The sequence below is a fragment of the Aquicoccus sp. genome, from assembly GCF_041686535.1.
GTDB lineage: Bacteria > Pseudomonadota > Alphaproteobacteria > Rhodobacterales > Rhodobacteraceae > Aquicoccus.
Window position 1 is genome coordinate 1 of record NZ_JAWLDS010000003.1, and the last position, 54520, is coordinate 54520.

Here is a 54520-nt window from a genome sequence, read left to right on the forward strand (position 1 = left end):
GTGCTCACAACATTGGCGCCGTGCAGTTTAGCTTGCAAGGTCTTCCCCGGCCCGAAGCGGTGCGCATCATGTCAAAAGCACCCGGCCGGGGGGCGGCCAGGTGCTGCCCGGCCGGCTGCGCCGCTGTTCCGGGCGGGGCGAATTCAATCAAAGGCGACATGTCTTAGCATTTTTGCATTGACGCCTGGACGCGCCTTTTGCATCAAATTGACGAAAGGATGGAGTCGCCGTGTCTGGATACGCTGCAAAAGACCTTCTGGGTTTCTTGGACTACGCCTTGGATAAGGGTTTGGGGAAGAAAGAAACGCTGAAAACCAGAATAGTTTCTGTTGGTCGAATCGTTGATGTAGTTGGAGTAGACGAATTCGCCGATGTGAGAGAAGTCGATACTGATCACATCATGGAGCGGTTTGTAAATCTTGAAGGTACCAAACTTAGCCCAGGAAGCCTTGCATCCTACAAATCTCGATTGAACTCAACGATCTCAGACTTTCTTCGTTGGAAAGAAAACCCATCAAACTATCGACCGAAAGGACAGCGGGCAAGCCGACCGAAGGTCGGCGGAAGTGAGTGGCCAGAAGAACGCGTCCAAAATGCAAATCCAGATTTGGAACGTAGCCATAAAGCCCATAATGATGTTGAGTCTACCGGAACAGGAGATGTATCCACATTTCCTATTCCGCTAAGGCAGGGTTTGATTGTGAAGCTGGTTGGGTTGCCTCATGACCTGACTCAGCATGAGGCTCAGCGAATAGCCAATATTGTAAAGGCGATGGCGATCTTAGAGGAATAGGCACTCCCTTCCAAAAGGAGTTGGCCTTCCGGGCTTAGCCCGGGCACGCGGCGCTGCTGGAACCGGAGTCCAAACCCGGATTTCCAGCAGCCCACTTATTCAATGTAGTAATGCATGAGATTAAAATCTAGTAGCAAGCCGTAGGGTGAATAGTCTGTCTACCATACCCCCCGGTCAATGGTGAACTGATTGTCTCTTTTCATTCTCCCCGCTCCTCCATCTTCGCCTTGATCCGCCTCACCTTCGCCCCTTGGTCAGGTTTGCCGGGATGCGCCGTTTATAGACTACCTGCACTTTTCGATTAGGCCACCATCCGCTCCTGAATGGCGGAACGCTCGGGGCCATACCCAGCCTCCCCGCCGGATCCGACCTAAAAGTGTTAACGGCCGTGGGCCTCGTCGGGCGGCAGCCGGGCGGTGTACGGATGTCAGCCGGAGATCACCCCCCGATTTCGGGGTGTTGCGTGCAAACGTGAACGCGCCGCACGCGGGCCGGGCGGGCCCCGACCCACCCGGCGCTTCCGCCGCGTTCAGAAGGTCTTGGACACGGTGAACTTGATCGTCCGCCCCGGGGCCTTGCGGGTCGCAAGGTGCGGCGTGTAGTCGAGATCAAAGAGGTTCTCGACCCCCACCCGCAGCTCGGTCCCCCGGAACAATCCACCCTGCGGACGATACGTCCCCCGCAGGTTATGCACCACGTTCGAAGGCGTCGGCGTGGCCGCCCGCTTCATCCGGTCATTGGCCACGACCTCCCAGCTAAGGTCGAGATTTTCCTGCCATTTCTTGCCCACGGTCAGGCGCAATTGATCCGCCGGAATCCCGCGCCAATCCCCGCCCGGCGCGGGGGCGGTTTCTCGTCCGCGCTGGATATTGGCGTTGAGGTCCATGTAGAGCCCCGAGGACAGGCTGTAGGCCGTCTCAAGCTCAAGCCCCTCCATCTCGATATCCGTGACCGGCACCATCGTCGGCGTGGTGTAGGAGGTGACATCCCACACCTTGGTCTTGTAGGCCGTCACCTTGAACGAAAGGTCATCGCCAGGCGTGAACACGTCCAGCCGGTCATAGGAAAAGCCCAGCTCGACCGTGCTCGCCTTCTCACTCTGTGTCATGTAGGCAGGGGTATCGAGATCATCTATGATCGGCAGGTTCTCGGTATAGGCCAGCGAGCCGAAAACCGCGAATCCGTTGCCGATCCTGTAGTGCGCCGAGATCCCGCCCATCAGCGCGTCATTGGAATAGGACGCGGTGTCGTCTCCAATGTTCTGGGCTTCGTAGCGCAACACCGGGGTCAGGATCAGGCGCTCGCCGATGCTCATGTCATCGACAACGAACAGCGCGATCCGCTCATCGGTACCACCGGGCGCAGAAGATGCATCACGGCGTTTCTTGTGCTTGAATTCCACCCCGGTGCGCAGGTCGTGGAACACCGCGCCGGTCTCGAAACGGGCCGTGTTCTTGAAGGTCAGCTTGGTCGTCTCGTAACGGTGATCGGCATCTACCAGCGGTAAAAGGCGCGGAAATGTAGGCATGCCTTCGAGCGGTGAACTGCCCGGAACATAGCTCTGGTCGATCTTCTGGTCGGCATAGGACAGCGTCACGTCTAGGTCGATCAGGTCATTGCCTACCGGGTTGTAGTTATAGCCCAGCGTCGCCGTGCGCTGACTTGTCTGCCGGTCGACATTCCCGAAACTTCCGCCCGAGGTCATGAACGAGTCATAGGGCACGTCCTTGTCATCCGACGCGGTTTCGGCAATCGAGAAGCTGAGCGAATGATCGCCGTCGCCAAAGGTCTTCTTCGCCTTCAACTGCCAACTGGGCAAAGTGAAGCCCGAATTGCCAATTTCCGCACTCGAACCGTCAACCTGTTCGTCCTGCGTCGAATAGGTGAAATTGCCCAGAACCTCGAAATCATCCGTCGGTTGCCATGCCATGATCGTCGAACTGGTGATCCCGTCGCCATTGGTCGAGGCTTGCAATGTCTGGCGCAACTTGAACCCCGGAACGCCGCCGGTGAAATCCGACGCATCCTTGGTTTCGAGCCGGACAAGCCCGCCGATCGCGCCCGAACCGTATTCCAGGGTGCCGGCCATGCCGCGAATCACCGTCACCTGCTTGTAAAGCGCGGGATCGGTATAAAGCTGGGTGCCGATGCGATAGAGTTCTTCGGCACCGACATCGGCATCATCAACCTGGATAAGCACCTTCTGGTCGCTGCCAAAGGTCGAGTTCGCCCCGAACCCCCGGATATTGATCCCCGAACCTTGCGGTGACTGCCCGTTGATCAGCGTCACGCCAGGGACCGAATCCGTCAGCTCCGCGATGGTGCTGGCCTGGCGATCCTCGATCTCTTCCTGATCGACATTGGTTTCAGGCCTGGCGGTGTCGGTCCTGACCTCGCGCTTGCTTTTGCCAAGGGTCACTTCGTCCAGTTCTGTCACATCATCCTGGGCCACGGCCGGCAAGGCCCAGATCGTCGCAGCGCCCAGCATAAGCGCTGCCCTCACGGTGCAGTTCACACGCATTCCTATCCCTTTCCAATCCTCACGACGGTTCGGGCTGGCACAGGGCTGGCTGCGTTCGTGGTGTTCGTTCACTCCGACAATGCGAGACTTGCACTCGCTATTTAAGTCGACTATTTTTGTCAACATTGAAGATCGAGTTTCGATCCCGGCGCACCAGCAAACGTGGCATTCCGGCCACCAGCCAGACGCACCCAAACATCGTGATGGAAAAGGAGAGCCGTCTTGGCTGAACCAACCGTGATTTCCGCGTCTGACATCAAAGCTGCGCGCATGGAAAATCCCAAAATGCGCGGCCGCGATCTGGCCGACAAGCTGGGCATTTCCGAGGCCGGTCTCGTGGCCGCCGCGCTGGGCGAAACCGCCACCCGAATCACCGCCCATCCCGACCGGGTCATGCCCGCGCTGACCCGGCTGGGCGAGGTCATGGCCCTGACCCGCAACGCAAGCTGCGTGATCGAAAAGGTGGGCCATTACGACAATTACACCCCGGGCGACCATGCCGCGATGATCGTGAACGAGGGCATAGACCTGCGCATCTTTCCCAACCACTGGGTGCATGGCTTTGCCATCGAACAGGAGACCGAGCGCGGCATGCGCCGCACGATCCAGGTTTTCGACGCCGCCGGCGATGCGTTGCACAAGGTGTTCCTGCGCGAGGGATCCAATGCCGACGCATGGGCCGGAGTGGTCGAGGAGTTGCGGCTTGACGATCAATCCGGCGCACCCGGATACGTGCCACGCAAACCGGTCGAGCCAGCCAAGGGGCGCCCGGATCAGGCCGAACGGCTACGCGCCGAATGGGACAAACTGACTGACACGCATCAATTCTTGATGATGACGCGACGGCTCAAGATGAACCGGCTGGGCGCCTACCGCGTGGCAGGGGCACCCTATGCAAGGCGGCTTACCCCCGGGGTGATCGAAACGCTTTTGACCAGGGCCGCCGAGGCCACCATCCCGATTATGGTCTTTGTCGGCAACGCGGGCTGCATCGAGATCCACTCCGGGCCGGTCGAGCGGATCGTCGAGACGGGGCAATGGATCAACGTGCTCGATCCCGGGTTCGATCTGCATTTGCGCCGCGATCACGTGGCCGAGGTCTATGCCGTGACCAAATCGACCCGAAGGGGCGAAGCCATCTCGGTCGAGGCATTCGACGCGGCGGGCGGTCTGATCGCACAATTCTTCGGCGTGCTGCGCGACAAGGACACGGCACAGGAATGGAATGCGCAGATCGCAGGTTTCGAGACATTGGACGCGGAGGTGACTGCATGACCCGGGTGCATCCGTTTTTCTGGGCACAGGTCGCCCTGTGTCTCGCCGTCTCGCTTTTCCTGATAGGCACCGCGCGGGCAGATGCACCACAGCGGATCGTGTCGGTGGGAGGTGCGATCACCGAGATCGTCTATGCACTCGGGGAAGAGGATAGGCTCGTGGCGCGGGACACCACGTCGAATCACCCCGAATCGGCGCTCGACCTGCCCGATGTGGGATATATCCGGCGGCTGTCGTCCGAGGGCGTCCTTTCGGTCGATCCCGACCTGATCCTCGCGCAGGAAGGCGCGGGACCACCCGAAGCCTTGGAGATATTGCACGAAGCGGCGATCCCGCTGGTCGAGATCCCCGAAGGCTTTACCGCATCGGCGGTCACGACCAAGATCACCACCGTGGCCGAGGCGCTGGGCGTGCCGGAAAAAGGGGCCGAACTCGCAGCGCGGATCAATGATGACCTCGATGCCGTTCAGACCGAAACCAGCAGCACCGCGGGCAAATCGGTGCTCTTCATCCTGTCGATGGAAGGAGGCCGAGTTCTGGCCGGGGGCCAGAACACCGCCGCCGATGCGATCATCGCGCTGGCAGGTGGCCAGAACGCAGTCACCGGGGTCGAGGGCTACAAGCCGCTGACCGACGAGGCGATCATCGAAAGCGGGGCCGAGATCATCCTGATGATGGATCAGACAGGCGATATGGACGTGACGGACAAGCAGCTTTTCACCCATCCTGCAATCGCGGCAACGCCGGCGGGCCAGGCAAGGGCGGTGATCCGCATGGACGGCATGGCGATGCTGGGCTTTTCGGTACGTACGGCCGAGGCCGCCACAGCACTGTCGCAGGCCCTGTCCCAAGTGGGTGGCTGACACCATGAGCCTTGCAATGCAGAACATCGAGTCCGCTGCCCCATTACCGGGCGATCGCAGCCGGCAGGCGCGTGCCCTGTCGGGCCTGTTGCTGGTGCTGCTGGGATTTGCGGCGCTTCTGAGCCTCGGCACGGGGGCGTCGGGCGTGTCTCTGGGGAATGCCGTGAAAAGCCTCGTGAGCGCGCAGGAACTTTCCCCCCGTGACCGGATCGTCCTGTTCGACATCCGCCTGCCGCGCATCGTGATGGGGATGCTCGTCGGGGCCGCGCTGGCGGTGTCCGGCGCGGTCATGCAGGGACTTTTCCGCAATCCGCTGGCCGATCCAGGCCTTGTAGGAGTCAGCGCCGGGGCCGGGCTGGGGGCGATCACCGCGATCGTGCTTGGCGGGTTTCTGCCGGCCTCTGCAGCGGCCCTGTTCGGCTATTACCTCGTGCCGGTTGCCGCATTCTTCGGTGGCTGGGCGACCACGCTGATCCTTTACCGGGTGTCCACACGGCGCGGGCGCACATCCGTGGCCACGATGCTTCTGGCAGGGATCGCGCTGGGGGCGTTGGCGGGCGCGGTGCAGGGTATCCTTGTCTATATAGCAGATGACGCCCAGTTGCGCACGTTGACCTTCTGGAGCATGGGGTCGGTGGCGGGAGCGACGTGGTCAAAGGTGCTGGCCGCGGCGCCCCTGATTTGCCTTGCGCTGGCCACCGCGCCTTTCCTCGCGCGCGGCCTGAACGCTCTGGCCCTGGGCGAGGCCGCGGCGGCACATATCGGGATTCCCGTGCAGAGGCTCAAGAACACCGCGATCCTGATGGTAGCCGGTGCGGTCGGGGCCGCCGTGGCTGTGAGCGGCGGCATCGGTTTCGTCGGGATCGTCGTACCGCATCTGCTGCGCCTGGTCGTGGGGCCGGATCACCGCTTCCTGCTGGTGAACTCGGCGCTTCTCGGGGCGGCACTGCTGCTCTGTGCCGATGTGATCAGCCGCACGATCATTGCCCCCGCCGAATTGCCCATCGGTATCGTCACGGCGGTGCTGGGTGGGCCGTTCTTCCTGTGGATCCTGCTGCGGCAACGCGGCCTTCTGGATACATGAACGATGCTGGACGCGAAAGAGATCACCGTCGACCATGGCCGCACGCGCATCCTGCATGCGGTCGATTTCACCGCCCGACCGGGGCGCGTGGTGGCGATTGTCGGTCCCAACGGGTCGGGCAAGACAACGCTCATGCGCGCGCTGACCGGAGAGGCGGATCACGGCGGGCAGGTCAGGCTCAACGGGCATGACATCGTGGCAGCCAAACCCTGGGATCTGGCCGCGATCCGGGGGGTTCTGCCACAGGCAACGCCCCTGGCCTTTCCTTTTACCGTGGTCGAGGTCGTACGCCTGGGCCTGAGCCGCGGCGTGGCCGCCGTCGATATCGGCCTGATTGGACAGGCGCTGGCGCGGGTCGGCCTTTCGGGCTTCGAGGGGCGCTTTTACCAGGAACTGTCGGGCGGCGAACAGCAGCGCGTGCAACTGGCCCGGGTTCTGGCGCAGGTTTGGCAGCCGGTCGAGAACGGCATGCCGCGCTGGCTGTTCCTGGACGAGCCGGTTTCGGCGCTCGATATCGGCCATCAGCTTCAGGTCATGCAGATCGCGCGCGACTACGCCGATGCCGGGGGTGGCGTGGTGGCCGTGATGCACGACCTCAACCTGACCGCGATTTTCGCCGACGAGGTCGCCCTGATCAGCCAGGGCCATCTCCTCGGCCAGTCCGCGCCCGCCGACATCTTGCGCGACGACCTGCTCAGCCGGGCCTATGGCTGCGCGGTCCGGGTCAACACGGCCCCTGCTTCGGGCACCTTCATCCTGCCCCATGCGGCGCGAATGGCGGCGCAATGACACTGTCTTAACGCATTTGTTGCGGCAAACCTTGCCAGGAAGGACATGAATGATGGACGTACTTGCACATTGGAGCGAGGCACAGGATTTCCTCGCGCGGGGCGGGCCTGCGATATGGTCGATTGCCGCGCTGTCAGTCCTGACGCTGGCGCTGATCCTGTGGAAGATCTGGCGGCTGATCCTGATGGGGGCTTGGGCCGGGCGGCGCACCGAATCGGCCATCAGGCTATGGGAGGATGGCTTTGCGCAGGATGCCTGCGTCGCGCTGTCACGCCGCCGTTCGCTGCGTGCGATCGTGGCGTATCGGGCGATGCAGACACGGATCGGCGAAGGTTTCAGCGACGCAACCGCGCGCGAAGAAATCCGGCGTGTCGCCAGCCGTGAACTGGACCGCGCCCGCGCCGGGCTGCGCGCGCTCGATCTCATCGCGACAATCGCGCCATTGCTGGGGCTGCTCGGCACGGTTCTGGGCATGATCACGGCCTTTCAGACACTGCAGGAGGCCGGGTCGCGCGCCGATCCCGCAGCGCTGGCCGGTGGCATCTGGGAGGCGCTTCTGACCACCGCAGCGGGCATGGCCGTCGCGATTCCGGCCGGTGTCGCATTGGCCTGGTTCGAAAGCGTGGCCGACCGCGCCCAGCGCGACATGGAGGACGCGGCGACCCGCATCCTGACGCGCGATCCCACCCGTCGTCACGCCCCTGCCATGGCCGCAGATGCAACCACCGTCACCGCCGCTGCCGAATGAGGCCGATCCATGTTGCTCGCCCCGCCACCCGTCCGACGTAAACCCAGCCTGACACCGATGATCGACGTGGTGTTCCTGCTGCTGGTGTTCTTCATGCTGGCTGCCCGGTTCGGTCAGGATGTCGAGATCGACCTGCCGCTCGCCGCCGCGTCCGACCAGCCCTACGAGGGGCCGCCGCGCCTTGTCGATATCCTTCCTGGCGGGCTACGGCTCAACGGGGTTGACACCGAGATGAACAACCTGCTGCCCAAGCTGGACACGATGATGCTCTCGCATAGCGATGCGATTGTCCTTCGCCCGCGCGACAAGGCCGACCTGCAACGCGTGGTCGAGGCGATCGAAGCGCTGACGAAGGCGGGGTATCAGAGTCTCGTTCTGGTGGAGTGACCCGCTATGATGCTTGACTTCCCACCCAAACGCCGCCCACGCGAAAGCGTCGTGCCGATGATCAACGTGGTTTTCCTGTTGCTCATCTTCTTCCTGATGACGGCCCAGATCGCACCCCCCGACCCGTTTGACCTCACCCTGCCGGAATCGGATGCCGAAGCCGCGGTCGAGGGGCGTCACGTGCTCTACGTTTCGGCCGATGGAGAGATGGCCATGGGGGACTCGAGGGGCGAAGCGGTGTTCGACGCGATGCCCGACCTACCCGAAGGCGAGGCCCTGATGATCCGCGCCGATCGCGGGGTCGAGGCCAGCCAGATCGCTGCCCTGCTGCCCCGGCTGGCCGCCCAAGGTGTGCGTCGCGTCAAACTCGTATCGGGGATGCGGTGACGATGCGAAGATACCTCGAAGGATCATTCTTTCTAGGGGTGGCGCTCGCGGTGCATGTCGCGATCTGGTCATCTACCCCGGAAACGGGAGGCGTCGGGGCAGGTGAGGGAGGCGACAATCTCTTGTCGGTTCAGGCATCGAATGCCAGCATCGAAGCACTGGTCGAAACATGGGATAGCCCGCCCGAGGCGACCATGGAGGCTCAAACCGCACTGTCCGAGCCGCGGGATGTCACGATGATGGCGCCCGAGATGCCAGCGACCCCCGACACCCGGGCAGCCCCTGCCGCCACTCAGCCGCCGAAGCCGCTGATCGTGCAACCCGATGCGCCTGCGCCACCCGAACCCGAGCCCAGCGCCGAGACACCACCCGAGACCGACACTGCCCCCCACGCGGATATCCGCCCCGTGGCACGCCCTGTGACGCCGCCACAGCCACAGGCCGAGCCCAAGCAAAACACTGAAAAAACAGCAAAAAAACAATCCTCCGCCTCTGCCGCCTCGACGGCGCGCAAGGCGCAGGGCACAGGTGGAAACGCGGCGCGGGGCGATTCCGGGCAGGCAGAGGTGGCCACGTTGTCCAATTCGCAGCGCCAGTCGCTCATGGCCCAATGGGGTGGGCAGATCCGGGCCCGCGTCGTCCGCCGCGCGCCGCGTGGGGCGGGTCAGGGGACGGCTATCGTGACAATCTCAGTGTCGGGGAACGGTGCCCTCCTGGCGGTCAATCTGGCCAAGTCCTCGGGCAATCCGCGTATCGACAGGCTGGCCGTTGCGGCGGTGCGCAATGCCGGGCAATTCCCGGCGGCCCCGGCAGAACTGGGGGTCGAATCCCATCGCTTCAACCTGCCGGTGAAATCGCGGTGAGCGAAAACCGGGCGACAGCACCGTATAGATTTTTACGCCAAAAATCAATGCCTTGCGCACAACATCCGGCCCGACCAGAGAATAGCGGACCGGGATGTCCTCATTCGACGGCGCGGATCAGCTTGCGTTCGAGAACCCGAAGAACCATGCGAAGATCATGACCGCGTTTAAGGATCTGGCCATCCATCCCGACAACGCAATACTGCCCCTGTCGGCTGCGCAATTTCGGCCTTTTTTCAATACGATAGAGCGGATGCTCGGCGGTGCGACGAAACACCGAAAACACCGCCGAATCGCGCAGGCAGGAGATGCCGTAGTCGCGCCATTCCCCCGCTGCGACCATGCGCCCGTAAAGCGAAAGGATCACGTTCAGTTCGCTGCGGTGGAATGTCACCTGCGAGGGGTGCGGCCCGGAAGTTGGCGAAGGATCCTGCACTGTCATGGGCACGAGTTTGCGCTTGATCCCAAGGTGAAATCAAGCCCGTTTCGCAATCGGCGCAGGTGCACCGTTCCGAAGAGTTAACCGCGGCCTGGGCCTCTCGAAACGGGGGGTGACTCCCGGCTGCGGCCCGGCTGCCGGGCGTGCACCGCCGCAGCGCAGCGAAACCCGGGCACAAATCGGTTAACGCGGCGCGCGCTGACACCTCTTGGCGGTGCCTCGCGATAGCCTTCTCCCGGCGGTTGAGGCTTCGTTAACCCCGGCTTGCTAGCACTGTGCCCGATCCCCGTGCCGGGCGGGGAGTCGCGAGAAGAATTCTCACGCCGGAAGGTCGGGACATGGGTGCCAGAACGGATATCGACTGTCGCTTGATCGGATCGCGCGCGCGGCTGGGCCTTGCCGTGGTCGCGGCGGTCTGGCTTTGGTCCGGTGCTGGCCATGCGATCGGGCAGACCATTTGTGAACGCGCGGGCGTGATCGCCGCGCGCGACCAGGGCGTTCCCGCCGCCGTCCTCAGGGCGATCACCCGCACAGAGACCGGCCGCGCACGGCAGGGGCCGCTCTCGTCATGGCCCTGGACCGCGAACGTGGCGGGCAAGGGGTACTGGTTCGACAGCCGCAGCGAGGCGCTGCGCTTCCTTCGCGATCAGGTCGCCCAGGGACAGCGGAATTTCGACGTGGGCTGTTTCCAGGTCAATTACCGCTGGCACCGCCACGGCTTTGCCTCGCTGGACACGATGATCGACCCGATTGTGAATGCCCGTTACGCGGCCCGTTTCCTGGGCGAATTGCACGCCGAGAAGGGAAACTGGACCGATGCGGCAGGGGCATATCATTCACGTACGCCGAAACACGCGCGCCGCTATCTCAAGATCTTCAAGGCGCACTATGCCGCCGTCACGTCCAGGGCCGAGGGGGCCGAGCGAACACCCGCCCCTACCGATCCCGCACCCGCACGCGACAACACCTATCCGCTGTTCGTTGCCACGGCGTCAGGCGCTCCGGCGCGGGGCGGGTCGCTCGTCGCGGCGAACATCACGGGCGGGGGACGGCCGTTCCTGTCGATGCCGGGCGTGGCCGGGCGGGGGGCGGCCGAATGATCCGCAATATCTTCCAGCCGACCGTTCTTCTTGCCATGTCGCTGATGGCGATCATCGTGATGATGATCCTGCCGATGCCGGCCTGGGTGCTCGATTCCGGTCTGGCGGTGTCTTTTGCGCTGGCAATTCTCGTGTTCACGATCACTCTCTTCATCCAGACGCCGCTGGAGTTCTCGTCCTTTCCGACGATCCTTCTGGCCTCGCTGATGCTGCGGCTGTCGCTCAATGTCTCGTCCACCAAGCTGATCATCGGCGAGGGTCATACCGGCACACGCGCGGCGGGTGACGTGATCGCGGGCTTTGCCGAGTTCGTGATGGGCGGCAACATGTTCTTGGGCCTCGTGGTGTTCGGGGTTCTGCTCATCGTGAATTTCATGGTCATTACCAAGGGCGCGGCACGCATGGCCGAGGTGGGCGCACGCTTTGCCCTCGACGGGATGCCGGGCAAGCAGCTGGCCATCGATTCCGACATGTCGGCGGGTGCGATCGACCATGCCGAGGCCAAGGCACGGCGCGAGAAAGAACAGCTTGAGACCACGTTCTTCGGCTCGCTCGACGGGGCGTCGAAATTCGTCAAGGGCGATGCCGTGGCGGGCCTTCTGATCACGATCCTCAATCTCGTGATGGGGCTGACCATGGGGGTCCTGGTGCATGGCATGGCGCTGGGCGACGCGTTCGAGGTCTATGCCATCCTGACCGTTGGAGACGGGCTGGTGTCGCAGATCCCGGCGGTGATCATCTCGATCGCCTCGGCATTGCTTCTTGCGCGGGGCGGCGCAACGGGGGCGACGGATTTCACCCTCTTCGCCCAGCTTGGCAATTACCCGCCGGCGCTGGTCGCGGTGGGGGGGCTGATGATGCTCTTCGCGCTTTTTCCGGGATTGCCTTTCGTGCCGTTCTTCGTGGGGGCCATGACATTGATCGGGATCGGCCTCATGCTGATGCGCCGCCGCGCCGCCGCGGCGGCCGCGCCCGAACCGGCGCCCGACGCCCGGCCGCATGAGAGCACGATCGGCGATCTGCTGGATCTCGACGACATTCATGTCGAGTTTGCCAGCGACCTGGTGAACATGGTTCTGGATCCGGGCAACGGGCTCGAGGCGCGGATCGCCAACATGCGCAATCACGTGGCCCGCAGCTTTGGCCTTGTGATCTCGGAGATCCGCCTGACCGATGCGCCGTCGCTTCCACCGGGCACCTACGTGATCAAGATCCACGGGGTCGAGCAGGTGCGCTCGGAATTGCATCCGGGCAGGATACTCGCGCTCGAACCCGAGGGCGCGGGCGGGTCCGACATCGCGGGCATCCGCGTGGAAGAACCGGTTTACGGCGCACCCGCAAGGTGGATCGAGCCGGAGAGCCAGGAAAAGGCGATCATGCTCGACATGACCACGGTCACCCCGGTCGAGGTTCTGGCGACGCATCTGCTCGAGACGATCAAGCGCAATCTCAGCCGCCTGTTGACGCTCAAGGCACTGCGACGGCTGCTGGACGAGATGGTCAATCTCTCCAGCCCGGCGCGCAACGAGGCCAACAAGCGCCTGCTGCAGGAGCTGGTGCCCGACAAGGTGCCGATGGACCTCTTGCAGGCGGTGCTGCGGCTGCTCCTTGACGAACAGGTGTCGATCCGCAACCTGCCGCTCATCCTCGAAGCGATTGCCGAAGGCCGCGTGCGTCATGGCCAGCCCGAGGCGATCTGCGAATTCGTCCGCCAGAAGCTCGGGTTTCAACTGGTTGCGGCGCTGCGCCGCGCGGATGGCAGCCTGCCGCTTGTCCAGCTTGCGCCCGAATGGGAGGATACATTCACGACCTACCAGATCGGCGAGGACGGCGACGCTGCCGACGTTGCCCTGCCGCCGGACGTGTTCAACCGGCTGACGCAGGCGGTCTCGAAAGCGGTGTCCGACGCGGCGGCGGGCGGAAGCTACCCGGCACTCATCACCACGGTGCGGCGGCGGCGATTCCTGCGCACCCTGCTCAAGGCGCGGTCGATCCCCAACCCGGTATTGTCCTTCGAGGAGGTCGGGGTCGAGGCACGCCCCGCGCTGGTCGGGATGGTCGAGGCATGAGTGCCGACCTCGCGCCGCTGGTCGAGGCGCTGGCGCAGCAGGGCCTGGCGCAGGGGGTGGTCTTTCTACGGGTCGGGCCGGTGGTGGCACTGATGCCCGGTTTCGGCGAAAGCGCGATCCCGATGCGGGTCAAGCTCGCGCTGGCGCTGGCAATGACGCTGATCGTGGGGCCGGCCGCACCGGCCGCCTGGCCCGAAGATCGCGCGGCAATCGCATCGGTCCTTCTTGCCGAGACGGTGAACGGGCTTGCCCTCGGGATCGGGCTGCGCAGCTTTGTCTTCGCGCTCCAGATCGCGGGCACGATCGCAGCGCAGGCGACCTCGCTGTCGCAGATCCTCGGCACTGCCGGGGTCGAGCCGATGCCCGCGATGGGCCAGACGCTGACCATGGCGGGGCTGTGCCTGACGGTGATGGCGGGGCTCCATGTCGAGGTGGCAGTCTACCTGGTCGGCTCGTATGACTACCTGCCCTTCGCGCGATATCCGGCGGGCAGTGACCTGCTCGACTGGGGAAGCACGTTGCTGGCGCGAGCCTTCTCGCTCGCCTTCACCCTTGGCGCGGTGTTCCTGATCATCTCGACACTCTACAATCTCACGCTGGGCGTCATCAACCGGGCCATGCCGCAACTGATGGTCGCCTTTGTCGGTGCCCCGGCGATCACGCTGGCCGGGGTTGCGCTCCTCTATCTCTTCGCCGCCACGGCGATCACGGTCTGGCATGACGCGCTGCGCGGCTTTCTCTCCGCGCCGTTCGGAGGCTGAGCGATGAGCGGCGAGGACGACGGCGCCACGAAACGCCATGAACCGACGCAGAAAAAACTCGACGACGCGCGCCGCAAGGGCGAGGTCCCCAAATCGCTCGACCTGGCGGCGGCGGCAGGATATGTCGGCCTGCTGCTCTGCTTCTGGGCGCTGGGTGAACCGGCGGTGCTGCAGGTGGGTGCAAGCCTTCAGAGCCTCATCGCGAATGCCGGCCCGCTGAGCCGCCCCGGCGCCGGGCCGCAAGCGGCCTGGGCGATGAAGACCGCGATTGCCAACAGCATCGCCCCTCTCGCCGCGTGGTTCCTGATCCCGGGTCTTCTCGTCGTGCTAAGCCTGTTTGCACAGCGCGGCCTCACCTTCAGCCCGGAGAAGGTCCGGTTCAAGCTCTCGCGCGTCTCGCCGATCCAGAACGCGAAAAACAAGTACGGGCTGAGCGGTTTGTTCGAATTCACCAAGAGCCTTGTCAAGCTTGTGATCTATTCGACCATCCTGGGCCTCTTTCTGAGCGCCAATCTCGACCGGATCGGCACCACGCTTATGACAGGGCCGGGACCTGCGACGCTCCTGCTGGCGCAGGTCATGATCGAGTTCCTGCTGATCATCGTGCTGATTGCGCTGGCCATCGGGTTCGTCGACCTCATGTGGCAGCGGGCGGATCACCTGCGCAAGAACCGGATGTCCGACAAGGATCTGCGCGACGAGAACAAGGAGACCGAGGGCGATCCGCACATGAAACAGGCGCGTCGGGAAAAGGGCCAGCAGATCGCGGCGAACCGGATGCTGAACGATGTGCCCGGGGCCGATGTGGTGATCGTGAACCCCACGCATTTCGCCGTCGCCCTGAAATGGGACCGCCAGCGCGGCAGCGCGCCGATCTGTGTCGCCAAGGGGCAGGACATTATCGCGAAACGCATCCGCGAAATGGCCATCGAAGCGGGCGTGCCGATCCGAAGCGATCCGCCCACGGCACGGGCCCTGCATGCAAGCACCGAGATCGGGCAGGAAATCGCGGTCGAGCATTACCGCGCGGTTGCCGCCGCCATTCGCTTTGCCGACGGGTTGCGGCGCCGGACAGGGGAGGAGATAAGACCATGAGCGGCGAAGAACGGCTGGCCCGGCTGACCGACATGGCCTATCGGTCCGAGCTGGCAAGGATCGAGGCGCTGGCCGCGACCGAGCGCCGGCTCAAACGCTATCTCGAGGAATTGAACGATCTCGGCGCGGTATCCGATCCGGATACCGCGCTGAACATGGGTCTGTCGAGCTTTGATCGTGGCTGGCAACGCTGGAAGGCGATGAAGCGGGCCGAAACCAACCTGCGCCTGGCCGAGATCCGCGCCCGCAAGGCACAGGCCGCCGCAGCCCTGCACCGAGCACTTGCGCGAAACGATGTGGCGCAAGGGCTGCGCGATCACGCGCGCCGGGTAAAGGCCCGCGAGGCGACATTGAAACAGATGGAAACACTCCAGGATCAGGCGCTTCTGGCGGCGTTGTCGATGCGGCGGTGAACTCCGGCCCGGTTGGCCGTCATGGCTTTCGGAAAAGGGTCATGGACTCTCGGCTCAGTTGTCCTGGCGCACGATGTCGACGATCAGGATGTCCGTGATCAGGTCACCAAGCGCATTTCGCGCAGCTTCGCGCAGGCTGTTGCGCAGGTTGCCAAGATTGCCGGCACTGGTGAAGGCCCCCCGAAAGCCGCCCCTGTTGGCGTGGGCGAAGAGCTCTTGCAGGAAGACATCGCGCACCTTGGGCTCCATCATGTAGAGCCTTTCCCGCTGTCCTGACGGAATCTCGACCCCGAGGGTCAGGACAACCAGCGACGTGACCCTTTCCCCCTCGACCAGCGGCACGATGAACTGGTTGTTGAGCTTGATGTAATCCTGCTCCGGCCCGGCGCCATCCTCATGGCCGACCTTCCGCTCAGGCGGCGCGTCGGCTGTGTCCTCCGCCGGAGGGTCGGTCGGCGGAACCGGGCGCATGTAGAGGCCGCCGCCGATGCCGGCACCCGTCCCGATCATGAGCAGGAGGAGAGGAATGAGGGTCTTGAGCATGTCGGAGCCTCGCAACCCTAGAATGGCAGGACGATATCGAGCATTTGCTGCCCGTATCGAGGTTGTTGCATGTCGGAGATCTGTCCCCGGCCCCCATAGGACACGCGCGCCGAGGCAATCTTGTCATAGGTGATCTCGTTGCGGCGCGAAATGTCTTCGGGGCGCACGAAACCCGAGACCAGAAGCTCGCGCAATTCGTAGTTCACGCGCACCTCCTGGCTTCCGGATATGGCCAGCACACCGTTGGGCAGGATCTCGGTCACCGTGGCGGCGACCCGCAGGGTGAGCTTTTCGTTGCGCCGCACCGAACCGTCGCCATCCGAGCGCGAGGCCGAATCTATCGCAACAGCACTGTCCATCGCGGCACCCTCGGGCAGTTTCCGGTCGGCGCGTTGGGGCAGGCCGAACAGCCCCGGCAAGGACAGGCTTTCCGAACCGCTGCGCGCGCGTGAACTCTTGTTGGACATCTCGGCCTTCTCGTCGATCTCGATCACGACGGTGAGGATATCGCCCCGCTTGGCCGCGCGGCGGTCACCGAGAAGCGACCGCTGCCCGGAGCGCCAGAGCGAGGATTCGGTGGTCGCGGTGGCGCGCGCGCCATGCGTCGGCAAGCCGGGAAAGAGCATCGCGACATGCTCGGGGTTGCCAAGCTCCCTGGTTTCGGAAAAGTCCGGCGCCTTGCCGAGATGGTCGCCCCGGCCACAGCCCGCCAGCGCAAGGATCAGAGCGACGGCGGCTTTGGACGCGCGGCGTGGGATCTGGTCTGTCATCGGCATCCTCACTGAACCAGGACCGTGCCATCGGGGCGCACCACCCCCATGACGATGTTACGCGACGAAGTGTTCATCACCTTGATCACTTCGCCCTTGCCCGCCCGGTCGAGCGCCCTGCCCTCGGCCCTGATTTCCAGCTCTCCGCGCGCGAAGACGAGCAGGACCAGTTGGTTGCGTTCGATCGTTGCCGGGGGACCGACATCCTGCGGCCGGATCGGGCGGCCCGCGTAGAGCGCGACACGCGCTTCGAGGCCAATGAGTTCATCGACTGAATCGAACCCTTCGACACCCGGCAGGGGGCGCAGCGCGAGATCGCCCTGCCCGATCACGGATTGCGGACGGATCGTGTGGACCGGCACCACGACATCGGCCAGCGCAGGCATGGCGAGCAGGGCCCAGCTCAGGGCGATCGCGCAGCGCATCACCGCACCTGTGTCGTCGCGCCGAGCATCTGGTCGGCGGCCGATATGATCTTGGCATTCATTTCATAGCCGCGCTGGGCCTCGATCAGTTCGGTGATCTCGAGCACGGGATCGACCGAGCTATCCTCGAGATAGCCTTGTCGCAGCGTGCCCAGCCCGTCCTGACCGGGGGTCGAGACGACCGGCGGACCCGAGGCTTCGGTCTCGGTAAAGAGGTTCGAGCCGCGCGCCTCGAGCCCCTTTGGATTCGTGAACCCGACGAGGCCGATCTGGCCCAGAAGCTGCGCTTCTGCGGCATCGTCGAAATAGGCATAGACCTCGCCCTCGGCATTGATCGCGATCGATCGTGCCTCCTGTGGAATGGTGATTTCGGGCGCGACGGGAAAGCCGTCGGAGGTCACGATCAGCCCGTCACCTGAGCGTTTGAGCCCCCCATCGCGGGTATAGGCGGCCTGCCCCGAGGGCAACGTCACCTCGAGAAACCCGGGCCCGTCCATGGCCAGATCGAGATCACCGCCCGTGGCCGAAAGCGACCCCTGCGCGAGATGGAGGGAAACGGCGGTGGGGCGCACCCCGAGGCCAAGCTGCACACCGGTGGGCAGCACCGTGCCGTCGGATGCGTTGATCGTGCCGGGCCGCGCCATCTGCTGGTAATGCAGGTCGGCAAACTCGGCCCGGCGGGCGTTGTAGCCGGTCGTGGACATGTTCGCGAGGTTGTTCGAGATGGTCTCGACCCGCATCTGCTGGGCGGCCATGCCGGTGGCCGCGATTGTCAGTGCCCGCATGTCATCATCCTTCACTTGATCAGGGTTTTCATCGCCTCGCGGAGGCGTTCGTTTTCGGTATCGAGAAAGCTCTGCCCAAGCTCATAGGCGCGCTGCACCTCGATCATGCGGGCGACCTGCCCGATCGGGTCGACGTTGGAGTTCTCGAGGAACCCCTGCACGATGCGCCCCGTCTCGGACGGCTCGACCCCCGCTTCGGACCGGAACAGCACCCCACCCTCACGGATCATCGCGTTGGGATCGACCGGAAGGTAGAGGCCGACCTGAGCCAGCGGACGCCCGTCCGCGCTCATCGTGCCATCGGCGGCGACCGAGAGGTCGGTGGCGTCGGGCGGCACGAAGATCGGGGCACCGCCCGCATCGAGAACCCGCATCCCGTCGGGATTGACCAGCTCGCCCTCGGCATTCGTCGTGAAGGCACCCGCCCGGGTCAGGCGTTCGCCCTGCGGGGTGTCGAGCATGAAGAACCCCTCGCCCTCGATCGCGAGATCGAGCCGCCCGCCGGTCTCGCCCAGCGCGCCCTGCAGCATCGAGGTGTCATGCGCGGTCGCCCCCGACATCGACAGCGCGGGCTGCCCGTCGAGCGCCGCGACATGCTCGGAAAAGATCAGCCCCTCCTGCCGGTAGCCGGTGGTGGCGGCGTTGGCGACGTTGTTGGCCACGATCTGCATTTCGCGCATCAGCCCGGACTGGCGCGACAGGGTGACATATCCGGTTGTATCCATTTTCAGCCTCCGGCAATGAGCGGCACGATGGCCTGTTGAAAGAAATCGACCAGCGTTTGCGCCATGAACCCCATCGCGACCCAGAACACGCCGACGATGGCCGCCAGTTTCGGCACGAAGGTCAGGGTCATTTCCTGGATCGAGGTCAGCGCCTGAAAGAGGCCGACGACGACCCCGGCAAAAAGCGCAACAGCGAGGATCGGAAACGAGGTGATGACCGCCACCCAGAGCCCTTCGCGCAGCGTGTCGAAGAAGACGCCCTCATCCATCACGCGGCGGCCCTAGACCGGCATCCGCAGGATTTCCTGGTAAGCCTCGACGATCTTGTCGCGCACGGTCACGACGGTTTCGACCGCCATTTCGGTTTCGGCCAGCGCATGGACGAGCGCGTGCGGATCGGCGCCCGTGGTCATCGCCGCCTTGGCGAGATCCTCGCTTGCATGAAGGGTTTCGGTGAAATCGCGGACCGCGCCGCCAAGCGCGCCACCGGCATCATCGCGGCGCATCTGCGCGCCACCGGCCTGCCCCGGGTCGGGCTCCGTCGCGGGGCGAAGGCCGGCATAGCTTCTGGCGGCATTGAGGGCATTGATATCCATTCTGGATCTCCTTTTCTGGGGTTACCTGCGCAAGAGATCGAACAGGCTGCCCGACATTTGCCGGGCCTGGTCGAACAATTTGAGATTCGCCTCGTAACTGCGCTGAGCCTCGCGCGCGTCGGCGATCTCGATCACCAGATCGACATTCGATCCGGCATAATGGCCGGTGTCATCGGCCAGGGGGTGACCCGGGTCATAGACCTCTTCAGGCGCCCGCGGATCGAGTGCGACGCGCCCGGCCTCGACCCGGCCGACCCCGTCACGCCCAGCCGCGAACACCGTCTCGAACGGGATCGTCTTGCGCCGGTATCCTGGCGTGTCGGCATTGGCGATATTCTCGGATACGTGACGCAGGCGCTGGGCCTGCGCTCTGAGCCCGCTGCCCGAGACGTCGAGGGAGTTGGAAAATTCGCCCATCATCCGCCCCCTCAACCCTTGCCAAGGCTGGCGCGCAGCACGTTGAGGCCCGAGCGATAGATCGCGAGCGCGCGGTCATGCTGGCGCTTGACCTCGACCGCCCTGAGCGTCTCTTCCTCGATGGTGACGCCGTTGCCGTTGGGGTCGTTCTGCTGGCCGGTCTCGACGATCTCCGGGGCGGCAGGGCCGGTGACGCCGTGCAGGTGGCGCGGCCGCGTCGCGCGCGGGTCGAATCCGCCGGCCTGCGCCGCGAGCGTGTCGGCGAACGAGACGGTATCGCGGGCCTTGTATCCGGGGGTGTCGGCATTGGCGACATTCTGCGCCACGACGGCCTGTCGCGTTCCCGCATGCGTGGCCATCGCGTGCGCGAGTTGGAAATATTCGATCTTTGCAAGCATCGGGGCTTCTCCCTCGATTGGTTTCAATCAAGGCTTAACCCCGATTCCTTTAGAAACGGTTTTCAGATCATCAATGGAGAGTTCGCATGCCCGATTCCGGTCTGAACCGCATCACAGAGCAGATTCGCGACCTGCGCGCCGTGCACCTTGTGGGGCGCATCACTGCCGTGAATGGTGGATTGCTGCATATCGGCGGGATGCAGGACGCGGCGCGAATCGGTGATCGGGTGAGGGTGGCACGCCGTGGCGGCCCGCCCCTCGACGGGGAGGTTCTGCAATTGAGCGCGGAGCACGCGGTCATCCTGCCCGAAGCGGCACCCGATGGCGTGTCGCTCGGGGATCGGGCGATCCTCAAGGAGGCGGGGACGATATCGCCCGCGGATGATTGGATCGGGCGGGTGATCGACCCCTACGGCGCACCGCTTGACGGGCGGCCGCTTTTGCGGGGCGGCATGGCGCGTGCCCTGCGTGCGCCGCCCCCCGCCCCGGCGACGCGCCACGCGCTGGGTGCGCGGCTCGAAACCGGGATGGCGGTGTTCAACACCATGTTGCCGCTGGTCGAGGGGCAGCGGCTGGGCCTGTTCGCCGGGTCGGGCGTGGGCAAGACGACGCTGCTCGCGCATCTCGCGCGTCATGTCGAGGCCGATGTGATCGTGATCGCCATGATCGGTGAGCGCGGGCGCGAGCTGCGGGAGTTCGTCGATACCGTGCTCGGCGCCGAGGGGATGAAGCGCGCGGTGGTGGTGGCGGCCACGTCGGACCAATCACCGCTGACGCGGCGGCGCTGTGCCTGGACCGCGATGGCGGTGGCCGAGCATTTCCGCGACCAGGGCTGCAACGTGCTGTTCCTCGGCGATTCGATCACCCGGTTCGCCGAGGCGCATCGCGAGGTGGCGGTGGCCGCAGGGGAATTGCCATCGCTGCGCGGCTATCCACCCTCGACCGCGCACACGATCATGTCGCTTTGCGAGCGCGCGGGCCCCGGCACGGGCCATTCGGGCGCGATCACGGCGGTGTTCACGGTGCTGGTGGCCGGGTCGGACATGGAGGAGCCGATCGCCGACATCCTGCGCGGGGTGCTCGACGGGCATGTCGTGCTCGACCGCCAGATCGCCGAGCGCGGGCGCTATCCGGCAATCGACCTCTTGCGCTCGGTCTCGCGCAGCCTGCCCGACGCGGCCAGCGACGAGGAGAACAAGGTGATCGCCGAGGCGCGGCATCTTCTGGGCGTCTATGCCCGGTCAGAAATGATGATTCGCGCCGGGCTCTATACCGAGGGCAGCGACCCCGAGACCGACCGCGCGATCCGGGTCTGGCCACAGCTTGACGCCTTTCTTGCCGAGCGCGAAACCCAGGATATCGCGAACAGCTTCAACCGGTTGCGGCTCATGTTGCGGCGCGCGGCCAATGCGGCGGCTGGCGGTATGGCGCGACAGGCCCGCGCGGGCGCAAGCCCTGTCCGGCCCGCCGAGCGCGGCGCGGCGGTGGCAAGCGGCGAGGTCACCGCAGCATCGCTGCCGGGGGTGCCCGACACCAGATGATCGGCTCACACAGGGTCCGCCGCCGCCGACTGCAAGAGCGTGAGCGCGATACTGCCCGCGGTGTTGGCCGGGCCGGTGTCGATCTGCGAGCGCACGAGAAACCGCTGGATAATGCGATCAAGGCTCTCGGGCGTGGCGATCTCGTCGATCTCGCTGCTGCCGAACTGGCCATCGGCCTTGTCGCGAAAGATCTCGAGCTGTTTGTCGAGGTCGATCTGGCCAAAGCTCCCGGGCAGGCCCAGCGCAACCTCGAACACCTTGCGCAAGGGCGCGTTACCCATCACGCGGAACCATTTCGTTTCATTCGTGCCGCCCTCCCCCGCGATGCGCGGCAATTCGCTCTGGGCGTTGAGGGCGAGGCGCATCTCCTCCTGCTGATCGCCCACCGCCACTTCAAAGGATTTCGACAGGTAGCGGTCGACGATCCCGTCCGCGAAATCCGAAAGCTTGCTGCGCGGCACCGAGAAATCGCCGAACCCGAACGCCTTGGAAAAGGACTTGTATCGGTCATCGGCCATCCGGTTGGCCAGCGCATCGGGCTTGATCGTTCCGTCTTCGAGCATGCGCTGGACAAAATAGCGATTGTCTATGTCATCCTGAAGCCCGAAGGCGCCCAGCGCCACCGAAAGGAGCCGCCGGTCCGAGACAAGCTCTGCGGCCGTGTCGATCCGGCCGATCCGCTCCTTGAAATATTCGGTGTCGCGCTGGATTGCAGGAGCGGCGCGAAAGGCCGCCTCCTGTGTCGGGCGGGTCTGCTGAAGAAAGCGCCAGCCGACAAGACCGCCAGACGGGATGACCGGCTGGAACGCCATCATTGCACCCCGGCGGCCAGGAGCCGTTCCTCGCGCGGCAAGAGCGCGCGCAGCGCCTTGAGACATTGATAATACTGCGCGTCCAGCACGGCCTCGGTGGCCAGCGCCAATTGCCGGCGGCTGTCATGATCGGTCAGCACCTGGCTCAACTCCTCGATCCGGCGCAAGAGGGGCATGCGCGCGTCATCCGGCGTGGCATCGCCCGTCAGGACAAGCTGCGCAGCATAGCAGACGCGGCGCACCGGCGTATTGGCCTCTTCGGGATGGATCGCGTCGCGCAGGCGCAGGATATTGGCATTGGGCGACATGATCGACAGGCGCGACCGGCGGTCACCATTCTCGATCACCGCACCGTTGATGAGGACCCGTTCCTTCGGACCAAGCTTGAGAACAAGGCCACTCATTCCCCCGCCCCCCCGGCGCGCAGGCCGCGCATCACCGCGGCGTTGATCTCGAGAAGCGGCGCGACGCTGGCCTCCTTGCTCAGGACCCGGCCGCTGTAATCGTGCGTGAATTCGGCCAGGTAGAAGATTCGCGCCCTGAGTTCGGCCGGCAGGGGGTTGTCCTGATCGGCAACATCGGCGGCCAGCATGGTCCAGAGGCGGCGATTGGCATGCACCGCCTCGGCCAGGGCCGGAAAGCCGGGCCGTCCGAGCAGCGCCGCGGCGCGCAGCCGTTGTGTGACGCGCGCGACGACATCGTATTCGGTGCCGCGGGGCGTGCGGATCGGTGTGTTCTGGGTGGAATAGGCGGCACGCGCCATCATTTGAGATTGCAAGGCTCGGTCCTTTCCGTTGTCTGTTACTGCATGCGAGGCAGAATGGCCCGGGCGCCGGTTCGTGGCGCCCGGGCCGGTTCAGATCAGCGGAACAGGGACAGGAGTGCCTGCGGAGATTGATTGGCGATCGAGAGCGATTGTGTACCCAACTGCTGTTGCACCTGAAGTGCCTGAAGCCGGGCGGAAGCCTCTTCCATATCGGCATCCACCATCGCCCCGATCCCCGACTTGAGCGAATCGGTCAGGCTCGAGATGAACTCGGACTGGGTGTTGATCCGCCCCTCGACCGAGCCGAAAGCGGAAGCGGCCGTGATGGAAGTATCGATCAGGGATTCGATCGAGCCGAGCGCGGCGGTCGCGCCTGCACCCGAGGACACGTCGATCGCCGACAGCGCACCGAGCCCGCCGGAACCGGCGTTGGTGAACTGGCCGCTGACCGACAGGCCATCGGTACCATCCTCGTTGGTGACGACCAGGCGACCGCTGTTTGCCGCGTCGTAATCGACCGACACGTCGGCATCAGACGCCTCGATCGCCGATTTCACGCCGAGGGCAATGACGTCATTGGTCGAGGTCGCGTCGATATCGGCCTGGGTGATGGTATAGGTCACCTCGGTCTCGCCCAACCGCAGGCTCACGCTGTCGCCGGCGCTGTAGCCCGCATTGGCAAGCGTATCGAATTCGATCTGGCCACTGTCGTCTGTGCCACCATTGGCATCGAGCGAAAAGCCGAACGTGTCGCGGTTGTCGGCCGCGACACCGTCGGTGTTCGTGCCCTCGAAACCGGAAATCGCGGTATATCCGCCGGTCGAGAGGTCCTGCGCCGTTACCGTGATCGACGACGACGAGACATTGCCGGTTGAATCGCGATCAAGCGAGGACAGGATGTCAGCCGAGGCCGTCGAACCGTCGACAAGGTTCAACCCGTTGAACTGGGCGGCACTCACGACCGAGTCGATCTGGTTGCGCAACGCGGTCACATCGTCGTTGATCTTGGCGCGGTCGACATTGTCTTCCTGCGCGGCGACGATCTTGCCCTTCATCTCGGTCAGCAGATCGGTAATCGATTCGGCGGCATTGCGCGCCACCGCGACGGTGGATTCGCCCAGCGCAAGGCTGTCCGAGATCGCCTTGAACCCGTTGACGTCGGACTCCATCACTTTCGAAATGGCCCACACGGCCGAGTTGTCCTTGGCCGAGGCCACCGATTTGCCGGTCGAGATCTCACTTTGGACACCGGAAAGGTTCTTGTTGATGCCTTTGAGGGTTTGCAGCGCGACCATTGCGCTGTTGTTGGTCAGAATGCTGGACATGGTGTTGCGTTCCCTTGGTCATTGGACGCTTTGCGCCCGTTTCATATCCCGCCGCTCACGCGGTCGGAGCCAGGTCGTTCTGACACGTGCAACACCGCCGATCGCGATGCCGCGCCATCCGTCTGGATGCCCGCCCACCATGTCCGCATACATCCTAATGGTTTCCTAAGTTCCGTTCCCGATCTTGCCTGCATTTTAGGTGATTTCGAGTGTTTCTCAGGCGCGTCTTTCGACAACGTGGTCGATGCTGCCCTCGATCGTGGTGCGGCGGCCGGTTTGGTCGTAGGTGTCAAGCGAGCGGCGCATCCGGTGCAGCGCCCCGATTCGCCCGGCAACCCCGCGGATCCCCGCAAGCGCGCTGTCGAGAAGCGCCTGGTTGCGTTCGAGCCGGGTGCGCACCGCGTGAAGCATGTCTTCGGTCAGGTCATCGGCCGCATCCAGTTGATCGATCAACGCCGCCTTGTCATCCAGCATCCCGATCAGCCGCTCGAAATCACCTGCAAGCAGTGCCGCCCTTTCCGCCTCGAGAAGCGCCACGAGCGCCTCGACTGCATCATGGCGCGAGCCGGTTTCATCTGTCATCCCTGTTCTCCTTCAATGCATGGAAAAGCGTCTCGGCGAGGCCGATCCCGCCCTGTTTGACCATTTCCGCGGCCTGTGCGTCGCGCAGGAGCGAAGCGAACTGCGCTTCGCCGGCACCGCCGCCGAAACTCTCGCGCGGCTCCCCGAAACCGGCGCTTTCGAGCATTTCGGACAGAAAGACGGTTTCGAGTTTCTGCGCGGCCGCGAACAGGTCCGAATCCCGTGCCGCGCGGTTTTCCGTGGCCGGCCGCGCGACCGCGCCGGAGAGCCCCGCGGGCGCATGGGGCAGGATGGGAAGATCGGTCATTCACATGCCTCCAATTGATCGGTTTTTTTTCGTTGTACCCGATGCCGGGTAAAGAACCGGTAACCGCAATCTGGAATGCTTGGCCCGTAATGGAAGAACTTCGAGGGCCAGATGACGGCAATCACGACAAATTCGGTGATGAGCGGGCAAGCGGCAGATCGCACGCCCGGGGCCCACGCGCAGGGGCGGGCACCGGACGGGCAGGCGGATGCGCTGCGCTTTTCCGACATGATGCAAGCGGGCAAGCGCCCCGCCCAACCTTCAGTGGGCGATCCGGGCAGAGCCCCCCAGGCGCCTGAGCCGGCACCCGATCTGGGCGTGTCGGGCGCACGGGACGAGGGAACGGAAACGTCGCCTCGGCCCGGGATCACGGACCCCGGCGCAGAGGACGAAACCAACCCGGCGACCATGCAGGCAACCCATCCCGACATTGCCAACGAACCCGATACCGCGCCGCATCCAGCGGCACGTGAGGAAGAGCCCGCGACAGCGGCTGCGGCTTTCGCGGCTCCGGCGCCGCTCCCTGACAGGCCCGGCCCTGATCACAGGGCCGCGGCATCCGGCAAGAAACAGCAGTCGTCAATGCCACCGCGGACAGGAGGAACAGACGGCATTCCCACCCCCCCGAAGGGCGAGGGTTTCGCCACTCCGGTGCACAAGCTCTTCGAAACGGGCAGTGACCACCATGCAACGCGCGCCGCCGCATTGGCGCGGCCGGACATCCAACTTCCGGCACAAGCCATCGCCTCGAACGCGGCGCGGGCCCGGCTCACCGAAATTTCAAAAAATGCCCCGACACGGCAGCAAGGCACCAAAGAGCCTCTGCCGATCCCCGGCGCGGAACGCAAGGCTGCCGACATGGCCGGAGGCCAGTCCGGCACACCGCATGTGCCAGGTCCGGAACGGCTGGTGACATCGCTACGGCAGCCTGCCGTCCTCCCACTGTTGGCCGCCACCGCCGAGTCGGTCCTGCCCGCGACCGCTTCGAACCGAAGCGACCGTGCCAGCCTGGCTGACCCTTTGGGAGAGTTCGCCGCACTCTCGGGGGCCGAGACCACAACGCGAGACCTGCGCCCCTCGGGTCCGCTCATCGCGCGCCATGGTCCCGACCTGCCACAGCATATCGCCCGCCAGATCGCCGAATTCGCCCCGCAGCCGCAGCAGGCGACCGAGGTCCGGCTCAACCCCGAAGAGCTTGGACGGGTGCGAATGACCATGATCCAGGCCGAGGGTGCGATCTCGGTCAGCATCACCGCGGAACGCGGCGAGACGCTTGACCTCATGCGGCGACATATCGGCCTTCTGGCGGAAGAGTTCCGGCAGATCGGCTATGGCAGCATCACATTCGACTTCGGCCCCGAAGGCCAGCGCCAGGGGCGCGGGCACCCGGCGCCGGACGAAGACCCGACACACGCCGACGCAGGCCAGCACCCGGGCGCGCCCGAGAGAGACGCGTCGCCTGCGCGCGCGCTCTCGGCCCACATTGCGAGCGGCTCGATCGATATCCGCCTTTAACGAAAGCAGCGCATGATGACAGACCCAACAACGCCCCTTTCCTCAACTTCCCACGCCGCCGCCGCGCAAAGTGCGCGCGCCCGATCCGGCGAGACGCAAAGCGTGATCGGTTCGGATTTTCAGACCTTCCTGGAAATGCTGACCACCCAGATGCAGAACCAGGATCCCCTCAATCCGATCGACAGTTCGGACTACGCGGTGCAACTGGCCACGTTCTCATCTGTCGAACAGCAGGTTCTGACCAATGATCTGCTGAGCGGGTTGGCGGCGAATATCGCGGCGTCGGGCGTGACACAGCTTGCCTCGCTGGTGGGAATGGAGGTGCGCAGCACCGCCGCGGCCCGGTTCGATGGCGCGCCCCTGAACCTCGCACCCGAGGTCGACCCGCAGGCCGATGCGGCATGGCTTGTCGTCAACGACGAGACCGGAACCGAGGTTCAGCGTCACCCGCTCGACCTTGCCGGTGGCCCGGTGGCATGGGCCGGGGTCGACGCGGACGGCGCCCCGTTGGCGCCGGGGCTTTACAGTTTCACGGTCGAGAATTTCGCGAAGGGAGAACCCGTTTCCACGACCCCGGTCGAAACCTATTCCAGGGTGATCGAGGCGCAGAACGTGGAGGGCAGCTTGCAGCTTGTCCTCGATGGTGGCGCGACGGTCGCCGCAGACGATGTTCTGGCGCTGCGCCACCCGACCTGAGCGCGCGAAGCGAGCGGCCTGAACAGCCTGTCCCGACAACCTCTTGGCGAATCAATCATGCCGGAACACCGGGCATTCATAGGATTGACCGCTTCGCGGCAATTCCACGTCACCGAGCCACGTCGATGCAAAAATGCAACGCAGCACAGCGCCGTATCGCGGAAAATCAGCACGGTTCTGCCCAAGATTGGAGCAGATCGAAACGGAAACGCCGGCACCGCAAAAATCTGTTTTCAAGCTGAATGATACTGTGCGATAGTGTTATCGGTCACGTTGGCACTTGCCGACTCAACTAAGGTTTGGAGAAAGTTATGAAAAAGATTTCGACGATCGCAGCCGTTGCTGCTCTCGCCGCTGCTACCGCACTGCCGGTTGCCGCTGAAACCAAGACCCAGGACGATCCGTTCGTGTCGACCCAAGGTGCCGGGCTTGGCCTTGGCGCCGGTGGCGCAGGTGTTGCAGCCGTCGCCGTCGTCGGTGTGGCCGTTGCCGTTGCCGCAAGCGACGGAACCTGAAACGATCGCCGACAGGCGACCGGTTTTTAGAAACGGCGGCCTTCGGGCCGCCGTTTTCATTTGGTCACTTACTTGCGCAGGGCCTGGATAAAGATGTGTCCTGTATCGGGGCTCGCCCACTGGCGCGACTGTACGACGTCGCCCCGCGTGTCGACCATGTAGGTGTTCACGAAACTGCGCGCTCCGGTGTCGCAGCTTTCGGTCATCTCGATCGCTCTCGCCTTGAACCGCACGCTTTCGACCAACTTCTCGCCGCCACGGGTCACGCGGCACGTCGCACGCATCTCCACCGTGTGGTTTTCTCCGTCGAGATAGCGGTGAACGCGCTGCGCCTGCCCCGACCGCCGCGCGGTGACGAGCGCGGCAATCTCGTCGGTTTCGGATGACATGATGTCATTTCCGAGCCCCCGCGTCGCGGTGATCAGCCCGTCCTTCATGGTGATCGTCCGACGGTCGGGCGCGGCCCATGTGCCATGGGGACCATTGGTCTCGATCCGGGTCAGAAGCGTCGTGCTGTTGCGCGCCTCGACCACGGCAAGGCTCAGCGGCAGATCGGTGCCCTTGAGCCCTGCATCAATCTCGGCCGCGATCTGTTCGGCTGTGGCGCCGCCGTTGTCTTCCTGTCCCGATGACGTGAACACGTCCGAGGCCGCAGTCCTGAGCACCTCGAGCTGACTCTGGCCGGGCCGGTTGCCGCAGGCGGCAAGGACAAGGCAGGCACTCAACAGCAGGCCGACATGTGAACGCTTCATCTCCAGAATTTCCCCCATGTCTTGGCCATCTGCGGTCGGTGGGTGTCGCGCACCGCCTCGTAAAGCCGACCATCCACATTGACGCGCGCACCGCCATCACGGGTCAGCGACCGGATCATGAGGTCGTTTTTCTTCCGCGTGGCCGAACCGATCGCCCAACTCATCGGAATGGTGATGCGGATGCCCTTGTCGAATGATCCCTCGCCAAAGGCGGCGGCCGACACGTCGGTCTTGGTCACATAGGCCCCCACACGCCAGCCATTGTCGAATTCCCGGTCAAGCGCCACGGTGGCCCCCCAGTCGCCGGCAAGGTATCGGCCCATGTCAAGCTGACCGTGAAAGCCGTTACCGAAATCGTAATAAGCCGACAGATGGCCGGTCGCGATATCGTAATCGCGCAGTCCGAAACCCTGATCAAAGTCGCGCTGCGCGACATAGTTCAACTCGGCGCCCAGCGCGAGAGGGCTGTCCACCGGTTTCCAAAGGACCTCGCCCGAGGCACCGGCATACATCTGTTCGAGGTAGCCGAAGGTCAAGCGGCCATACCAGTCGTCACCCAGCCGGCCGTATTTCGCGATTGTCAGGTGATCGAGCCGCGGGTCGTTGCCCTCGGAATAGAAACGCGCGTTCGAGCGCACTTTTGGCAGCGTGCCCGGACCCGCCCCCGACCGGCCACTGGGGGGATCGTCGAGATTCCCCGCCGCCTTGACCGACACAGCGCCTGACAGGACCCAGCCGGGCGCGACGTGATAGTCGCCCGACAGGCGCACCCCCGCATCTGCCTTGACCGGCGAATCCGGATCGAAAACACCGAGTTTCAAGAACGGGGCGAGGCTCCATTCCAGCCGCGGATAATTGTCCGGGGCAACGTCCATTCCCGCCCATGCCGCGCCATCGCCGCTGAAGGTCACGCGATCGAACATCTCTGCGGCGGGCGCGTTTTCCAGTGCCTCGATATCGCTTCGCCGCATGGTCACCGCACCGGCCGGCATGCCGCGATAGCTTTGCCCGATGGTGAAATGTTCGACCGAATCCGGCATCACGCGGCTCAGAACGCGAGCCGCACGGCCAGCGGCCTGAGATTCGACATCCCAGCGGTGGTTACGCAAGAGAACCCGCGCATGCCGGGAGTCGACCTCCATCCCCTCGAGGATCAGCCCCTCCCGGGCCAGGCTTTGCGCAACCTCGTCGCTCAACGTGTCGCGGGCACCGGGCGTGTCGGCCCAGCCCAGATCCCGGGCCGAGAACTCCGGGCGCACCGAAACCGGCACGGGGGCCGTATCGGACCCGCCCGGTACCGGCGATGCCTTGGGGTTGAGTGCAATACTCATCCGCACCCCCACTTCCGAGCCATACATGTAATAGGCGCCGAGGTTGATGCTGTCACTGACCTGGTAATCGAGGCCGAAATTCCACGGGCTTTCACGTCGGAACAGGTTCGCCCCCGGGTCCTGCCCGGCGCCACGCTCTTCGAGATAGGCGTCGGTCGAATACTCGGCCTTGAAGCTCAGCCGCTCGCTCGCCTGGTAGCTCAGCCCGCCAAAACCCGACATCGGCCCGCGGAACCATCTGTCTGTGTTTGGAATGCCGCCGGAGCCGATCACGCCTGTCGGGCGGGTGCCGGTGCTCCCGAAACTGTCGAAACTGCCCAGCCGTCCCCAACCGACTCCACCGGTCAGGCGCAGCCGCGATCCGATCTCCTTGGTCGCGACCACGTATTCACCGCCGTAAAGCCCGGTGCCCATGAAATCGCGCAAACCGACCGCCACCGCCGGCCAGTAGTCCCCTTCGGTCAGGACCTGATAGCGCAGATCGAAGCTGCGGTCATAATAGGACGAATTGGGATAGGGATTCGCCCCGCCCCGTCCCGGACGGTAGTCGCGCAACGACGAATAGCGAAACGATCCGGTCAGGCGCGGCGCGACCTGAAAGCTCAACGTCGTCTTGGTGGTGTCCCCGAAATGCGAAACCGTGGCGGACAATTCCCCGTCCTCGGCCATCTCGGCCGTGGGCATGTCGATCAACCCACCGGGCGTGCCATACATGTTCTTCGATCTGGTGGTCAGGTTGTCACCATGGGCCGCCATCGGCACCATCGCCACAAACCCGACAATCATCGCCGGCGTCGTAACCCGCATCGCGCTGCCACTCCAATTAATCCATGACAGCTTATGCGATACTGCACCGTGAAAAAACAGCCCATTTCACCGTGAAACACGCGCCCGCCAAACTGTCACAAATCTGCCAGTGCAAATGAGCGCGCCGCAGATCGTCATTGTGACATCACAAGCGCAGCGCCCCCCGCTCCCAGCGCCACACCACCGACAAGCCAAAGCGCGTGCACCCATGGACGGGTCTCGGGCCGGGGCGGGGCAGGCGGAAGGCTTTGCCGGATGAGCGCGGCCTCGACCATGCCGGGCAGGCGCGGGCCGAACCGCGCCAGCACCCGCGCGGTTTTCGCCATGTCCCGGGCCAGCGCCTTGGGGCCGATGGATTGCTGGATGTAGTCGCCGACGATGGGCTTGGCCACGTCCCATATGTTGAGATTGGGCGACAGCGATCGCGCCACCCCCTCGACCACCACCATCGTGCGCTGCAAAAGGATCAGCTCGGTGCGCGTTTCCATTCCGAAACGCTCCGTGACTTCAAAGAGATAGCTCAGAAGCCGCCCCATCGAGATCTGGCTCGCGTCCATGCCGAAAATCGGCTCGCCCACCACCCTGAGTGCGCGGGCAAAGGCGTCCACGTCCTGATCGGCGGGCACGTATCCGGCCTCGAAATGCACTTCGGCCACGCGTTTGTAATCGCGCTGGATGAAACCATAAAGGATCTCGGCATAGACCCGGCGGGTGTATTCGTCGATATGCCCCATGATCCCGAAATCATAGGCGATGATATCGCCATTCGCCGCGACCTTGAGGTTGCCCTGATGCATGTCGGCATGAAAGAATCCGTCGCGCAACGCATGGCTCAGGAAAAGCTGCAACACCCGCTCGCCCAGCGCGCGACGATCATGGCCGGCCGCATCCAGCGCCGCGTTGTCGCCCAGCGCCACCCCCTCGGCCCAGCCCATCACCATCACGCGACGGCCCGAAAACGGCCATTTCACATCCGGCAGACTAAAGCCTGCATCTTCTGAAGTGTTGGCCGCGAATTCACTGGCCGAGGCCGCTTCGAGCCGCAGGTCGAGCTCGCCGCGAACCACGCCCTCGAAATGGGTGATCACATCGCGCGGGCGCAAGCGCCGCGATGCAGGCGACAGGAACTCGATCACATCGGCGGCAAGGTAAAAGGCGTCGATATCGCGCCGGAACGCCCGCTCGATCCCCGGCCTCAGCACCTTGACCGCCACGTCCTCGCTCGTGTCCCTGAGCCGCGCGCGATGCACCTGCGCGATCGAGGCCGCCGCCACCGGTTCGCTGAAACTGTCGAAAATCTCGCCCACGGGCAGGCCCAGCGCATCCTGAACCGTTGCGCGCGCCTCGGCCATGGAAAAGGGCGGCAGCTTGTCCTGCAAGACCCGCAGATGCCGGGCCAGCTCGTCGCCCACCACGTCGGGCCGGGTGCTCAGGATCTGCCCGAACTTGATATAGGCCGGGCCCAGCGCGCTCAGCGCGCGGGTCGCGGGCGGCATCGCGGGATCCCCCTTTTCGCCCAGCAATTGCACCGGCCAGACCAGCGCGCGCAGCACCATCCGCATGAATTTCGGCGCCTCGAACGCATCGAGGATCACCGTCATCGCCCCGGTCCGCTCCAGCGTCGCACCGGTACGGATCAGGCGGATGATATTGTGCGGACCCCTCATCCCGCGCGCCTCACAGCTTCCAGCCGGAATGCAGACAGGCAATGCCCATGGACAGGTTGCGATATTTCGCCTGCTCGAACCCGGCCGCTTTCACCATGTCGAGGAACGTCTCCTGATCCGGGAACTTGCGGATCGATTCAACAAGATACTGATACGAATCGCGGTCATTCGCGATCGCCGCACCCATACGCGGAATGATGTTGAAGGAATAAAGATCATAGATCTTCTGCATCAGGTCATTGGGAATCTGGCTGAACTCCAATACCATCAGCCGCCCGCCCGGCTTGAGCACGCGGAACGCTTCGTTCAGGGCCTCCTGCGGGCGGGTCACGTTGCGGATGCCGAACGAGATCGTGTAGACGTCGAAAACGTTGTCATCAAAGGGCAGCGCCATCGCATCGCCCACCACCCAGTCAAGACTGTGCGCCAGGTCCGCCGCCTCGGCCCGCTTGCGCCCCTCGATCAGCATCGGCTCGGTCAGGTCCAGCACCGTCGCCTCCCCATGCCCCGCGCGCTTGAGAAAGCGGAACGCGATGTCGCCCGTGCCACCCGCCACATCCAGAAGCCGCTGTCCAGGTCGGGGGGCGAGCCAGTCCATCATCGCATCCTTCCAGATGCGGTGAATGCCAAGGCTCATCGCGTCGTTCATTACGTCGTATTTCGACGCGACCGACCCGAACACGCCGCGCACACGCCCGGCCTTCTCTGCCTCGGGGATATCCTGAAATCCGAAATGCGTGGTCTTCCCGGTCATTTGGCTTGCCTTGATGCTGTCCGCCCACTCTTATACGCGGCGTTACGCGCGCACAATGCGCCCCGATGACCGCGAGGCCCCATGCCCGAGTTACCCGAGGTTGAAACTGTCCGCCGTGGTCTTGCTCCATCGATGGAGGGGCAGGTCATCACGCATGCGCAGGTCAACCGCCCAGATCTGCGCTGGCCCTTCCCGCCCGATTTCGCCGCACGCCTGACCGGGCGGCGTGTCGAACGCCTCCGCCGACGCTCCAAGTACATCCTCGCCGATCTCGACGGGGGGGACTCGCTGCTGATTCACCTCGGCATGTCAGGGCGGATGACCGTCTCGGGCGACCCGCTGGGACAATTTGTCCACACCCACCCGGCCCGCGAAAAACACGATCACGTCATTCTCGACATGGCGAACGGCGCGCGGATCACCTTCAACGATGCGCGCCGCTTCGGCGCGATGGACCTCCTGCCCACCGACCGGGCCGATGCCCATCCGCTGCTGGCCAGGCTCGGCCCCGAGCCGCTCGGCAATGCCTTCAACGAGGCGTACCTCGTCGCCGCGCTCAGGGGCAGGAACACCCCGGTCAAATCGGCCCTGCTCGATCAGCGCATCATCGCCGGCCTGGGCAACATCTATGTCTGCGAGGCGCTTTACCGCGCCCATATCGCGCCCACACGCCGTGCCGGGCGAATCTCGGCGGCGCGGGTGGCGGCACTCGTTCCGGTCATCCGCACCGTGCTGCAAGAGGCGATCGAGGCGGGCGGTTCATCGCTCAGGGATTTTCGCCGGACCAGCGGCGAACTGGGCTATTTCCAGCACCGTTTCGACGTTTACGACCGCGCGGGCCAGCCCTGCCGCACCCCCGGCTGCACGGCCACGATTCGCCGCACCGTGCAATCGGGGCGGTCGTCCTTTCACTGCCCGCAATGCCAAAGATAACTTGATCCACCCCGCCACAATGGTAAGGAATCTCCCCTAGACCGAAACAAGCGAAAGCGACATGACCATGGCCTATGAGACGATCATCGTCGAAGTAGAAGACCACGTCTGCCTCATCCGTCTGAACCGCCCCGATGCGCTCAACGCGCTGAACGACCAGCTCCTCACGGAACTGGCCAAGGCGATGACCGAGGCACAAGCCAACGACAAGGTGCGCTGCATCGTGCTGACCGGCAGCGACAAGGCTTTCGCCGCCGGGGCAGACATCAAGATGATGAGCGAGAAGAGCTTCACCGACGTCTTCACCTCGGATCTCTTCACCGACGAGACCGATGCCGTGACCCGCGTGCGCAAACCCGTCATCGCGGCCGTGGGCGGCTACGCGCTGGGCGGCGGCTGTGAACTGGCGATGATGTGCGATTTCATCATCGCCGCCGACAATGCCAAGTTCGGCCAGCCCGAGATCAACCTCGGCGTGATGGCCGGGATCGGCGGCACCCAGCGCCTGACCCGGGCCATCGGCAAGGCCAAGGCGATGGACATGAACCTCACCGGCCGCTTCATGGATGCCGAAGAGGCCGAGCGCGCCGGGCTGGTCAGCCGCATCGTCCCCGCCAAGGAGCTGATGAAAGAGGCGATGGGCGCGGCCCAGAAGATCGCCGAGAAAAGCATGATCGCCACCATGGCGGTCAAGGAATCGGTCAACCGCTCCTTCGAGACCACGCTGCGCGAAGGGCTCTTGTTCGAGCGCCGGGTGTTCCACGCGCTCTTTGCCACCGGGGACCAGAAGGAAGGCATGTCCGCCTTCCTGGAAAAACGCGAGCCACAATTCCGCGATCGATGATCGCGCCCCAGAGCACGCACAAGGCCCGGATGCGGATCGCACCGGGCCTTCTTCATTTGCGCCGGTCACGGGCTGTGGCCCGCCATGCACGTCATTTCCATCGGGGAAAGAGCGTGTGGTAGCGTGGGGCGGACTTGAACCGCCGACCCCAGCATTATGAGTGCTGTGCTCTAACCGGCTGAGCTACCACGCCATCTCACACGAGCCGCTCAATTAGACTCGCTTCCGCGGCCTGTCAAACGGAATTGCACCCTGAGCCTTCATCTTGCCCCAAATACTCCCGCCGGAGGCCACCCGAGGATGAGGCCGGATGGCCGAAGACGAGGCATCATGCGCGCCGCAGGCGCACGATCCGGTCACTCGGCTTTCTGGATCTCCACCGCATGCGGATAGGGAATGGTAATGCCCTTGGCATCAAAGGCTTCCTTGATCGCCTGCGTGAGATGGAACTTGAGATCCCAGAAATCCCCGGCCGCACACCACACCCGCAAGGTGAGATCGACCGAGCTGTCGCCCAGGTTGGTGACACGCACCCACGGCGCCGGATCGGGATGAACGCGCGCATCCGCCGCGACCTGTTCGAGGATCACCGCCTTGGCCGCCTCGGCATCATCGCCATAGTCGATCCCGAACACCATGTCGACGCGCCTTGTCGCGTGATGCGAGAAGTTGCGAATGATCGACCCCCAGGCCTGGCCGTTGGGCATGATGATCTGCACGTTGTCGGGCGTTGTCATCTCGGTGATGAAAAGGTTGATATCCGTCACCGTCCCCGCCGTGCCGCCGATATCGACATACTGACCCAGTTTGTAGGGCCGGAACAGGATGATCATGAAGCCCGCCGCCAGATCGCTCAGCGTGCCCTGAAGCGCCAGGCCAATGGCCAGCGTCGCGGCGCCCAGAACAGCCACCAGCGATGTCGCCTGAATGCCGAACAGCCCCAGAACCGCAATCAGCACCATCAAGAGGATCACCCATTTGATGACGCTGGACACGAAATTGCCCAGCGTGTCGTCGATCCGCGGATTGGCATTCACCTTCCGCCGGACCGTGCCCGACACCATCCCGGCCACCATCCAGCCAATCACCAGAACGATCAGCGCCTTGATCGCCGCAATCACCATCGGCCCCCAGCTTCCTGCCATTCCCATCATTTGATCCATCTGTCCTGTCTCCTTGTGACCCGGCGCGCCATCACGCCACGTTGATTTTACCCGGCCCCTTCGCACAGGAAGAAAACGACCGAACCCGTTACCCGCAGCATTGCATCGAACCCATGATGAATAAACATGATTTCGGGTCTGTTTTCACGGGTGTTTCCGGTTACTTTCCCCCGAACATGTCAGGAGATCCCCATGTCCATGATCACCGACCACCCGATCAACACCCGCTGGACCGCCGCCAATCCCGACATCCTGCAACTCTATTCCTTTCCCACGCCGAACGGGATCAAGGTCTCGGCCATGCTCGAAGAGACCGGCCTGCCCTATGAATGGCACCGGGTCACGCTTTCGGATGCGGATGTGAAAAGCCCCGAATTCCTGTCGCTCAATCCCAATGGCAAGATCCCCGCGATCATCGACCCGGATGGCCCGGGCGGTCAGCCGCTCGAACTTTTCGAATCCGGGGCGATCCTCGTCTATCTGGCCGAGAAAACCGGCAAGTTTCTCTCCCCCGACCCTGCCGCACGCTATCAGACCCTGCAATGGGTCATGTTCCAGATGGGCGGGATCGGCCCTATCTTCGGACAGCTGGGCTATTTCTTCGCCTTTGGCGGTGCCGATATCGACGACAGGCGCCCGGTCGAACGCTATCTCAAAGAAACCATGCGCCTGCTCGATGTGCTCGAAACGCGACTGGCAGGTCGTGAGTGGCTGATGGACGACTATTCCATCGCCGATATCTGCAACGCGCCATGGCTTCGCGCGCTGGATTTCTATGGCGCCAAGGCAGAGGTGAAATTGGACAGCCGGCCCAATGTCGTGGCCTGGTTCGACCGCTTCATGGATCGCCCGGCGATCAGGCGTGCCATCAACATCCCCCCGCGCGAGGTCTGAGACAGGTTTCCACGAACCACGCCGCTGACACGAATAATTGAGATGCCGGTGATCGCCCGGCGCTGCTACACTGGTGTCCATGACCCGCCCTCGCGCCCTCCCCGCCGCCCTTGCCATTGCCCTGCTCTTGCCTGCCTCAGCGCGGCCCGAGGCTCCGGAAATCCTCGCTGTCGAAGCGATACGCACAGGCATGGACTGGCGAATCGACGTGACGCTGGAACATCCCGATGCAGGCTGGGATCACTTTGCCGACGCCTGGGAGGTGCTCGACGATGCAGGCAACCGGCTGGGATTCCGCGAACTCGCGCATCCGCATGTCGAGGAACAGCCCTTTACCCGCTCGCTCTATAACGTGATGCTGCCCGACGGGTTGCGCCGCATCCAGATCCGCGCCCGTTGTTCCGAGGATGGCTGGGGCGAAGAGGTATTCACCTTCGATCTCGAACCCTGAGCGCCGAGAGGCGCGACCCATCTTAAGGAATGCCATTTGAAAGAATACCATTCGGCGCAGATCAGGCTATTCTGGCGAAGATAACAGCATGTTGCAGTGAGTGGCGGATGTCTTTCGAGGAGATTGTCGAATTCCTGTCTGCCCCGGACATCCATGGGCCGGGCGTCGAGGTGGAAACTGTGCGGACCCATACCGCGATCGTGTTCCTGGCCGGTGATACGGCGTACAAGGTGAAGCGCCCCATCACCTATGACTATCTCGATTTCTCGACGCTGGAGAAGCGTGAGGCGATACTGCGGCGCGAGCTTGAATTGAACAAGCCCGCGGCACCGCAGATCTATCTTGGTCTTTTGCCGGTCACACGGCAATCCGATGGGAGCCTGAAACTGGACGGCGACGGCGAGGTCGTCGAATGGTGCCTGCACATGCGGCGATTTCCGGCCGAGGCGGAACTGACGGCGCTGGCCGCGCGCCATGCGATCAGCCGGTCGCTGGGGGAAGAGATCGGACACAGCATCGCCGACTATCACGCGCGGGCCGAGATCGCATCCGCGGACGGCCTCGAACTTGTGACAGAAATCGCGAGCGAGCTGGACAATGCCTTCGCGGGCATGGCGGACGTATTCGGCCCGGCCCGTATCGAGGCGTTCCATAGCAGTGTCGCGGCGCAAATCGGGGCCAACGCGGCGCTTCTGACCGGCCGGGGCCGGGCCGGGCATGTCCGGAGAGGGCATGGCGATCTGCATCTGGGCAACATGGTGCTGCTCGACGGCCGGCCGGTGCCATTCGACGCCCTGGAATTCAACGAGCGTCTGGGCACGCTCGACGTGCTCTATGATCTGGCATTCATCATCATGGACCTGTTGCATCGCGGGCTGTCGGGGGCCGCGAATGCCGTGCTGAATGCCTATCTCAACCGGGCGCGCCAGCCCGATCATCTTGATGGCCTGGTGTTGCTCCCATTGTTCCTGGGGCTCCGAGCGGGCATTCGGGCGATGGTCAAGGTGCAGGCGGCGCAACTTAAGGAGGGAGGGTCCGACGCTGATGTCGAAGCGGCGAAGGCCTATCTCGATCATGCGCTCGGTTACCTGGCGCCACCTGCACCCCGGCTGGTGGCGATCGGCGGGTTTTCGGGAACCGGCAAGACCTCCCTCGCCCGGCAACTGGCGCCTCTGATTGCCCCGGCACCCGGTGCGATCCATTTGCGCAGCGATCTGGAGCGCAAGGCGATGTTCGGGGTGGATCCGCTGTCGCGCCTTCCACAAAGCGCCTATTCCGCCGCTGCCGGCAAGCGCGTTTACAGTCGCTTGCTGGACCAGGCCGTTCGCGTCCTGGAGGCCGGGCATTCCGTCATTACCGATGCGGTCTTTGCACGCTCCGAGGAGCGCCAGGGCCTGGCCGAACTGGCGCAGCGCCAAGGTGTAAAGCTCACCGGGCTGTGGCTGCATGCGGATCTTGCAACGCTGATGTCGCGGGTCTCGTCACGCCAGGGCGATGCCTCGGACGCCGATGAAACGGTGGTGCGCAAGCAGGTTGAAACCGGGAAGGTGGCGGCAGATTGGGTGCAGATCGAGGCCGGCGCGGAAAGACAAGCAGTCGCGCAGAGGGCACGCGCCGCATTGCGGATCTGACCGGCGTGCAGGCACCCGGTCATCCTCGGTTCCCTCCAACATTCCGGTCAAGGCATCCGGCCTTTACCTGTTCCGGCTCGGACCCTTCCCCGGCGAAACGCCTGCGCGCCTATGCCCCTTGGGGCATGATCGCGCGTTTGAGCGCCTCGACATCGACACCGGCCAAGCAGGCCAGGGATCGGGGATCGAGAACCCGGATATCCATGTGATCGCGCATTTCGAGGATTCCATTGCGGGCCATGCGCCGCAGGGTTCGGCATACATGGACCGATGACAACCCGACATAGTCGCCGAGCTGCTGCTGTGTCAGGGGAATATGGAATTCGCAATTCCTGCCGTCGCTGTCCGGAGATATCCGGATGCAGAATTCGACAAGCGCATAGGCAAGGCGCATCTCGGCCGCACCCCTGCCAAGGCGCAACATCCGCTCGGCGCGGCGCGCGTGCATCGCCGATTCCATGCGATGCGCCAGGTGGTGCAGTGCGGGCTGCTCGCCGGTCATGGCTTCCCAGCTGCGATAGGGCATGGCCGCCAGCGCACCATCGGTCAGCGCCTCGACGGTCACCGACGCGGTCACGCCATCGGCCCCGGATGGATCGACGATATCGCCGGGCAGAGCAAAGTCGATGATCTGGTTCTGCCCTCCCTCAAGCGCCTTGGACAGCGCCAGCCACCCTGCGCGCACATAATAGACAGCCCGGCACTCGTCGCCTTCGATCAACAGCGTGCATCTGTTCGGCAAACGGAGGACATGCTGGCTGAAAAGGCTCTCAAGGCCGGATGAAAAGCCATCGAGAGCGGTTCCGGGAAACACCCACGCGGTATCGCGCGTACCTTCTTGATATTGATTTTCAGCAAACACCACAGCATCGCCTCCGGGGCCAATTCATTCTTGCAGGAAAAGCCAATCCCACGACCCTGGAAGCGCGGACAGGGCAAGGACGATCCCGCTTTCTATATGAAATTCATTATACCGATAACGGCCTTCCAGGTCTTGATTTTCGACACATCAGGGATCCCCCCTGCCGACCGGAAGATTTCGGCATGGCAACCGCTACTAGAAGCGTTTGGATTCAGCACATTGGCGCATGATCTTGCCAGCCGGCGAAACGAGCGGACCAGCGCCGATCAGCACGGGCCGCCAACTCGCGACTTGATGTTCTTTACGCAAGTTAATGCGGATGGCGAGGCTGATGTCAAAATCGGGTTCTCGGAGAATCGATTCGATTTACATCTCAGGAGCAATGAAATGGCACCCCGAAAGCCCGACGCGCCACCGGTCACCAGTTTCTTCTCGCAATCCCAGAATATGCTCGGGATGATCCCACTGATCGCACCACAAGCCGAGCGTTTCTGGCAAGCGCAGAAAGACATCCTTGGCGAGTCCGAAACCTTTTCAAGGCATTGGTTTGAAAGACGCCACACAGCAACGCGCACGGCTCTGGAGACGGCAAAGGATATTTCGGCGAACGGATCCTCGGACCCGGTGCACGCCATGAGGTCGGTCGCCGAATGGCAGAAACAGTCGATGGAGCGCATCGCCGAGGATACCCGGGAGTGGTTCGATTTCTGTGCCCGTTGCGCCGGCCGCTTCGGCCGGGCGGAATTGGAAGCCGGCGAAGACAGCCTCGAAGAGATCGCGAAATCGGCAAAACCGACCAAGAGAGAGAAGGATGACGTTCCGGTCTGAACGCTGCGGCAGGGACACATATGTGACATGCGTGCCCCTATCGGTCGGCAGTCATCCGCCAGCCGGCTGATCCTCCAGCAGGAAACTGATCTTCGCGCTCACGCGATAGCTGACGATCCTGTTGTTCTCAACCGACGCGTTCATTTCATTGATATAGATGGATTTGATGTTGCGCACCGACTCCGACGCCTTGGTGACGGCGGTCTGGGCCGCGTCTTCGAAGCTTTTCTCCGATTCCGCGAGCACTTCAACAACCTTGAGCATGGACATTGATCATCTCCCTTCGCTGCAGGGGCGTCACGCCCCTTCCGCAGGAGACCAGCGACCGGGTCTCATCCACGCTTCAACCTCGGGCAAGGGTGAGGACCTGATTGCCCGGAACGAAACGGCGAAAACGCAGGGCGCTATCGCGGGCCATGCCCTTCCCGCCGCTGACCCAGTTCGCGGGCTTCGTCCATCAGCCGGATGACTTCGTCATCGGTTGTCTGATCGAAATCGGCATAATGTGCACCGACCCCGAAGAACGGTTGCGGTGTGAGAAGGCAAACGACCTCGTCGACCTCCTCCCGCAGTTCGGCAAGGGTGTCGGGCGCGGCAACCGGAACGGCAAGCACCAGCCTGGCCGGGCCGCGCTGTCGCAACGCCTTGAGCGAGGCGCGCATCGTTGCCCCGGTGGCGATCCCGTCATCGGCAACGATCACCGTGCGCCCTTTCATCGGCACCGGCTTGCGGTCTCGCAGGTAGATCCCTCTCCGGCGGGCGATCTCGTCGAGCTGCTCCCGCGCCATGCGTTCAATGTCATCGCGCGTCAGTCCGACATGCGCGGCGATACTCTCGTTGACGACGAACCGTGGATCATCGCCGTTCACCACCGCGGCGACTGCCAGCTCGGGTTGTCCCGGCACACCGATCTTGCGCACCATCACAAGATCCATCGGCGCATCGAGACCGCGCGCGATCTCGATCCCCACGGGGACGCCACCACGGGGCAAGGCGACGACGACAGGATCGTGATATGCATTGCTCGCAAGCTCTTCTGCGAGGGCCTTTCCGGCCTCGCTCCGGTTGGGGAAACTGGTCATGGTCTCCTCCTCATGCCCTGTGCGCTGGCACTCCGCGAGGGTCGGCGCCGAGCGGATGGCTCCACGATCACCCCGGTTTCCTTGCGAGCCAACGCGCCCGGAATGTCCGGGCGCGTTGGCAGTCAGTCGTCTGAGTCTTCTGCCATGCGGGCGTCCTCACGCAACTCGAACCACATCGCGTTCAGGATGGCAAAGAGCGCCGCGAGGGGAAGGCCCAGAAGCCAGGCGAAATACCACATGTGTCTTTCCTTTCAGTAGGCATTCTTGTTGCTGGAGAGTTCATCCTCACCCACCTTGCCCCACAACACCTTGTAGACCCAGGCGGTGTAGATCATGATGAGCGGCATGAAAATCGCGGTGCTGACCAGCATCACGAAGAGCGTCAGATGCGAGGATGACGCATCCCAGACCGTCAGCGACGAACGCGGATCGATCGACGACGGCAGGATGAAGGGAAACATCGTCAGCCCGACCGACGAGATCACCCCGGTGATACCCAGCTTCGACCACAGGAGCGCCGAAACCTCGCCGCCGCGGGCCAATCCGCGCACGGCCAGCCCAATGCCGACGAAACCCATGATCGGTGCGATGGCGATCCAGGGGCGTTCGGAATAGGCGGCCAGCCATGAACCGCCACGCGAAACTTCGCTCAGGAGCGGGTTCGACGGACCATCTGTGTCGATCGGGCCGACAAGGGCGAAACCGTCGATGCCAAAGGCCAGCCACAGCCCGGCCAGCGCATAGCCCCCCATCGCCACCAGTCCGGCGGTGACACCGAAGCGGCGGGCACGATCGACAACCACGGGCGCATCGGCCTTGACCGTCAGCCAGGCCGCGCCATGCGCGATCAGCATCGCCAGCGACACCGCCCCCGCCAAGAGTGCGAACGGGTGCAGAAGCTGGAAGAAGCTGCCCTCGTAGAGCGAGAACAGGTTGTCGGTCAGGCGAAACGGCACGCCCAGAAGCACATTGCCCACCGCGACACCGAACAGAAGCGCCGGCACCGCACCGCCAACGAACAACGCCCAGTCCCAGCCATTGCGCCAGGCGAAACTTTCGCGCTTGGAGCGGTACTTGAACCCCACGGGCCGAAGGATCAGCGCCGCCAGGATCAGGAACATCGCCATGTAGAAGCCCGAGAAGCTGACCGCGTAAAGCGGTGGCCATGCAGCGAATATCGCCCCGCCGCCGAGAATGAACCAGACCTGGTTGCCTTCCCATACCGGGCCGACGGTGTTGATCACCACGCGCCGCTCTCCGTCGGTTCGCGCGACAAAGGGCAGGAGCGTGCCCACCCCGAGGTCGAAACCATCGGTCAAGGCGAAACCGATCAGAAGCACGCCGAGAAGCAGCCACCAGATCACACGCAGAAGTTCAAAGTCGATCAGTTCATGCAAGATCATGTCGTTTACTCCGCAGGTGAGGCAAAGGGCCCCTTGCCGTCATGAGTGCGCAACCGATGTTCGTGCCGCGCCATCCAGGTTTCGGTTTCTTCCACATCCTGTTCGGGGCCCTTGCGGATGTATTTCAGCAACAGCGCCATCTCGACGACGAAAAGGATGGTGTAGAAGATGATGAATCCCGCCAGCGTCAGTGCGACCGAGCTGATCGACAGGTGACTGACCGACATGGCCGTGGGCAGGATGCCATCCACCGTCCAGGGCTGGCGACCGTATTCGGCCACGAACCAGCCCATCTCGGCCGCGATCCAGGGCGTGGGAATGATCGCCACAGCAGCGCGCAACGTCCAGCGCGGATAACGCCCGCCCATGAAGTTGGTCGCGACGAAGAAATAGGCCATCACCCCGATGAACGCAAAGCCGAGGCCCACCATGATCCGGAATGCCCAGAACAACGGCGAAACCATGGGCACCGTGTCGTTTGCGGCCTGAAGGATCTGCTCCTCGCTTGCCTCTCGCGGATCGTCCAGATAGCGCAAGAGCAGGAAGGCATAGCCAAGGTCGTTCCCGTGCTCCTCGAACCTGTCCAGCACCTCCTGCGGGGTATCCTCTCGCTCGGCACGGATCGTCATGAGCGCATCATAGGCAATGACGCCCGAGCGCACCCGCTCCTCGGATTCGATCACCAGATCGTTGATCCCCGGGATCTCGGTGGTCAGTGAGCGGGTGGCGATCAACCCCATGACATGGGGCACATGAAGCGCATAATGGGTCTCGCGCTCGGACTGATCGGGCAGGCCGAACACGGTGAACGAGGCCGGTGCCGGCTCGGTCTCCCACATGCCTTCCATCGCGGCCAGTTTCATGCGCTGGGTATGCGTGGCGCTGTAACCCGACTCGTCGCCCAGAACCACCACCGACAGCGCCGCCGCCAGACCAAAGCTGGAGGCAACGGCGATCGAGCGGCGCGCCAGTTGCACATGCCGGTCCTTGAGAAGGAACCACGCCGAGACGCCCAGCACGAAAATTGCCGCGGTCACATAGCCGGCCGAAACCGTGTGCACGAACTTGGCCTGTGCCACTTCGTTGAACATGACCTCGAAGAAGCTGGTCATCTCCATACGCATGGTCATCGGATTGAACTCTGCGCCGACCGGGTTCTGCATCCAGCCATTCGCAATGAGAATCCACAGCGCCGAGAAGTTGGAGCCAATCGCCACCAGCCAGCCGACGATCATGTGCGCGACCTTCGACAGCTTGTCCCAGCCAAAGAACCACAGCCCGACGAATGTCGCCTCCAGGAAAAAGGCCATCAGCCCCTCGATGGCGAGCGGCGCCCCAAAGATGTCGCCCACGTAATGGCTGTAATAGCTCCAGTTCATGCCGAACTGAAACTCCATGGTGATGCCGGTCGCCACGCCCAGGACAAAGTTGATCCCGAAGAGCGTGCCCCAGAACTTGGTCATCTGCCGCCAGATCGGGCGGCCGGTCATCACGTAAACAGTCTCCATGATCGCGATCAGGACCGACAGGCCCAGCGTCAAGGGGACAAAGAGAAAGTGGTACATTGCCGTCAGCGCGAACTGCAGGCGCGACAGCTCTACGATCCCGAATTCCATGGAACCCTCCTTGAACAGTCCAGATCCGAATCGGACCCGTTGATGTCGACCACCATCAGCCGATTACATTCTGTTACCTTGATGTGAATCAAATATATGTTTCTCTCTTGCATCTTTCATGCCATTGCGGCGATGCGCCACGCAGCCTTGGCCGGTGGCAGGCGATGGGTTGCAATCAGAATGGAAGCCCGCGGCGCAAAGTCACGCAGTCCCGTCATCACGCGATCGGCGGTGGCGTCATCCAGCCCCTCTGTCGGTTCATCGAGCAGCAGCAGCCGGGGACGGCGCAGCAACAGCCGCGCCAACGCCAGGCGACGCGCCTCGCCGCCCGACAGGCCCGCCCCGGCCTCGGCCAGGTTCGCGTCAAGCCCGCCCCGCTCAGAAATCACGCGGGCCAGTTGCACCACCTCCAGCACGGCCCAGAGATCGGCCTCGGACGCCTCCGGCGCACCGAGTCGCAGGGCCTCGGCAATCGTGCCACGCATCAATGTGCTGCGCTGTGGCAACAAGCCCACATGGTTGCGCAGAGCCTCCTCGGACCAGTCCGCCAATGGCCGACCGGCCAGCCGGATCGTGCCGCTTTCCGGTGCGATCAGACCTGCGGCAAGGTGCAGCACCGTGCTCTTGCCCGATCCGCTGCGCCCCATCAGCGCCACCGCCTCGCCCGGCTGCACGCGCAGCGTGAAGCCATCGACCACCGGGGCTGCGGCACCGGGATAGCGATAACGCAGGTCGGCAATCTCCAGCGCGGGGGCCATGGGGTCCGGCCGCACGGCACGGGCATGGCCCCGTGGTTCCGGCGTGTCCCCGAGCAGGTGATCGACGCGCGCGGCGGCATCGAGCATCGCGCCCAGTTCCGTCAAACCGCGGCGCAACGGCGCCAGGGTTTCCGCCACCGCCAGCATGACAAAGAAACCGAGCGCCGCTTGCGGCGCCGATATCAGGCCCTCTCGGGCCGACATGACACCGAGAAACAGCGCGATCGTGGTCGCGATCGTGGTCGTTGCGCCCAGCCTGCCGTTGGCGCGGTGTTCCACCGCATCGCTCGCCGCGCGCGCAGCGTCGAGGCGGGCCGAGGCTGCCAGCGTGCTGGCGCGCGCGCCGGCCAGCCGGCCCATCACTGCCAGATCCGCCTTGGCACGCAAAAGGTCGATCATGCGGATACGCAACGCTTGCACCGCCCTCCCTGCCCGGCGCGAGGGTTTGCGCGCACGCATCGTCACCCAGATCAGTGCCAGCACACCGCCCAAGGTGAAACTGCCGACACTGGCGATCGCCAGAAGCGGTGTCGTCAGCAATGACATGACCACCAGCGCCAGACCCAGCGTTACCCCGGCCGCCACCGCCGGTATCGCCAGCCGCAGCATCGCGCCGTCCAGCGCATCGACATCCGCGCCCAGACGGTTGAGCATTTCCGAACCGCGCAATCGTCCCAGTCGTTCCCAGCCCTGCGCGGCAAGCGCCTGCATCAGCCGGACGCGCAGTGCCGCCAGGGCACGCAAGGTGGCATCGTGGTTCAACAGGCGCTCCCCATACCGCGCCGCGGTGCGCCCGATGGCCAGGAACCGCACCCCGGCGCTCGGGCGGAAAATGTCGAAGGTCGTCCCGAGTCCCAGAAGGCCCGCCAGCCCCGCGGCGGTGATGAACCAGCCCGACAAGCCCAGAAGCGCCAGCCCCATCACCAGAACGGTGATCGAGAGCGCCACGCCACGCAGCAAGGCCACCTGTTCGGCCCGCCAGATCAGCATCAGGATTTTCCACAAGTGACGCATCAGCCCGCCTCCTCTCCGAACGGGGGAAGTTCGAGACGATGAGTCATGCGATTGGCCAGCCGCATGTCATGCGTGGCGATAATCAAGGTGACGCCCTGCTGCGACAGCGCAAGCAACTGTTGGGTGACCTCCTGCGCGGTCTCGGGGTCCAGATCGGCGGTCGGCTCATCCGCGATCAGCACATCCGGCGCGGCATGGATGGCGCGCGCCAGCATCAACCGCCGCGCCTCGCCGCCCGAAACGCCTGTGCCCAACTCGCCCAGCCGCGTATCCAGCCCACGCGGCAGACGTTGCACCACCGCCTGTGCATGGGCGCGGCCAAGAGCATCGGCCAGTTCTTCCGCCGTGGCGCCGGGGGCAAGGTTGTGGCGAAGGCTGCCGGACAGGAAGTGCACCCCCTGTGGCACCCACGCCAGCCGGGCGCGCCAGCCATCCGTGGTGGTGTCGTCTAGCGGGCGGCCCGCCACCTCGATCTCTCCGGCATCGGGCGCAGAGAGCCCCGCCAGCAACGACAGAAGCATTGTCTTGCCCGATCCGCTGGGCCCGGTGATGGCAAGGCTGTCGCCTGCTGCAATATCAAGGTCAGGAAAGCGCAACGGCGCGCCATGATCGACCATCAGGCCCCTCGTGCGGATTGCGGGTGCCCCGGTCAACCGGTCCGCCGCCCCGCCCGTACCCGGGAGCGGCCTGAGCGGACGCGCCTGCAACGCGCGATGCTCATCGGCCACGGCCAGGGCCGCGGCCTTGTCATGCCAGGCGGCGGCCAGTTCGCGCATCGGCTCGAAGAACGCGGGGGCCAGAAGCAGCAGGAATATGCCCTCGCCCACGGTCAGCGGATTTTGCCAATACCCGAAGTCTATCAACTCCAGCAGCGAGAACCCGACATAGACCGCCACCATGGCCACCCCCAGCGCCGCAAAGAGTTCCAGCACCGCCGAGGTCAGGAAGGCCACGCGCAAGACCGCCATCGTGGACGCGCGCAGCGCCTCGGCCCGGTCGCGGAAACCCGCCACCATGCGCTCGGTGGCGCCCAGAAGGCGGATATCGACCAACCCGCGCAACCGGTCGAGGAGCGCGCTGTTCAGCGTGCCAATCTCGGCCATCTGCCGGACGCTGGCATCGCGCGCGGCCAGCCCGACCAGTGCCTGGAACACCGGGATCAGTGGCCCCGAGATCAACAGGACCAACCCCACCGCCCATGACAGCCAGAAAGCCAGGACAAGGATGGTCAGCGGCACCACCATCACCCGAAGCATCGCCGGGCGATAGCGGGTGATGTAGGGCACCAGGTGATCGAGCTTCTCGGCCAGCAACACCGCCAGCGCCGCCGAATCAGGTCTCGCAGGATCATGCGGCGCGCGGCGGGTTTCGCGTTCGACCAGATCGTCGCGCAACCTTCTGACCCCTGCCCTTGCAAGACGTGTCAACCGGTCCGCGGCGTGGGTTTCCAGCCCCACCCGCACAAGACCGATCAACAGGAACAGCCCTGTCATGACAATCAGCCAGGGCAAACCGGGAGTGCCCTGCAACAGCGTTGCGAATATGGCCGCAACCACGGCGGATTGCCCGATCCACAACAGCGGCGGCAGCAACCACAATCCTTCCCCGCGGCGCAGCTGGGCCGCATCGCGGCCGCACATCTCGCGCAGATGATGGGCGGCGGGATCGGATTTCCCTATGTTGCGCGCGGTGTCGGTCATCGTGTTGACGCTCCATCAACCAGGGTGCCACATGCCCGACGCAAGCGCCGGGCATGTTCAAGGATTAGAGCGTACGGGTCGTGAAATACCAGTCCACCGTGTTCAAACCTTCATCAATGCGGGCATTTGCCTCGGCCACAGTCTGCGGCGGCTTGACGATCACGTCGTCGCCGGGCTGCCAGTTCTCTGGCGTCGCGACACCACACGCATCTGAAGTCTGCATCGCCTTGACCATTCGCAGGAACTCGTCGACCGAGCGGCCGTTCGTCAGGGGATAGTAGACCATCGCCCGCAGGACGCCATCCGGATCGATGATGAAAGTCGCGCGCACGGCTTGCGTGTCCGAAGCACCGGGCTGAACCATGCCGTAGGCCTGCGCCACCTTCATGTCGAGATCCGCAATGATCGGGAACGTGATGTCCACGCCAAAACGTTCCTTGATCGAGCGGACCCAGGCGATGTGCGAATAGTGGCTGTCGATCGACAGGCCAAGCAACTCGACACCGAGCGCATCGAACTCGTCCTGGCGGTTGGCAAAGGCGGTGAACTCGGTCGTGCAGACCGGCGTGAAATCGGCCGGGTGCGAAAACAGGATCAACCATTTGCCCGCGTAGTCGCTCAGCGACTTGACGCCATCGGTCGTCAGGGCGGTGAAATCCGGCGCAGGTTCATTCAGGCGCGGGAAGGTGGGGGAAGGAGTATCGGTCATCAGCTTTTTCCTTTCATGCTTGCTTGCAAGACAGACATAGAAAGTCTGGTAGACTTTTAGAAATTGATATATAAGCGATTAAATATCGAAAAAATCTATCATGAGGCCATGACCACGATTCGCCAACTCAGTTTTCTCGTCGCCATCGCCAACGAGCTGAACTTCTCGCGCGCGGCCGAGAAATGCCATGTCACCCAGCCCACGCTCAGTGCCGGGCTCAAGGAACTCGAGGCGCAGCTGGGGGTCATGCTGGTCGAGCGAACCCGCCGGTCGGTGCAACTGACAAATGCGGGCAACGAGATCACCGAACGCGCGCGCCGTGTCCTGGCCGACATCGCCGAGATCGAGGCACTGGCCGCCCAGCATGGCGATGCGTTTACCGGCACGCTACGCCTGGGCGCCATTCCGACGGTCGGCCCATACCTCGTGCCCCATGCGCTGCCACTCTTGCGCGCGCGCTATCCCGAACTGAAATTGTTCCTGCGCGAGGAATTGACCGAAACACTTGTCAGCGGCGTCGAAGAGGGGCGGCTGGATCTTGCGCTGGTTGCATTGCCCCACGATTTGGGAGCGCTCCAGGTCGAACCCCTGTTTGACGATGGCTATGCGCTCGCAACACCGCCCGATCATGCGCTGGCCGGGCGCGAGGGTCTCAAGGGCGCGGATCTTGCAGAACATTCGCTGATGCTGCTGGACCGCGGGCACTGCCTGCAGCGCCACGCCTTGTCGGCCCTGCCCGGTGGCGAATTGCACGAGGACGAAAGCTTCTCGGCCACCAGCCTGCCCACGCTCGTCTCCATGGTCGAAGAGGGGCTCGGCATCACACTGCTGCCGCGCCTCGCCATTGATGCCGGCGCGGCCGAAGGTCACGAGATCGCGCTGACCGAGATCCCCGGGATCTGCCCGCGTCAGGTCGTCCTTGCGTGGCGCAAGACATCGCCGCATGTGAAACGCTTCAGGAGTCTGGCCCGGATCCTGTGCGAAACCCGGCAGATGCTTGAGGCCCGAACGTGACCAGCGAACACAGCGACGGCAGATGGTGCTTCCAGCCGCCGTGGCGTCTCGCGCCTGACCGGGTCTGACCACCCGGGGCGGGCGCCGGCCTCTGGTTCCCGTCGCCCGGTGTGGCCCGGAGCCGGTTCAATCCGGCACGTCCTGGACCTTCATCACCGCCTGCACCGCGCGCGTCCAGGCCCCGTATCTCGTGGCGCGCGTCGCGTCGTCCATCCCCGGTGCGAACCGCCGCTCCAGCGCCCAGCCCCGGGCGAACTCCGCCATGGGCGGGTAAAGCCCGGCCCGCATCCCCGCCAGCCATGCCGCGCCCAGCGCGGTCGTCTCGACCCCCTCGGGCCGATCCACCGGCGCACCGATGATGTCGCTCAGAAACTGCATCGTCCAGTCGCTGGCGCTCATGCCGCCATCGACCCGAAGGGTCGCCACATCGCCGCGCCCGCTCTCTGCCGCCCAATCGGCCCGCATCGCCTCCAGAAGGTCACGGGTCTGGAACCCCACGCTTTCCAGCGCGGCGCGGGCAAACTCCGCCGGTCCGGTGTTGCGCGTGAGGCCAAAGATCGCGCCGCGGCATTCCGGCTCCCAATAGGGCGCACCCAGCCCGGTGAAGGCAGGGACAAGGATCACGTTCTGCCCCGGATCGGCCTTCTCGGCGAGCGGCTGCGTCTCGCTCGCCGCGCGAATGATCTTCAAGCCGTCGCGCAGCCATTGCACCACCGCCCCGGCGATGAAGATCGACCCTTCGAGCGCATAGGTCGGCTTGCCCTCCAGTTGGTAGGCGATTGTGGTCAGGAGCCGGTTCTGCGATTGCACCGGCACTTCCCCGGTGTTCAGAAGTGCGAAACACCCCGTGCCATAGGTCGATTTCATCATACCCGGCGTGAAACAGGCCTGCCCCACCGTTGCCGCTTGCTGATCGCCCGCGACACCGAGGATCGGGATTTCCCGCCCGAAGAGATCGGCCCGCGTCACCCCGAAATCATCGGCACAATCGCAGACCTGCGGCAACATCTCCATCGGGATGTCCAGAAGCGCGCAAATCTCCTCGCTCCAGCGCCCTTCGCGGATGTCGTAAAGCAGCGTGCGCGCGGCGTTTGTGGCGTCGGTCGCATGCACCCGCCCGCCGGTCAGCTTCCAGATGAGATAGCAATCCACCGTCCCGAACAAGAGCCGCCCGGCGCGGGCCTTGTCCTGTGCGCCCTCTACCGTGTCGAGCAGCCAACGCAGTTTCGTTCCCGAGAAATAGGGATCGAGCAACAGCCCGGTGCGCGCGGCGATCATCGCCTCGTGCCCCGCCTCCTTCAACGCGCGGCACATGTCGGCAGTGCGCCGGTCCTGCCAGACGATGGCGTTGTGAATGGGCGCACCGGTGTCGCGATCCCAGACCAGCGTGGTCTCGCGCTGGTTGGTGATGCCGATGGCGGCAATGTCGCCCGCGCCGATTCCCGCCCGCTCGATCGCCGCGCGGCAGGTGCCCGCCACCGTGGCCCAGATATCCGCCGGGTCATGTTCGACCAAGCCCGAGGCGGGGAAATGCTGGGTGAATTCCTCCTGCGCGACCGCCGCCACCTGCATATCCGCATCAAAGACAATCGCCCGGCTCGACGTCGTGCCCTGATCAATCGCCAGGATATGACTCATCGCTCCCCCTCCACGCGCATCCACGCATCCAACGCCGCGATCTCCTCGGCACTCATCCGCAGACCGCGCTTCGACCGGCGCCAGGCAACGTCCTCGGCCCTCCGGGCGAATTCATGGCGCATCAGCCACCGCAGCTCCCGCGCGCTCAAGCCCGCGCCGAAATCACGACCCAAATCCGCACGCATCGCCGCATCGCCCAGCATCTGCCACGCCTCGGTGCCATAGGCCCGCACCATCCGCCGCGCCTCGCCCCCTTCCAGAAAGGGATACTCCCGCATCAGCCGCGCGATCAAGTCCTCGACCCCGTCCACCGGGAAATCCCCGCCCGGCAGGGGCACGCCCGCCGTCCAAGGCCCGGGCAGGTCGGCAAAGACCGCACCGAGCTTTTCCATCGCGCTTTCGGCCAGCCGCCGATAGGTAGTGATCTTGCCCCCGAACACGTTCAGGAGCGGCGCCCCCGCACGGTCGAGCCGCAGCACGTAATCCCGCGTCGCCGCCGCGGCCGCTCCCGCGCCGTCGTCGTAAAGCGGCCGCACCCCGGAATAGGTCCAGACGATATCCTCGCGCGTCACCGGCCGCGCGAAATACTCCGACGCAAAGGCACAAAGGTAATCCTGTTCCTCCTCGGTGCAGACGGGCGGCACGTCGGCATCCGGGTGGTCGGCATCGGTGGTGCCGATCAGGGTGAAATCACCCTCGTAGGGAATCGCGAAAATGATCCGCCCGTCACTGCCCTGAAAGAAATAGCACTTGTCGTGATCATAGAGTTTGCGCGTGACGACATGGCTGCCCCGGACCAGCCGCACCCGCTCCGTGCTGTTGACCCCGGCCACGCCGCCGATCACGTCGCCCACCCAAGGCCCCGCCGCGTTGACCAGAACCCGCGCGCGCCGCGTCATCTCTTGCCCGGTCACGCTATCGCGCAGCGTGATCTCCCAAATATCGCCCACGCGCCGTGCCCGCTCGACCCGCACCCGGGTCAACACCTCGGCCCCCCGCGCCACCGCGTCGCGGGCATTGAGCACCACCAGCCGCGAATCCTCGACCCAGCAATCGGAATACTCGAACGCCACCTCGATCCCCGGCCTGAGGGGTTTGCCCTCGGGCGCATGCCGCAGGTCGATGCGCGTCGTGCCGGGCAATATCTCGCGCCCGCCGAGGTGGTCGTAAAGGAAAAGCCCCAGCCGGATCATCCATCCCGGCCGCCGCCCCCGCAGCCACGGCATGACGATTCCCAACAGGCGCGAGACCGGCGTGCCGCCCTCGAACCGCATCTCGGGGTGCAAGGGCAACACGAACCGCATCGGCCAACTGATATGCGGCATGGCACGCAAGAGCGTCTCGCGTTCGCGCAGCGCCTCGCGCACCAGCCGGATCTCGCCGTATTCAAGATAACGCAGGCCCCCGTGAAAAAGCTTGGTCGAAGCGGACGACGTGGCCTGCGCCAGGTCGCCCTGCTCGGCCAGCACGACCGACAGCCCGCGCCCCGCCGCATCACGTGCGATGCCACAGCCATTGATGCCGCCGCCGATCACGAAAAGATCGGACACCGGATCGGCGTTGTCGCTCATGTCCGTCATGTCCCCGTTGCCCCGTCAGCCCCCGCAAGGGGGGCGCAGGCGGGGGCGGCAGAACCCGCCCCCCCGCCAAATTCACCGTCACAGCGCCGACAGCATCACCTCGCCGCCCGAAATCTCGCAGGTGCCCGGCGACTCTTCGAGGTTCAGAACCTTGACCACCCCGTCATCGACCAGCATCGCATAGCGTTTCGACCGGCCCGCGAAGCCCACCGGCGGCGCGTCGAAATCCATGCCGATCTCCTTGGTGAAAGCACCCGAGGAATCGGCCAGCATGGTGATGCCGCCCTCTGCCGCGCCGCTCGCCTCGCCCCAGGCCTGCATCACCCAGGGGTCGTTGACACTGACACAGATCACCTCGTCCACGCCCTTTGCGCCAAGCTCGTCCTTGACACGCAGGAAACTCGGCACATGCGCCGAATGGCAGGTCGGCGTGAACGCCCCCGGCACCGCGAAAATCACCACTTTCCGGCCTTTTACCTTGCTCTCGAGCTCGACCGGCTCCGGCCCGTCGGCCCCCACTTTCATCAACGTGCCACCGGGCAGCGTATCACCCACCGAAATCGCCATGTAACTCTCCTGTCTTGCGTTGCGTTTCCGTGAGCCGAAGTTATAGGCTCCCCCGGCGGACGCAACGGGGAGAATACGGAAATGTCTCACATCGTGGTTATCGGCGCGGGTCAGGCGGGTGCCTCGTTCGTCGCCAAGCTGCGCAATTCGGGCCACTCCGGCCCCGTGACCCTCATCGGCGCCGAACCCGCCCCGCCCTACCAGCGCCCGCCGCTTT

Annotated in this window: 59 protein-coding genes, 1 tRNA gene and 1 pseudogene (1 of these 61 cut by a window edge); 25 read left to right on the forward strand and 36 right to left on the reverse strand. The window is 64.2% G+C overall.

Going from position 1 to position 54520, the window contains the following annotated elements; genetic code table 11:
* The first annotated feature begins 229 nt into the window (after window positions 1–229).
* Complete coding sequence (locus ACESL9_RS01235) at window positions 230–793, forward strand: hypothetical protein (protein ID WP_372674409.1); 564 nt, start codon at window positions 230–232, stop codon at window positions 791–793.
* 529 nt (window positions 794–1322) lie between these two features.
* Here the strand turns inward: ACESL9_RS01235 and ACESL9_RS01240 are convergent.
* Window positions 1323–3314 (reverse strand): TonB-dependent receptor domain-containing protein, encoded by a 1992-nt coding sequence (locus ACESL9_RS01240; protein ID WP_372674410.1) that lies wholly within the window; start codon window positions 3312–3314, stop codon window positions 1323–1325.
* A gap of 222 nt (window positions 3315–3536) precedes the next feature.
* Here ACESL9_RS01240 and ACESL9_RS01245 point away from each other — a divergent pair, with 222 nt between their 5' ends.
* The 8 genes and pseudogenes from ACESL9_RS01245 (at window position 3537) to ACESL9_RS01280 (ending at window position 9710) form a co-directional block, all read left to right on the forward strand.
* Window positions 3537–4589 (forward strand): hemin-degrading factor, encoded by a 1053-nt coding sequence (locus ACESL9_RS01245; protein ID WP_372674411.1) that lies wholly within the window; start codon window positions 3537–3539, stop codon window positions 4587–4589.
* Window positions 4586–5452, forward strand: coding sequence for a hemin ABC transporter substrate-binding protein (locus ACESL9_RS01250; RefSeq protein WP_372612808.1), 867 nt, complete (start codon window positions 4586–4588; stop codon window positions 5450–5452). Before ACESL9_RS01245 ends, ACESL9_RS01250 begins: the two co-directional genes overlap by 4 nt.
* Before the next feature lie 16 nt (window positions 5453–5468).
* On the forward strand, window positions 5469–6536 hold the full coding sequence (locus ACESL9_RS01255; RefSeq protein ID WP_372612810.1) for a FecCD family ABC transporter permease: 1068 nt from the start codon (window positions 5469–5471) through the stop codon (window positions 6534–6536).
* Between the two features lie 3 nt (window positions 6537–6539).
* A complete protein-coding gene (locus ACESL9_RS01260) occupies window positions 6540–7325 on the forward strand; it encodes a heme ABC transporter ATP-binding protein (RefSeq protein WP_372674412.1) in 786 nt (261 codons plus the stop codon).
* Between the two features lie 73 nt (window positions 7326–7398).
* Window positions 7399–8073, forward strand: a pseudogene (locus ACESL9_RS01265) (MotA/TolQ/ExbB proton channel family protein); the annotation flags it as partial.
* Between the two features lie 9 nt (window positions 8074–8082).
* The gene (locus ACESL9_RS01270; protein ID WP_372612814.1) at window positions 8083–8460 is read left to right on the forward strand and encodes an ExbD/TolR family protein; all 378 of its coding nucleotides are present in this window, start codon (window positions 8083–8085) and stop codon (window positions 8458–8460) included.
* A 6-nt stretch (window positions 8461–8466) separates the two neighbouring features.
* Window positions 8467–8847, forward strand: coding sequence for an ExbD/TolR family protein (locus ACESL9_RS01275; RefSeq protein ID WP_372612816.1), 381 nt, complete (start codon window positions 8467–8469; stop codon window positions 8845–8847).
* 2 nt (window positions 8848–8849) lie between these two features.
* On the forward strand, window positions 8850–9710 hold the full coding sequence (locus ACESL9_RS01280; RefSeq protein ID WP_372674413.1) for an energy transducer TonB: 861 nt from the start codon (window positions 8850–8852) through the stop codon (window positions 9708–9710).
* A gap of 100 nt (window positions 9711–9810) precedes the next feature.
* Here the strand turns inward: ACESL9_RS01280 and ACESL9_RS01285 are convergent, their stop codons facing one another.
* Window positions 9811–10152, reverse strand: coding sequence for a DUF2794 domain-containing protein (locus ACESL9_RS01285; protein ID WP_372612820.1), 342 nt, complete (start codon window positions 10150–10152; stop codon window positions 9811–9813).
* 335 nt (window positions 10153–10487) lie between these two features.
* Here ACESL9_RS01285 and ACESL9_RS01290 point away from each other — a divergent pair, with 335 nt between their 5' ends.
* From ACESL9_RS01290 to ACESL9_RS01310, 5 genes are read left to right on the forward strand one after another with little or no spacing between them, the layout of a single operon-like run.
* Complete coding sequence (locus ACESL9_RS01290; RefSeq protein ID WP_372612822.1) at window positions 10488–11249, forward strand: lytic transglycosylase domain-containing protein; 762 nt, start codon at window positions 10488–10490, stop codon at window positions 11247–11249.
* Window positions 11246–13318 carry a flagellar biosynthesis protein FlhA gene (gene flhA / locus ACESL9_RS01295; RefSeq protein ID WP_372612824.1) on the forward strand — a complete coding sequence of 691 codons (2073 nt, stop codon included), beginning with the start codon at window positions 11246–11248 and terminating at the stop codon, window positions 13316–13318. The genes ACESL9_RS01290 and flhA overlap by 4 nt, the downstream gene beginning before the upstream one ends.
* Entirely contained in the window at window positions 13315–14079 is a 765-nt protein-coding gene (locus ACESL9_RS01300; RefSeq protein WP_372612826.1) for a flagellar biosynthetic protein FliR, read from the forward strand. The genes flhA and ACESL9_RS01300 overlap by 4 nt, the downstream gene beginning before the upstream one ends.
* A 3-nt stretch (window positions 14080–14082) precedes the next feature.
* On the forward strand, window positions 14083–15174 hold the full coding sequence (locus tag ACESL9_RS01305) for a flagellar biosynthesis protein FlhB (protein WP_372612828.1): 1092 nt from the start codon (window positions 14083–14085) through the stop codon (window positions 15172–15174).
* The gene (locus ACESL9_RS01310) at window positions 15171–15587 is read left to right on the forward strand and encodes a hypothetical protein (protein ID WP_372612830.1); all 417 of its coding nucleotides are present in this window, start codon (window positions 15171–15173) and stop codon (window positions 15585–15587) included. The genes ACESL9_RS01305 and ACESL9_RS01310 overlap by 4 nt, the downstream gene beginning before the upstream one ends.
* A 54-nt stretch (window positions 15588–15641) precedes the next feature.
* Here ACESL9_RS01310 and ACESL9_RS01315 read toward each other — a convergent pair whose 3' ends face one another.
* Genes ACESL9_RS01315 through ACESL9_RS01355 form a run of 9 tightly spaced genes read right to left on the reverse strand, consistent with a single transcriptional unit; the run spans window position 15642 to window position 20246 of the window.
* Complete coding sequence (locus ACESL9_RS01315; protein ID WP_372612832.1) at window positions 15642–16130, reverse strand: flagellar basal body-associated protein FliL; 489 nt, start codon at window positions 16128–16130, stop codon at window positions 15642–15644.
* Between the two features lie 17 nt (window positions 16131–16147).
* A complete protein-coding gene (gene flgH / locus ACESL9_RS01320; RefSeq protein WP_372612834.1) occupies window positions 16148–16900 on the reverse strand; it encodes a flagellar basal body L-ring protein FlgH in 753 nt (250 codons plus the stop codon).
* Between the two features lie 8 nt (window positions 16901–16908).
* A complete protein-coding gene (gene flgA, locus ACESL9_RS01325) occupies window positions 16909–17325 on the reverse strand; it encodes a flagellar basal body P-ring formation chaperone FlgA (protein WP_372612836.1) in 417 nt (138 codons plus the stop codon).
* On the reverse strand, window positions 17325–18110 hold the full coding sequence (gene flgG, locus ACESL9_RS01330; RefSeq protein WP_372674414.1) for a flagellar basal-body rod protein FlgG: 786 nt from the start codon (window positions 18108–18110) through the stop codon (window positions 17325–17327). The genes flgA and flgG overlap by 1 nt, the downstream gene beginning before the upstream one ends.
* An 11-nt stretch (window positions 18111–18121) precedes the next feature.
* On the reverse strand, window positions 18122–18835 hold the full coding sequence (locus ACESL9_RS01335; protein ID WP_372612840.1) for a flagellar hook-basal body complex protein: 714 nt from the start codon (window positions 18833–18835) through the stop codon (window positions 18122–18124).
* A gap of 2 nt (window positions 18836–18837) precedes the next feature.
* Window positions 18838–19107: a flagellar biosynthetic protein FliQ gene (locus tag ACESL9_RS01340; RefSeq protein ID WP_372612841.1), complete on the reverse strand. Its 270-nt coding sequence runs from the start codon at window positions 19105–19107 to the stop codon at window positions 18838–18840.
* A 9-nt stretch (window positions 19108–19116) separates the two neighbouring features.
* Window positions 19117–19431, reverse strand: coding sequence for a flagellar hook-basal body complex protein FliE (fliE, locus tag ACESL9_RS01345; protein WP_372612843.1), 315 nt, complete (start codon window positions 19429–19431; stop codon window positions 19117–19119).
* 21 nt (window positions 19432–19452) lie between these two features.
* Window positions 19453–19848 carry a flagellar basal body rod protein FlgC gene (gene flgC / locus ACESL9_RS01350; protein ID WP_372612845.1) on the reverse strand — a complete coding sequence of 132 codons (396 nt, stop codon included), beginning with the start codon at window positions 19846–19848 and terminating at the stop codon, window positions 19453–19455.
* Between the two features lie 11 nt (window positions 19849–19859).
* On the reverse strand, window positions 19860–20246 hold the full coding sequence (locus tag ACESL9_RS01355) for a FlgB family protein (RefSeq protein WP_372612847.1): 387 nt from the start codon (window positions 20244–20246) through the stop codon (window positions 19860–19862).
* Between the two features lie 86 nt (window positions 20247–20332).
* Between ACESL9_RS01355 and ACESL9_RS01360 the strand changes: the two genes are divergently transcribed.
* The gene (locus ACESL9_RS01360) at window positions 20333–21787 is read left to right on the forward strand and encodes a FliI/YscN family ATPase (RefSeq protein WP_372674416.1); all 1455 of its coding nucleotides are present in this window, start codon (window positions 20333–20335) and stop codon (window positions 21785–21787) included.
* A 5-nt stretch (window positions 21788–21792) separates the two neighbouring features.
* Here ACESL9_RS01360 and ACESL9_RS01365 read toward each other — a convergent pair whose 3' ends face one another.
* The 6 genes from ACESL9_RS01365 to ACESL9_RS01390 all read right to left on the reverse strand — a co-directional run bounded on the left by ACESL9_RS01365 (window position 21793) and on the right by ACESL9_RS01390 (window position 25579).
* Window positions 21793–22599 carry a DUF1217 domain-containing protein gene (locus ACESL9_RS01365; protein WP_372612851.1) on the reverse strand — a complete coding sequence of 269 codons (807 nt, stop codon included), beginning with the start codon at window positions 22597–22599 and terminating at the stop codon, window positions 21793–21795.
* A complete protein-coding gene (gene flbT / locus ACESL9_RS01370; RefSeq protein ID WP_372612853.1) occupies window positions 22599–23003 on the reverse strand; it encodes a flagellar biosynthesis repressor FlbT in 405 nt (134 codons plus the stop codon). Before flbT ends, ACESL9_RS01365 begins: the two co-directional genes overlap by 1 nt.
* Window positions 23000–23377, reverse strand: a complete 378-nt coding sequence (gene flaF / locus ACESL9_RS01375) for a flagellar biosynthesis regulator FlaF (protein ID WP_372674417.1) — start codon at window positions 23375–23377, stop codon at window positions 23000–23002. The genes flbT and flaF overlap by 4 nt, the downstream gene beginning before the upstream one ends.
* 83 nt (window positions 23378–23460) lie before the next feature.
* Window positions 23461–24690, reverse strand: a complete 1230-nt coding sequence (locus tag ACESL9_RS01380) for a flagellin (protein WP_372612857.1) — start codon at window positions 24688–24690, stop codon at window positions 23461–23463.
* Window positions 24691–24906: 216 nt separating this feature from the next.
* Window positions 24907–25272: a flagellar export chaperone FlgN gene (gene flgN, locus ACESL9_RS01385; RefSeq protein WP_372612859.1), complete on the reverse strand. Its 366-nt coding sequence runs from the start codon at window positions 25270–25272 to the stop codon at window positions 24907–24909.
* A complete protein-coding gene (locus ACESL9_RS01390) occupies window positions 25262–25579 on the reverse strand; it encodes a rod-binding protein (RefSeq protein WP_372612861.1) in 318 nt (105 codons plus the stop codon). Before ACESL9_RS01390 ends, flgN begins: the two co-directional genes overlap by 11 nt.
* Before the next feature lie 111 nt (window positions 25580–25690).
* On the opposite strand from ACESL9_RS01390, the gene ACESL9_RS01395 reads away from it, so the two are divergent.
* Window positions 25691–27094, forward strand: coding sequence for a flagellar hook-length control protein FliK (locus ACESL9_RS01395; protein WP_372612863.1), 1404 nt, complete (start codon window positions 25691–25693; stop codon window positions 27092–27094).
* A 15-nt stretch (window positions 27095–27109) separates the two neighbouring features.
* Window positions 27110–27790: a flagellar hook capping FlgD N-terminal domain-containing protein gene (locus ACESL9_RS01400; RefSeq protein WP_372612865.1), complete on the forward strand. Its 681-nt coding sequence runs from the start codon at window positions 27110–27112 to the stop codon at window positions 27788–27790.
* Window positions 27791–28023: 233 nt separating this feature from the next.
* Here ACESL9_RS01400 and ACESL9_RS01405 read toward each other — a convergent pair whose 3' ends face one another.
* The 5 genes from ACESL9_RS01405 to ubiE all read right to left on the reverse strand — a co-directional run bounded on the left by ACESL9_RS01405 (window position 28024) and on the right by ubiE (window position 33616).
* Entirely contained in the window at window positions 28024–28365 is a 342-nt protein-coding gene (locus ACESL9_RS01405; protein ID WP_372612867.1) for a hypothetical protein, read from the reverse strand.
* 8 nt (window positions 28366–28373) lie between these two features.
* The gene (locus ACESL9_RS01410; protein ID WP_372612869.1) at window positions 28374–29057 is read right to left on the reverse strand and encodes a YjbF family lipoprotein; all 684 of its coding nucleotides are present in this window, start codon (window positions 29055–29057) and stop codon (window positions 28374–28376) included.
* Window positions 29054–31195 carry a YjbH domain-containing protein gene (locus ACESL9_RS01415; RefSeq protein WP_372612871.1) on the reverse strand — a complete coding sequence of 714 codons (2142 nt, stop codon included), beginning with the start codon at window positions 31193–31195 and terminating at the stop codon, window positions 29054–29056. The genes ACESL9_RS01410 and ACESL9_RS01415 overlap by 4 nt, the downstream gene beginning before the upstream one ends.
* 134 nt (window positions 31196–31329) lie before the next feature.
* Window positions 31330–32862: a 2-polyprenylphenol 6-hydroxylase gene (gene ubiB, locus ACESL9_RS01420; protein ID WP_372612873.1), complete on the reverse strand. Its 1533-nt coding sequence runs from the start codon at window positions 32860–32862 to the stop codon at window positions 31330–31332.
* 10 nt (window positions 32863–32872) lie between these two features.
* Window positions 32873–33616 carry a bifunctional demethylmenaquinone methyltransferase/2-methoxy-6-polyprenyl-1,4-benzoquinol methylase UbiE gene (ubiE, locus tag ACESL9_RS01425; protein ID WP_372612875.1) on the reverse strand — a complete coding sequence of 248 codons (744 nt, stop codon included), beginning with the start codon at window positions 33614–33616 and terminating at the stop codon, window positions 32873–32875.
* Between the two features lie 81 nt (window positions 33617–33697).
* Between ubiE and mutM the strand changes: the two genes are divergently transcribed.
* Together mutM and ACESL9_RS01435 are read left to right on the forward strand one after the other, a co-directional pair.
* On the forward strand, window positions 33698–34549 hold the full coding sequence (gene mutM, locus ACESL9_RS01430; protein WP_372612877.1) for a bifunctional DNA-formamidopyrimidine glycosylase/DNA-(apurinic or apyrimidinic site) lyase: 852 nt from the start codon (window positions 33698–33700) through the stop codon (window positions 34547–34549).
* Between the two features lie 67 nt (window positions 34550–34616).
* Window positions 34617–35393: an enoyl-CoA hydratase gene (locus ACESL9_RS01435; protein ID WP_372612947.1), complete on the forward strand. Its 777-nt coding sequence runs from the start codon at window positions 34617–34619 to the stop codon at window positions 35391–35393.
* A gap of 116 nt (window positions 35394–35509) precedes the next feature.
* Here ACESL9_RS01435 and ACESL9_RS01440 read toward each other — a convergent pair.
* Both ACESL9_RS01440 and ACESL9_RS01445 read right to left on the reverse strand, forming a co-directional pair.
* Window positions 35510–35586, reverse strand: a tRNA-Met gene (locus tag ACESL9_RS01440).
* Window positions 35587–35749: 163 nt separating this feature from the next.
* Complete coding sequence (locus ACESL9_RS01445; RefSeq protein ID WP_372612879.1) at window positions 35750–36556, reverse strand: mechanosensitive ion channel family protein; 807 nt, start codon at window positions 36554–36556, stop codon at window positions 35750–35752.
* Between the two features lie 192 nt (window positions 36557–36748).
* Between ACESL9_RS01445 and ACESL9_RS01450 the strand changes: the two genes are divergently transcribed.
* The 3 genes from ACESL9_RS01450 to ACESL9_RS01460 all read left to right on the forward strand — a co-directional run bounded on the left by ACESL9_RS01450 (window position 36749) and on the right by ACESL9_RS01460 (window position 39532).
* On the forward strand, window positions 36749–37450 hold the full coding sequence (locus ACESL9_RS01450; protein WP_372612881.1) for a glutathione S-transferase family protein: 702 nt from the start codon (window positions 36749–36751) through the stop codon (window positions 37448–37450).
* A gap of 79 nt (window positions 37451–37529) precedes the next feature.
* A complete protein-coding gene (locus ACESL9_RS01455; protein WP_372612883.1) occupies window positions 37530–37901 on the forward strand; it encodes a hypothetical protein in 372 nt (123 codons plus the stop codon).
* 107 nt (window positions 37902–38008) lie between these two features.
* Window positions 38009–39532, forward strand: coding sequence for an AAA family ATPase (locus tag ACESL9_RS01460; RefSeq protein WP_372612885.1), 1524 nt, complete (start codon window positions 38009–38011; stop codon window positions 39530–39532).
* A gap of 109 nt (window positions 39533–39641) precedes the next feature.
* Here ACESL9_RS01460 and ACESL9_RS01465 read toward each other — a convergent pair whose 3' ends face one another.
* The gene (locus tag ACESL9_RS01465) at window positions 39642–40397 is read right to left on the reverse strand and encodes a Crp/Fnr family transcriptional regulator (RefSeq protein WP_372674418.1); all 756 of its coding nucleotides are present in this window, start codon (window positions 40395–40397) and stop codon (window positions 39642–39644) included.
* On the opposite strand from ACESL9_RS01465, the gene ACESL9_RS01470 reads away from it, so the two are divergent.
* A complete protein-coding gene (locus tag ACESL9_RS01470) occupies window positions 40371–41222 on the forward strand; it encodes a hypothetical protein (protein WP_372612889.1) in 852 nt (283 codons plus the stop codon). The two genes, ACESL9_RS01465 and ACESL9_RS01470, sit on opposite strands and share 27 nt — an antisense overlap.
* Before the next feature lie 51 nt (window positions 41223–41273).
* On the opposite strand, the gene ACESL9_RS01475 is transcribed toward ACESL9_RS01470, so the two are convergent.
* The 8 genes from ACESL9_RS01475 to ACESL9_RS01510 all read right to left on the reverse strand — a co-directional run bounded on the left by ACESL9_RS01475 (window position 41274) and on the right by ACESL9_RS01510 (window position 49504).
* On the reverse strand, window positions 41274–41492 hold the full coding sequence (locus ACESL9_RS01475; RefSeq protein WP_372612891.1) for a dodecin family protein: 219 nt from the start codon (window positions 41490–41492) through the stop codon (window positions 41274–41276).
* 134 nt (window positions 41493–41626) lie between these two features.
* A complete protein-coding gene (locus ACESL9_RS01480; protein ID WP_372612893.1) occupies window positions 41627–42304 on the reverse strand; it encodes a phosphoribosyltransferase in 678 nt (225 codons plus the stop codon).
* Between the two features lie 122 nt (window positions 42305–42426).
* Entirely contained in the window at window positions 42427–42543 is a 117-nt protein-coding gene (gene cydX, locus ACESL9_RS01485; protein WP_372612895.1) for a cytochrome bd-I oxidase subunit CydX, read from the reverse strand.
* A gap of 12 nt (window positions 42544–42555) precedes the next feature.
* The gene (gene cydB, locus ACESL9_RS01490; protein WP_372612897.1) at window positions 42556–43707 is read right to left on the reverse strand and encodes a cytochrome d ubiquinol oxidase subunit II; all 1152 of its coding nucleotides are present in this window, start codon (window positions 43705–43707) and stop codon (window positions 42556–42558) included.
* Window positions 43708–43712: 5 nt separating this feature from the next.
* The gene (locus ACESL9_RS01495; protein ID WP_372612899.1) at window positions 43713–45323 is read right to left on the reverse strand and encodes a cytochrome ubiquinol oxidase subunit I; all 1611 of its coding nucleotides are present in this window, start codon (window positions 45321–45323) and stop codon (window positions 43713–43715) included.
* Window positions 45324–45439: 116 nt separating this feature from the next.
* A complete protein-coding gene (gene cydC, locus ACESL9_RS01500) occupies window positions 45440–47095 on the reverse strand; it encodes a thiol reductant ABC exporter subunit CydC (RefSeq protein ID WP_372674419.1) in 1656 nt (551 codons plus the stop codon).
* Complete coding sequence (gene cydD / locus ACESL9_RS01505; protein ID WP_372612903.1) at window positions 47095–48795, reverse strand: thiol reductant ABC exporter subunit CydD; 1701 nt, start codon at window positions 48793–48795, stop codon at window positions 47095–47097. Before cydD ends, cydC begins: the two co-directional genes overlap by 1 nt.
* Window positions 48796–48859: 64 nt before the next feature.
* Complete coding sequence (locus ACESL9_RS01510; protein ID WP_372612905.1) at window positions 48860–49504, reverse strand: peroxiredoxin; 645 nt, start codon at window positions 49502–49504, stop codon at window positions 48860–48862.
* A gap of 108 nt (window positions 49505–49612) precedes the next feature.
* Between ACESL9_RS01510 and ACESL9_RS01515 the strand changes: the two genes are divergently transcribed.
* Window positions 49613–50518, forward strand: a complete 906-nt coding sequence (locus ACESL9_RS01515; protein ID WP_372612907.1) for a LysR substrate-binding domain-containing protein — start codon at window positions 49613–49615, stop codon at window positions 50516–50518.
* A 126-nt stretch (window positions 50519–50644) separates the two neighbouring features.
* Here ACESL9_RS01515 and glpK read toward each other — a convergent pair whose 3' ends face one another.
* From glpK to ACESL9_RS01530, 3 genes are all read right to left on the reverse strand, one after another.
* Window positions 50645–52156, reverse strand: coding sequence for a glycerol kinase GlpK (gene glpK / locus ACESL9_RS01520; RefSeq protein ID WP_372612909.1), 1512 nt, complete (start codon window positions 52154–52156; stop codon window positions 50645–50647).
* Complete coding sequence (gene glpD, locus ACESL9_RS01525; protein WP_372612911.1) at window positions 52153–53736, reverse strand: glycerol-3-phosphate dehydrogenase; 1584 nt, start codon at window positions 53734–53736, stop codon at window positions 52153–52155. The genes glpK and glpD overlap by 4 nt, the downstream gene beginning before the upstream one ends.
* 78 nt (window positions 53737–53814) lie before the next feature.
* Window positions 53815–54303, reverse strand: coding sequence for a peroxiredoxin (locus ACESL9_RS01530; protein ID WP_372612913.1), 489 nt, complete (start codon window positions 54301–54303; stop codon window positions 53815–53817).
* A gap of 81 nt (window positions 54304–54384) precedes the next feature.
* On the opposite strand from ACESL9_RS01530, the gene ACESL9_RS01535 reads away from it, so the two are divergent.
* Window positions 54385–54520 carry the 5' end (the start) of an NAD(P)/FAD-dependent oxidoreductase gene (locus tag ACESL9_RS01535; RefSeq protein ID WP_372612915.1) on the forward strand. It continues 1070 nt past the right edge of the window, so only the first 136 of its 1206 coding nucleotides appear in the window; its start codon is at window positions 54385–54387; its stop codon lies off the right edge, out of view.

Coding starts and splice junctions, on each gene's coding strand:
- ACESL9_RS01450 (WP_372612881.1), top strand. CDS start 36,749: ATGTCCATGATCACCGACCACCCGATCAACACCCGCTGGACCGCCGCC.
- ACESL9_RS01280 (WP_372674413.1), top strand. CDS start 8,850: ATGCGAAGATACCTCGAAGGATCATTCTTTCTAGGGGTGGCGCTCGCG.
- ACESL9_RS01480 (WP_372612893.1), bottom strand. CDS start 42,304: ATGACCAGTTTCCCCAACCGGAGCGAGGCCGGAAAGGCCCTCGCAGAA.
- ACESL9_RS01395 (WP_372612863.1), top strand. CDS start 25,691: ATGACGGCAATCACGACAAATTCGGTGATGAGCGGGCAAGCGGCAGAT.
- ACESL9_RS01510 (WP_372612905.1), bottom strand. CDS start 49,504: ATGACCGATACTCCTTCCCCCACCTTCCCGCGCCTGAATGAACCTGCG.
- ACESL9_RS01415 (WP_372612871.1), bottom strand. CDS start 31,195: ATGCGGGTTACGACGCCGGCGATGATTGTCGGGTTTGTGGCGATGGTG.
- ACESL9_RS01530 (WP_372612913.1), bottom strand. CDS start 54,303: ATGGCGATTTCGGTGGGTGATACGCTGCCCGGTGGCACGTTGATGAAA.
- flhA (WP_372612824.1), top strand. CDS start 11,246: ATGATCCGCAATATCTTCCAGCCGACCGTTCTTCTTGCCATGTCGCTG.
- flgC (WP_372612845.1), bottom strand. CDS start 19,848: ATGGGCGAATTTTCCAACTCCCTCGACGTCTCGGGCAGCGGGCTCAGA.
- ACESL9_RS01255 (WP_372612810.1), top strand. CDS start 5,469: ATGCAGAACATCGAGTCCGCTGCCCCATTACCGGGCGATCGCAGCCGG.
- ACESL9_RS01360 (WP_372674416.1), top strand. CDS start 20,333: ATGCCCGATTCCGGTCTGAACCGCATCACAGAGCAGATTCGCGACCTG.
- mutM (WP_372612877.1), top strand. CDS start 33,698: ATGCCCGAGTTACCCGAGGTTGAAACTGTCCGCCGTGGTCTTGCTCCA.
- cydB (WP_372612897.1), bottom strand. CDS start 43,707: ATGATCTTGCATGAACTGATCGACTTTGAACTTCTGCGTGTGATCTGG.
- fliE (WP_372612843.1), bottom strand. CDS start 19,431: ATGGATATCAATGCCCTCAATGCCGCCAGAAGCTATGCCGGCCTTCGC.
- flgA (WP_372612836.1), bottom strand. CDS start 17,325: ATGCGCTGCGCGATCGCCCTGAGCTGGGCCCTGCTCGCCATGCCTGCG.
- ACESL9_RS01260 (WP_372674412.1), top strand. CDS start 6,540: ATGCTGGACGCGAAAGAGATCACCGTCGACCATGGCCGCACGCGCATC.
- ACESL9_RS01315 (WP_372612832.1), bottom strand. CDS start 16,130: ATGCTCAAGACCCTCATTCCTCTCCTCCTGCTCATGATCGGGACGGGT.
- flbT (WP_372612853.1), bottom strand. CDS start 23,003: ATGAGTGGCCTTGTTCTCAAGCTTGGTCCGAAGGAACGGGTCCTCATC.
- ACESL9_RS01495 (WP_372612899.1), bottom strand. CDS start 45,323: ATGGAATTCGGGATCGTAGAGCTGTCGCGCCTGCAGTTCGCGCTGACG.
- cydX (WP_372612895.1), bottom strand. CDS start 42,543: ATGTGGTATTTCGCCTGGCTTCTGGGCCTTCCCCTCGCGGCGCTCTTT.
- ACESL9_RS01405 (WP_372612867.1), bottom strand. CDS start 28,365: ATGAAAACGGCGGCCCGAAGGCCGCCGTTTCTAAAAACCGGTCGCCTG.
- ACESL9_RS01365 (WP_372612851.1), bottom strand. CDS start 22,599: ATGGCGTTCCAGCCGGTCATCCCGTCTGGCGGTCTTGTCGGCTGGCGC.
- ACESL9_RS01355 (WP_372612847.1), bottom strand. CDS start 20,246: ATGCTTGCAAAGATCGAATATTTCCAACTCGCGCACGCGATGGCCACG.
- ACESL9_RS01285 (WP_372612820.1), bottom strand. CDS start 10,152: ATGACAGTGCAGGATCCTTCGCCAACTTCCGGGCCGCACCCCTCGCAG.
- cydC (WP_372674419.1), bottom strand. CDS start 47,095: ATGCGTCACTTGTGGAAAATCCTGATGCTGATCTGGCGGGCCGAACAG.
- ACESL9_RS01305 (WP_372612828.1), top strand. CDS start 14,083: ATGAGCGGCGAGGACGACGGCGCCACGAAACGCCATGAACCGACGCAG.
- ACESL9_RS01445 (WP_372612879.1), bottom strand. CDS start 36,556: ATGGATCAAATGATGGGAATGGCAGGAAGCTGGGGGCCGATGGTGATT.
- ACESL9_RS01270 (WP_372612814.1), top strand. CDS start 8,083: ATGTTGCTCGCCCCGCCACCCGTCCGACGTAAACCCAGCCTGACACCG.
- ubiE (WP_372612875.1), bottom strand. CDS start 33,616: ATGACCGGGAAGACCACGCATTTCGGATTTCAGGATATCCCCGAGGCA.
- ACESL9_RS01455 (WP_372612883.1), top strand. CDS start 37,530: ATGACCCGCCCTCGCGCCCTCCCCGCCGCCCTTGCCATTGCCCTGCTC.
- glpD (WP_372612911.1), bottom strand. CDS start 53,736: ATGACGGACATGAGCGACAACGCCGATCCGGTGTCCGATCTTTTCGTG.
- cydD (WP_372612903.1), bottom strand. CDS start 48,795: ATGACCGACACCGCGCGCAACATAGGGAAATCCGATCCCGCCGCCCAT.
- ACESL9_RS01380 (WP_372612857.1), bottom strand. CDS start 24,690: ATGTCCAGCATTCTGACCAACAACAGCGCAATGGTCGCGCTGCAAACC.
- ACESL9_RS01250 (WP_372612808.1), top strand. CDS start 4,586: ATGACCCGGGTGCATCCGTTTTTCTGGGCACAGGTCGCCCTGTGTCTC.
- ACESL9_RS01460 (WP_372612885.1), top strand. CDS start 38,009: ATGTCTTTCGAGGAGATTGTCGAATTCCTGTCTGCCCCGGACATCCAT.
- ACESL9_RS01290 (WP_372612822.1), top strand. CDS start 10,488: ATGGGTGCCAGAACGGATATCGACTGTCGCTTGATCGGATCGCGCGCG.
- ACESL9_RS01475 (WP_372612891.1), bottom strand. CDS start 41,492: ATGTCCATGCTCAAGGTTGTTGAAGTGCTCGCGGAATCGGAGAAAAGC.
- ACESL9_RS01435 (WP_372612947.1), top strand. CDS start 34,617: ATGGCCTATGAGACGATCATCGTCGAAGTAGAAGACCACGTCTGCCTC.
- ACESL9_RS01310 (WP_372612830.1), top strand. CDS start 15,171: ATGAGCGGCGAAGAACGGCTGGCCCGGCTGACCGACATGGCCTATCGG.
- flgH (WP_372612834.1), bottom strand. CDS start 16,900: ATGACAGACCAGATCCCACGCCGCGCGTCCAAAGCCGCCGTCGCTCTG.
- ACESL9_RS01410 (WP_372612869.1), bottom strand. CDS start 29,057: ATGAAGCGTTCACATGTCGGCCTGCTGTTGAGTGCCTGCCTTGTCCTT.
- ACESL9_RS01300 (WP_372612826.1), top strand. CDS start 13,315: ATGAGTGCCGACCTCGCGCCGCTGGTCGAGGCGCTGGCGCAGCAGGGC.
- ACESL9_RS01275 (WP_372612816.1), top strand. CDS start 8,467: ATGATGCTTGACTTCCCACCCAAACGCCGCCCACGCGAAAGCGTCGTG.
- flgG (WP_372674414.1), bottom strand. CDS start 18,110: ATGCGGGCACTGACAATCGCGGCCACCGGCATGGCCGCCCAGCAGATG.
- ACESL9_RS01240 (WP_372674410.1), bottom strand. CDS start 3,314: ATGCGTGTGAACTGCACCGTGAGGGCAGCGCTTATGCTGGGCGCTGCG.
- flgN (WP_372612859.1), bottom strand. CDS start 25,272: ATGACAGATGAAACCGGCTCGCGCCATGATGCAGTCGAGGCGCTCGTG.
- ubiB (WP_372612873.1), bottom strand. CDS start 32,862: ATGAGGGGTCCGCACAATATCATCCGCCTGATCCGTACCGGTGCGACG.
- glpK (WP_372612909.1), bottom strand. CDS start 52,156: ATGAGTCATATCCTGGCGATTGATCAGGGCACGACGTCGAGCCGGGCG.
- ACESL9_RS01390 (WP_372612861.1), bottom strand. CDS start 25,579: ATGACCGATCTTCCCATCCTGCCCCATGCGCCCGCGGGGCTCTCCGGC.
- ACESL9_RS01335 (WP_372612840.1), bottom strand. CDS start 18,835: ATGGATACAACCGGATATGTCACCCTGTCGCGCCAGTCCGGGCTGATG.
- ACESL9_RS01515 (WP_372612907.1), top strand. CDS start 49,613: ATGACCACGATTCGCCAACTCAGTTTTCTCGTCGCCATCGCCAACGAG.
- ACESL9_RS01400 (WP_372612865.1), top strand. CDS start 27,110: ATGACAGACCCAACAACGCCCCTTTCCTCAACTTCCCACGCCGCCGCC.